The 57311-nt window shown below is 55.6% G+C and carries 53 protein-coding genes, 1 tRNA gene, 1 pseudogene and 1 riboswitch (1 of these 56 only partly in view); of the genes and pseudogenes, 29 read left to right on the plus strand and 26 right to left on the minus strand.

Annotated features, from left to right (window positions below):
* Positions 1-388: 388 nt before the first annotated feature.
* The 7 genes from LCM21_RS06755 to LCM21_RS06785 are packed head-to-tail and all read right to left on the minus strand — an operon-like array spanning position 389 to position 5202.
* Complete coding sequence (locus LCM21_RS06755) at positions 389-721, minus strand: hypothetical protein (RefSeq protein WP_224889912.1); 333 nt, start codon at positions 719-721, stop codon at positions 389-391.
* Entirely contained in the window at positions 718-1104 is a 387-nt protein-coding gene (locus tag LCM21_RS06760) for a response regulator (RefSeq protein ID WP_068332842.1), read from the minus strand. The genes LCM21_RS06755 and LCM21_RS06760 overlap by 4 nt, the downstream gene beginning before the upstream one ends.
* Positions 1105-1149: 45 nt before the next feature.
* Entirely contained in the window at positions 1150-2004 is an 855-nt protein-coding gene (locus LCM21_RS06765; RefSeq protein WP_224889913.1) for a CheR family methyltransferase, read from the minus strand.
* A complete protein-coding gene (locus tag LCM21_RS06770) occupies positions 2004-2468 on the minus strand; it encodes a chemotaxis protein CheW (protein WP_224889914.1) in 465 nt (154 codons plus the stop codon). Before LCM21_RS06770 ends, LCM21_RS06765 begins: the two co-directional genes overlap by 1 nt.
* Positions 2469-2487: 19 nt before the next feature.
* Positions 2488-4542: a chemotaxis protein CheA gene (locus LCM21_RS06775; RefSeq protein WP_224889915.1), complete on the minus strand. Its 2055-nt coding sequence runs from the start codon at positions 4540-4542 to the stop codon at positions 2488-2490.
* A gap of 1 nt (position 4543) precedes the next feature.
* A complete protein-coding gene (locus tag LCM21_RS06780) occupies positions 4544-4918 on the minus strand; it encodes a response regulator (RefSeq protein WP_068332853.1) in 375 nt (124 codons plus the stop codon).
* The gene (locus LCM21_RS06785; RefSeq protein ID WP_082677378.1) at positions 4918-5202 is read right to left on the minus strand and encodes an STAS domain-containing protein; all 285 of its coding nucleotides are present in this window, start codon (positions 5200-5202) and stop codon (positions 4918-4920) included. The genes LCM21_RS06780 and LCM21_RS06785 overlap by 1 nt, the downstream gene beginning before the upstream one ends.
* A 302-nt stretch (positions 5203-5504) precedes the next feature.
* Between LCM21_RS06785 and LCM21_RS06790 the strand changes: the two genes are divergently transcribed.
* The 4 genes from LCM21_RS06790 to LCM21_RS06805 all read left to right on the plus strand — a co-directional run bounded on the left by LCM21_RS06790 (position 5505) and on the right by LCM21_RS06805 (position 10003).
* The gene (locus LCM21_RS06790) at positions 5505-6554 is read left to right on the plus strand and encodes a GDP-mannose 4,6-dehydratase (RefSeq protein WP_224889916.1); all 1050 of its coding nucleotides are present in this window, start codon (positions 5505-5507) and stop codon (positions 6552-6554) included.
* A 130-nt stretch (positions 6555-6684) separates the two neighbouring features.
* A riboswitch (TPP riboswitch) is annotated at positions 6685-6788 on the plus strand.
* 32 nt (positions 6789-6820) lie between these two features.
* Entirely contained in the window at positions 6821-7801 is a 981-nt protein-coding gene (gene thiB / locus LCM21_RS06795; RefSeq protein ID WP_224889917.1) for a thiamine ABC transporter substrate binding subunit, read from the plus strand.
* A complete protein-coding gene (locus LCM21_RS06800; RefSeq protein WP_224889918.1) occupies positions 7777-9324 on the plus strand; it encodes an ABC transporter permease family protein in 1548 nt (515 codons plus the stop codon). The genes thiB and LCM21_RS06800 overlap by 25 nt, the downstream gene beginning before the upstream one ends.
* Entirely contained in the window at positions 9311-10003 is a 693-nt protein-coding gene (locus tag LCM21_RS06805) for a thiamine ABC transporter ATP-binding protein (protein ID WP_224889919.1), read from the plus strand. The genes LCM21_RS06800 and LCM21_RS06805 overlap by 14 nt, the downstream gene beginning before the upstream one ends.
* A 119-nt stretch (positions 10004-10122) precedes the next feature.
* Here the strand turns inward: LCM21_RS06805 and LCM21_RS06810 are convergent, their stop codons facing one another.
* From LCM21_RS06810 to paaG, 5 genes are all read right to left on the minus strand, one after another.
* A complete protein-coding gene (locus LCM21_RS06810; RefSeq protein ID WP_224889920.1) occupies positions 10123-10743 on the minus strand; it encodes an acyltransferase in 621 nt (206 codons plus the stop codon).
* 259 nt (positions 10744-11002) lie between these two features.
* The gene (locus LCM21_RS06815; protein WP_224889921.1) at positions 11003-11599 is read right to left on the minus strand and encodes a TetR/AcrR family transcriptional regulator; all 597 of its coding nucleotides are present in this window, start codon (positions 11597-11599) and stop codon (positions 11003-11005) included.
* A gap of 3 nt (positions 11600-11602) precedes the next feature.
* The gene (gene paaK / locus LCM21_RS06820) at positions 11603-12913 is read right to left on the minus strand and encodes a phenylacetate--CoA ligase PaaK (protein WP_224889922.1); all 1311 of its coding nucleotides are present in this window, start codon (positions 12911-12913) and stop codon (positions 11603-11605) included.
* A 23-nt stretch (positions 12914-12936) separates the two neighbouring features.
* Positions 12937-13362 carry a hydroxyphenylacetyl-CoA thioesterase PaaI gene (gene paaI / locus LCM21_RS06825; protein WP_224889923.1) on the minus strand — a complete coding sequence of 142 codons (426 nt, stop codon included), beginning with the start codon at positions 13360-13362 and terminating at the stop codon, positions 12937-12939.
* A 2-nt stretch (positions 13363-13364) separates the two neighbouring features.
* Complete coding sequence (gene paaG / locus LCM21_RS06830; protein ID WP_224889924.1) at positions 13365-14150, minus strand: 2-(1,2-epoxy-1,2-dihydrophenyl)acetyl-CoA isomerase PaaG; 786 nt, start codon at positions 14148-14150, stop codon at positions 13365-13367.
* Between the two features lie 103 nt (positions 14151-14253).
* On the opposite strand from paaG, the gene LCM21_RS06835 reads away from it, so the two are divergent.
* The 14 genes from LCM21_RS06835 (at position 14254) to LCM21_RS06900 (ending at position 29360) form a co-directional block, all read left to right on the plus strand.
* Positions 14254-16281, plus strand: a complete 2028-nt coding sequence (locus LCM21_RS06835; RefSeq protein ID WP_224889925.1) for an FAD-dependent oxidoreductase — start codon at positions 14254-14256, stop codon at positions 16279-16281.
* Between the two features lie 77 nt (positions 16282-16358).
* Positions 16359-17381 carry a TRAP transporter substrate-binding protein gene (locus LCM21_RS06840; RefSeq protein WP_224889926.1) on the plus strand — a complete coding sequence of 341 codons (1023 nt, stop codon included), beginning with the start codon at positions 16359-16361 and terminating at the stop codon, positions 17379-17381.
* A 57-nt stretch (positions 17382-17438) separates the two neighbouring features.
* Positions 17439-17945 (plus strand): TRAP transporter small permease, encoded by a 507-nt coding sequence (locus LCM21_RS06845; RefSeq protein WP_224889927.1) that lies wholly within the window; start codon positions 17439-17441, stop codon positions 17943-17945.
* Positions 17942-19294, plus strand: a complete 1353-nt coding sequence (locus LCM21_RS06850) for a TRAP transporter large permease (RefSeq protein WP_224889928.1) — start codon at positions 17942-17944, stop codon at positions 19292-19294. Before LCM21_RS06845 ends, LCM21_RS06850 begins: the two co-directional genes overlap by 4 nt.
* Positions 19294-20481: a cytochrome P450 gene (locus LCM21_RS06855; protein ID WP_224889929.1), complete on the plus strand. Its 1188-nt coding sequence runs from the start codon at positions 19294-19296 to the stop codon at positions 20479-20481. The genes LCM21_RS06850 and LCM21_RS06855 overlap by 1 nt, the downstream gene beginning before the upstream one ends.
* Before the next feature lie 119 nt (positions 20482-20600).
* Positions 20601-22631 (plus strand): phenylacetic acid degradation bifunctional protein PaaZ, encoded by a 2031-nt coding sequence (paaZ, locus tag LCM21_RS06860; protein WP_224889930.1) that lies wholly within the window; start codon positions 20601-20603, stop codon positions 22629-22631.
* Between the two features lie 127 nt (positions 22632-22758).
* Positions 22759-23496: a PaaX family transcriptional regulator C-terminal domain-containing protein gene (locus LCM21_RS06865; protein WP_319003905.1), complete on the plus strand. Its 738-nt coding sequence runs from the start codon at positions 22759-22761 to the stop codon at positions 23494-23496.
* Positions 23497-23706: 210 nt separating this feature from the next.
* Positions 23707-24909, plus strand: a complete 1203-nt coding sequence (pcaF, locus tag LCM21_RS06870; RefSeq protein ID WP_224889932.1) for a 3-oxoadipyl-CoA thiolase — start codon at positions 23707-23709, stop codon at positions 24907-24909.
* 68 nt (positions 24910-24977) lie between these two features.
* Positions 24978-25955 (plus strand): 1,2-phenylacetyl-CoA epoxidase subunit PaaA, encoded by a 978-nt coding sequence (gene paaA, locus LCM21_RS06875; RefSeq protein ID WP_068332919.1) that lies wholly within the window; start codon positions 24978-24980, stop codon positions 25953-25955.
* 23 nt (positions 25956-25978) lie between these two features.
* Positions 25979-26263, plus strand: coding sequence for a 1,2-phenylacetyl-CoA epoxidase subunit PaaB (gene paaB / locus LCM21_RS06880; RefSeq protein WP_039130972.1), 285 nt, complete (start codon positions 25979-25981; stop codon positions 26261-26263).
* On the plus strand, positions 26263-27021 hold the full coding sequence (paaC, locus tag LCM21_RS06885) for a 1,2-phenylacetyl-CoA epoxidase subunit PaaC (protein ID WP_224889933.1): 759 nt from the start codon (positions 26263-26265) through the stop codon (positions 27019-27021). The genes paaB and paaC overlap by 1 nt, the downstream gene beginning before the upstream one ends.
* Positions 27022-27027: 6 nt before the next feature.
* On the plus strand, positions 27028-27489 hold the full coding sequence (gene paaD / locus LCM21_RS06890; protein WP_224889934.1) for a 1,2-phenylacetyl-CoA epoxidase subunit PaaD: 462 nt from the start codon (positions 27028-27030) through the stop codon (positions 27487-27489).
* A 13-nt stretch (positions 27490-27502) separates the two neighbouring features.
* Positions 27503-28576 (plus strand): 2Fe-2S iron-sulfur cluster-binding protein, encoded by a 1074-nt coding sequence (locus LCM21_RS06895; protein WP_224889935.1) that lies wholly within the window; start codon positions 27503-27505, stop codon positions 28574-28576.
* Between the two features lie 13 nt (positions 28577-28589).
* Positions 28590-29360 (plus strand): Phenylacetic acid catabolic protein, encoded by a 771-nt coding sequence (locus tag LCM21_RS06900; RefSeq protein ID WP_224889936.1) that lies wholly within the window; start codon positions 28590-28592, stop codon positions 29358-29360.
* Positions 29361-29498: 138 nt separating this feature from the next.
* Here the strand turns inward: LCM21_RS06900 and LCM21_RS06905 are convergent, their stop codons facing one another.
* The 5 genes from LCM21_RS06905 to hmgA form a co-directional block, all read right to left on the minus strand.
* Positions 29499-29687, minus strand: a complete 189-nt coding sequence (locus tag LCM21_RS06905; RefSeq protein ID WP_068332935.1) for a DUF2783 domain-containing protein — start codon at positions 29685-29687, stop codon at positions 29499-29501.
* A 4-nt stretch (positions 29688-29691) separates the two neighbouring features.
* A complete protein-coding gene (locus LCM21_RS06910) occupies positions 29692-31317 on the minus strand; it encodes an FAD-dependent oxidoreductase (RefSeq protein ID WP_224889937.1) in 1626 nt (541 codons plus the stop codon).
* 42 nt (positions 31318-31359) lie between these two features.
* Entirely contained in the window at positions 31360-32310 is a 951-nt protein-coding gene (locus tag LCM21_RS06915; protein WP_224889938.1) for an MBL fold metallo-hydrolase, read from the minus strand.
* Between the two features lie 86 nt (positions 32311-32396).
* Positions 32397-33653: a fumarylacetoacetase gene (gene fahA, locus LCM21_RS06920; protein WP_224889939.1), complete on the minus strand. Its 1257-nt coding sequence runs from the start codon at positions 33651-33653 to the stop codon at positions 32397-32399.
* A 55-nt stretch (positions 33654-33708) separates the two neighbouring features.
* Positions 33709-35064 (minus strand): homogentisate 1,2-dioxygenase, encoded by a 1356-nt coding sequence (hmgA, locus tag LCM21_RS06925; RefSeq protein ID WP_224889940.1) that lies wholly within the window; start codon positions 35062-35064, stop codon positions 33709-33711.
* A 135-nt stretch (positions 35065-35199) separates the two neighbouring features.
* Between hmgA and LCM21_RS06930 the strand changes: the two genes are divergently transcribed.
* Both LCM21_RS06930 and maiA read left to right on the plus strand, forming a co-directional pair.
* Complete coding sequence (locus tag LCM21_RS06930; RefSeq protein ID WP_224889941.1) at positions 35200-35637, plus strand: MarR family winged helix-turn-helix transcriptional regulator; 438 nt, start codon at positions 35200-35202, stop codon at positions 35635-35637.
* On the plus strand, positions 35638-36255 hold the full coding sequence (gene maiA / locus LCM21_RS06935; RefSeq protein WP_224889942.1) for a maleylacetoacetate isomerase: 618 nt from the start codon (positions 35638-35640) through the stop codon (positions 36253-36255).
* Here the strand turns inward: maiA and LCM21_RS06940 are convergent.
* The 3 genes from LCM21_RS06940 to LCM21_RS06950 form a co-directional block, all read right to left on the minus strand.
* Positions 36252-36707 (minus strand): MarR family winged helix-turn-helix transcriptional regulator, encoded by a 456-nt coding sequence (locus LCM21_RS06940; protein ID WP_224889943.1) that lies wholly within the window; start codon positions 36705-36707, stop codon positions 36252-36254. The two genes, maiA and LCM21_RS06940, sit on opposite strands and share 4 nt — an antisense overlap.
* 307 nt (positions 36708-37014) lie before the next feature.
* Entirely contained in the window at positions 37015-38394 is a 1380-nt protein-coding gene (locus LCM21_RS06945; RefSeq protein ID WP_224889944.1) for a pyridoxal phosphate-dependent decarboxylase family protein, read from the minus strand.
* Positions 38395-38844: 450 nt separating this feature from the next.
* Positions 38845-39831 carry a zinc-dependent alcohol dehydrogenase family protein gene (locus LCM21_RS06950; protein ID WP_224889945.1) on the minus strand — a complete coding sequence of 329 codons (987 nt, stop codon included), beginning with the start codon at positions 39829-39831 and terminating at the stop codon, positions 38845-38847.
* A 149-nt stretch (positions 39832-39980) separates the two neighbouring features.
* Here LCM21_RS06950 and LCM21_RS06955 point away from each other — a divergent pair, with 149 nt between their 5' ends.
* The 3 genes from LCM21_RS06955 to LCM21_RS06965 are packed head-to-tail and all read left to right on the plus strand — an operon-like array spanning position 39981 to position 44794.
* On the plus strand, positions 39981-40976 hold the full coding sequence (locus tag LCM21_RS06955) for an HlyD family secretion protein (RefSeq protein WP_224889946.1): 996 nt from the start codon (positions 39981-39983) through the stop codon (positions 40974-40976).
* Entirely contained in the window at positions 40973-43669 is a 2697-nt protein-coding gene (gene rbbA, locus LCM21_RS06960; RefSeq protein WP_224889947.1) for a ribosome-associated ATPase/putative transporter RbbA, read from the plus strand. The genes LCM21_RS06955 and rbbA overlap by 4 nt, the downstream gene beginning before the upstream one ends.
* The gene (locus LCM21_RS06965) at positions 43670-44794 is read left to right on the plus strand and encodes an ABC transporter permease (protein ID WP_224889948.1); all 1125 of its coding nucleotides are present in this window, start codon (positions 43670-43672) and stop codon (positions 44792-44794) included.
* A gap of 66 nt (positions 44795-44860) precedes the next feature.
* On the opposite strand, the gene LCM21_RS06970 is transcribed toward LCM21_RS06965, so the two are convergent.
* From LCM21_RS06970 to LCM21_RS06985, 4 genes and pseudogenes are all read right to left on the minus strand, one after another.
* On the minus strand, positions 44861-46654 hold the full coding sequence (locus LCM21_RS06970; RefSeq protein ID WP_224889949.1) for a PHA/PHB synthase family protein: 1794 nt from the start codon (positions 46652-46654) through the stop codon (positions 44861-44863).
* Positions 46655-47252: 598 nt separating this feature from the next.
* Positions 47253-47636 (minus strand): annotated as a pseudogene (locus LCM21_RS06975) (transposase); the annotation flags it as partial.
* A 545-nt stretch (positions 47637-48181) separates the two neighbouring features.
* Positions 48182-48258, minus strand: a tRNA-Pro gene (locus LCM21_RS06980).
* 114 nt (positions 48259-48372) lie between these two features.
* Complete coding sequence (locus tag LCM21_RS06985; RefSeq protein WP_224889950.1) at positions 48373-49488, minus strand: THUMP domain-containing class I SAM-dependent RNA methyltransferase; 1116 nt, start codon at positions 49486-49488, stop codon at positions 48373-48375.
* A gap of 287 nt (positions 49489-49775) precedes the next feature.
* Here LCM21_RS06985 and LCM21_RS06990 point away from each other — a divergent pair, with 287 nt between their 5' ends.
* Genes LCM21_RS06990 through nqrF form a run of 6 tightly spaced genes read left to right on the plus strand, consistent with a single transcriptional unit; the run spans position 49776 to position 55636 of the window.
* Entirely contained in the window at positions 49776-51119 is a 1344-nt protein-coding gene (locus LCM21_RS06990; RefSeq protein WP_224889951.1) for a Na(+)-translocating NADH-quinone reductase subunit A, read from the plus strand.
* A 5-nt stretch (positions 51120-51124) separates the two neighbouring features.
* Positions 51125-52333, plus strand: a complete 1209-nt coding sequence (locus LCM21_RS06995; protein ID WP_224889952.1) for an NADH:ubiquinone reductase (Na(+)-transporting) subunit B — start codon at positions 51125-51127, stop codon at positions 52331-52333.
* Entirely contained in the window at positions 52326-53141 is an 816-nt protein-coding gene (locus LCM21_RS07000; RefSeq protein ID WP_224889953.1) for a Na(+)-translocating NADH-quinone reductase subunit C, read from the plus strand. The genes LCM21_RS06995 and LCM21_RS07000 overlap by 8 nt, the downstream gene beginning before the upstream one ends.
* The gene (locus LCM21_RS07005; protein ID WP_224889954.1) at positions 53141-53794 is read left to right on the plus strand and encodes an NADH:ubiquinone reductase (Na(+)-transporting) subunit D; all 654 of its coding nucleotides are present in this window, start codon (positions 53141-53143) and stop codon (positions 53792-53794) included. Before LCM21_RS07000 ends, LCM21_RS07005 begins: the two co-directional genes overlap by 1 nt.
* Entirely contained in the window at positions 53794-54402 is a 609-nt protein-coding gene (gene nqrE / locus LCM21_RS07010) for an NADH:ubiquinone reductase (Na(+)-transporting) subunit E (RefSeq protein WP_224889955.1), read from the plus strand. The genes LCM21_RS07005 and nqrE overlap by 1 nt, the downstream gene beginning before the upstream one ends.
* A gap of 10 nt (positions 54403-54412) precedes the next feature.
* A complete protein-coding gene (nqrF, locus tag LCM21_RS07015; RefSeq protein WP_224889956.1) occupies positions 54413-55636 on the plus strand; it encodes an NADH:ubiquinone reductase (Na(+)-transporting) subunit F in 1224 nt (407 codons plus the stop codon).
* Positions 55637-55692: 56 nt separating this feature from the next.
* Here the strand turns inward: nqrF and tviB are convergent, their stop codons facing one another.
* Together tviB and LCM21_RS07025 are read right to left on the minus strand one after the other, a co-directional pair.
* A complete protein-coding gene (gene tviB / locus LCM21_RS07020; RefSeq protein WP_224889957.1) occupies positions 55693-56976 on the minus strand; it encodes a Vi polysaccharide biosynthesis UDP-N-acetylglucosamine C-6 dehydrogenase TviB in 1284 nt (427 codons plus the stop codon).
* A 187-nt stretch (positions 56977-57163) separates the two neighbouring features.
* Positions 57164-57311, minus strand: partial view of a CBS domain-containing protein gene (locus tag LCM21_RS07025; RefSeq protein WP_224889958.1) — the final stretch only. The gene runs 377 nt beyond the window's last position; 148 of the gene's 525 nt are visible here — the last part of the coding sequence; its start codon lies off the right edge, out of view; it ends in the stop codon at positions 57164-57166.

A 57311-nucleotide genomic window follows, 5' to 3' on the forward strand; every position in this document is an offset into this window, starting at 1 on the left:
GGAAGATCCCACCGGCAGGCAAGCAAACTCAAATGGCGATCCTAGACCGCCGTTCTGAGAAAATGTGGATAAATCCATGCCCATGCGGCAGAAAGCTGGGTTTCAGAAAAAAAATGTAAAAACAGCTAGAATGGACAGCTTTGAGACAATTTTTCAGCTGCGAACCACCGACCTAGCCAATTCAACCGGATGCGCACTGGTTTGGGCAAAAAAATAAGAAAAACAGTGTCTTAGGCCATGGTCGTAGGCAAACAATCTCGGAGGGACTAAGTTTTAAGGCAAACTTGACCTGACAGTCGCCGCAGTGAATGTGGCTGACAGTCAGGTCAGATCGAAACCCCTTAAACTTATCAGTCAGTCCTTGGCACGGCAGCTACTTGATCGGCTTTCAACCCTTCTCCGCCTGTAGGTGTTGTTCTTCGGGAAACTCCAACCGATCTCGCAACGATTGCAGTTTTATCTTTTGGATTGCGGTTTGCAGGTTTGGTTCTGCCTGTACCGCAAGGCGCTCGAATACTTCTTCCAGCGCGGCAAGTGTTTGAACCATAAGGTCCAAGCTTTGCAGCGTCGTTTTCGTTTTTTGCTTTGATGATGCAGCCTGCTGAGAAGAAAAACCTTCCAGGATCATCTCTTCTAGGTTCAAAGCCTGTTTGCGAAGCCGTTTCATTTCCGGCGAAAAACGCGCAAAGATTTTTTGCTCATCCGTCGTAACATCCCTCATAGCCGACCCACCACCTGCTCGATACTTGTTTTTAAAGACGATACAGTAAAAGGCTTCTTAACGAGGTTGTTCATTCCCAATCGGCGCCCAGCGTCCAGAATTTCTTGCGTCGGCTTGCCTGTAATAAGAATAAAGCCAATTCTCTGTGTGACCCTTGTTGTGCGCAACGATTTCAAAAGACCAAGGCCATCCATACCCGGCATGTTGTAATCAGACAAAACCAAATGTACTGGGTTAGCAACAAGCTTCCGCAGCGCAGTTTCCCCCGAGTTTTCTACAAAATAGTTCGCAATCCCTATTTCATCCAGCGCCTGGGTAATGACGCCGCGGCTGGTCGACATGTCATCAACGACCATCACACGCAGACTCGATTTTAGGCTCATTTTGATATTCCTTCTTTTTTTCACTCAGACCTGTTCTCGCCCCGGTCATGAAATTCGTTGATACGTGGTGATGCCGGTTCCTCTGAAGCGTTGAAGCGCCGGGCCTGAAAGCCTTTCAGAGTGTCCGAGGAACAGAAATCCATCCGGTGTCAGAGCGTTAGCGAAAGCCATCCACACGTCTTGTTGCGTCTCTTTGTCGAAGTAAATGGCGACATTTCGACAGAAAATCGCATCGAATTTGCCAGAAAACGGAAACGGCTTGATAAGGTTGAGTGTTCCGAACCGAACGAGGCTGGTCACTTCATCCGGCAGGCGCGGCGCAAGACTGCCGCCACCCGTTACAATGTTGGCGTAGACCTTGGGAATTTGGGCCAAGTCTTTCGGTCCATACTCTGCGGCAATCGCCTGACGTACAACAACCGGGTCGATATCTGTTCCCAAAACCTTGATATCCAGCTTGTGTGCATTTGGGCATAGAGCGTGCAGAACGATGGCAATCGAATAGGGTTCGGGTCCTGTAGAGCACCCCGCCGACCAAATTCTCACACGTTTACCGTTCTGTGCGGCATCCAAAAGTGGTGGAAGAACCTCATCCCTGAGCGTTTCGAAATGGTGCACTTCTCTGAAAAATTGCGTGACGTTGGTTGTCAGCAAACACAACAACTCGGTAGGTTCTTCTGCGGAACCCGCGTCATCCAGAATATCAAGGTAGTCTGAAAACGACCCGATCTGCAGACTCCGGAGCCGTCTTGATAATCGCGAACGAACCAAAGGTTTCTTGTTGTCCGACAGGCTGAGCCCGAAATGCTTTTTTGCGTAGACTGCAATCTTTGCGAACTCTCGATCACCAAGCTGAACTTCCTCGGTCGCGTTCGACGCAGCTGTTGATACAGATCGCATCAAACCTCGTCCTTGTCTGGAAATCCAACCGCGTTCAGGTTAACGATACGGATCATTTGCTCATTCTTTGAGATGATGCCCTGAATGAATTCCATCGTGTCTCGACTATCGACTGATGGCGTGTCTTGGATTTCTTCCGGATTGATCGAGATGATTTCCGAAACAGCCTCGGCTAGCAGCCCCAAAAGGTTGCCATCCAAGTTGACCACGATGACAACATCACGCTCACTTGCGTCGGACCGCGCCAAACCCAAGCGCGACGCCAAATCGTAGATCGGGATCACAGCACCGCGTAGGTTCATGACCCCCAGCACATAATGCGGGGCATGCGGCAAGATCGTAACCGGGGACCAGCGTCGTATCTCTCGAATCTGATTGATCCTGAGACAAAAGACCTGATCTGCCACAGAAAACGTAACGTATTCCTGAACGGCGCTGTGTTGTTCTTCTAGTTGTACCTGCATGTGAAATCCTCCTTTCACATTAAGCCAGAGCCTTGGCAGCCGGAGCTTCTGCCAATATGCTTTCGGGGTCCAAAATCATTGCGATCTTACCGTCTCCGAGTATTGTGGCCGCAGCCACACCGGCAGTTTCGCCACAAACTCCGTCCAGGCTCTTGATTACCACCTGCCTTTGGTCATGGATTGTATCGACCGCCAACGCACCGCAGCCTCCCATTTGCGTTTCCACCAACAAAAAGACGGCGTTCAGGGGATCGCGGCTTTCGGCGCGCAGGCCAAGCACTTGGGCAACATCGAAAATTGGTACAAAGCTGCCCCGGACCGAAAGCATGTTCTCTTTTGGACCAAGACAGTGAACTGCGCCCTCGGTTGCTCGGATTGTTTCGATGATCGAGGTTATGGGAACAACCATCGTTTGATCCGCAACGGACACCACCATCCCATCCATCACCGCCATCGTCAGTGGTAAAATGATGGTAAAGACCGTGCCCGCACCAGGTGTCGACGAAATGGTGATGCGACCGCCAAGCGCCATGACAGAGTTTCGCACAACATCCATTCCAACACCGCGCCCGGATAAATTTGAAACCTCTGAAGCAGTAGAAAATCCCGGCAGAAATAACAGGCTGTCTATCTCGCTGTCGGAAAGATCGGCGTCTCTGGGAATAAGATTTTTCTCAACGGCTATTTCCCGAATCTTCTCGCGGTTTAAGCCCGCTCCATCGTCTCTGATCTCTATGGAAACGCTTCCGGACCGGTGCGACGCCGTCAGGCGAATTTCACCATCCTTGGATTTTCCTGCGGCTAGCCTTGCCTCGGGTTTTTCGATGCCATGATCCACTGCATTGCGGAGGATGTGGGTCATCGGGTCCGTTAGGCGCTCGATTACGGTTTTGTCCACCTCGGTGGCGTCACCTTCTGTTACTAGCCGCGTTACTTTACCGGTCGCCGCTGAAGCCTCGCGCACAATTCTGGCCATGCGCTGAAACAAGGGTTTCACAGGTTGCGCACGGATGGCCATAACGCATTCCTGAATTTCCCGCGCCAGCGATTTGAAAGCTTCAAGTTCGTTTTCTACCGCGCGTAAGTCGTCTACATCCAGGTTGTGAATTTGCTGCGCAAGCATAGAGTGATTGATAATCAACTCTCCGACAGTATTGATAAGCCGATCCACCCGTTCAAGATCCACCCGGAGCGTCGAATTGGCAGCCTTGGCGTCCGGTTTCGCAGAAGCCTTGGCGTTGGGCGTTGAAGTGTTCGACGACTGTTTGGTGGGTTCCGAGGAATTGTCCTTGACAGTTGATGCATCAACAGAAGTATCCAATCCCAAGTCTTCTTTTGATCCGGCGACTTCTTCTGAGATTTCCAGATCGCACAGGCCGTGGACAAACTCGAAAACAGAATCGACGACGGCCTCGGACTTGTCTGTTGTGAGTCTGATCTCCCATGAAAGATATGCTTCTTCATGGTCAAATGATTCTAGCTTTGGCAGCCGGCTTTCGTCCAAAGTGACGTCGATCTCGCCCAATTCGGCCAATGCCTGGAACAGAAAGAGCGGCTCATTACCGCTGTCGTATAATGTCGCATGCGGACGGAAACGGATTAAAAATGAGGCTTGGCTTGGCTGATCGTCTGTAAAACCAAGGTCCAGCACCATCGGTTGAAAATCCGACAGGTCAACTTCTTCGCCAAGCCCTTCAGCTTCGAGGTAAGCTTGCAGCTCGTTTGTCACTGCACCGTGTGTTTCCGGGTCTGCAGGCTTGCCGCCCCGCGCTTCGACCACCAGATCGGATAAATTATCGCTGGCCCGTAAAAGCAGTTGCGCCAGTTTCCCATCGAGCTTCTGGTTTTCCGAGCGCAGGCCGTCGAACACTGTTTCAAACGTGTGGGCAAACCCCACCAGTTTATCGAGCCCAAAGGCGCCGGCCCCGCCTTTGATGGAATGAACGGCCCGAAAAACGGCGTTCACCGTCTCTCCGTCCCAATTTCCGTCATCAATGGCTGTAAGACCCTCATCAATCGCTTCGAGGAGTTCTTCGCATTCTTCAAAAAACGTGTCTTGAATTGAACTGCTCATGTTAACCCGCCATTCCTGCCACACGTTTGATGGCAAAGATCAGAGATTCGTCATCGAAGGGTTTACCAATCCAGCCTGTTGCGCCTGCGCCCCTCACACGGGCTTTCACCTCAGCCGAGCTTTCGGTAGTGAGCACAAGTATCGGAACCCGCGTTGCGATTTTCTTGCCGCGCAACGTTTCGATCACACCGTATCCGTCCATCCGAGGCATGTTTATGTCCGTGATCACGACATCCGGCTTTGTTTTTGCAAAGGTCTCTACACCTTCTTGACCATCTTCAGCGGTGATGACCTCGAAACCGGCCTCAGAAAGCGTCTCGCTCAGCAAGGAACGGATGGTTCTGGAGTCGTCAATCGCAAGTACTTTGGTTTTCATCAGATGCCCTCGAATTGAAATGTCGTTTCGCTTACGCCAAGGGTGCGCAGCGCATGTCGGCATTCATCGCCAACGCCTGTAAGAATGAAGCTTTGTTCGGCCTCCGCCCAATGGCGGCGAGCAGCAAGCAGGATTTGCAGGCAGCGGGTCGGAATGTGCCTCAGGTCCGAGCAATCAATCGAGACCGGTTGGATCGCCCCGATTTGCAGAAACTCGACCATCGGCCCAGTGTCGCCGGACGCTTCTGACTGCGTTAATTCATAAGTTCTAACAGGTTTGCTCATCTTAGACCGCTCGCTTCCGAATGCGTGCCAGAGACAACAGGCACTTCGAAGGTGATTAGCGGCCACGAATTAACATTTGCTTTCTCAAGTCCGAAGAAATGCGCAACTCACGTCTCTGACGTCGTGGTATCTCTTGCTGCCAATTGGTCCCTTTCCGGAACCAGCGCAATTTTGTGGCAATGCAACGTCAAACTATTCGAGAGGATGGCGAATTTGATGACCATCGCAATCTCTATGGTGGAAAATCCTGTTGTTCTGGCTCTAAATAGGGCCGGATTTTCGCCTATCGTGGGGACTGTGGCATGCAGAGTGTTCTTATCACCGGTTCGGCCGGTTTTATCGGCTTTCACCTGAGTAAGCTGCTGCTGGCACATGGCTTCCGAGTGGTCGGTCTGGATGACCTGAACGACTATTATGATGTTTCTCTGAAAGAGGCCCGCCATGACATGCTGTCCCGTGAGCCTGATGGTGAAAACTTCACTCCGGTGATTGGCAAAGTTGAAACCCCCGGTTTGCTGATGGATCTGTTCAGGGATCACGGGTTTGACTATGTCATCCACCTCGCGGCGCAGGCGGGTGTACGCTATTCGATCGAAAACCCGCGTTCTTATTTGGAAAGCAACCTGATCGGAACATTTGAAATTCTCGAAGCTGCGCGTGCTTATCCTTCGAAACATATGCTGCTGGCGTCAACGTCTTCGGCCTTTGGGGCCAATACCGAGATGCCCTACAAGGAAACACAGCGCGCGGATCACCAGATGTCGTTTTACGCCGCGACCAAGAAATCGACCGAGAGCATGGCGCATTCTTATGCGCATCTGTTCGATCTACCGGTCACTATGTTCCGCTTTTTTACCGTATATGGCCCTTGGGGCCGCCCGGACATGGCGCTGTTCAAGTTCACCAAGGCGATCCTCGAAGGCCTTCCGATCGACGTGTACAACCACGGCGACATGAAGCGTGATTTTACCTATGTCGAAGATTTGGTTGAGGCGATCCGCCTGTTGATGAATGCAATCCCCAAGCGCCCCGTGGATGGGCTGATACCGGAAGGGGACAGCCTGTCGCCCGTTGCCCCTTATCGGGTGGTGAATATCGGCAACAACGATTCCGTCCATCTGACTGCGTTTATAAAGGCCATTGAGGCGGCCACTGGCATTGAGGCAAAGAAAAATATGTTGCCAATGCAACCCGGTGATGTGCCCGCGACTTGGGCGGATGCTTCGCTGCTCAGGGATTTAACCGGGTATCAGCCCAAGACGTCAGTGGAGGAGGGCGTGGCAGAGTTCGTGAAATGGTATCGCGACTATTACCGCCCTAATGCCGCAGGTGCGGATCGGGCCAACGGATAGGGGCTTTTGGTCAAGCGCCTGAACCCTGATCGACCTCATGACGACAGTGGGGCTGGGTTCCCGTATGACGGCTTTATTACAAGTACGCACGTCAATCTGGTTGTCTTTTGTTCTGTTTCACCCTAACTAAAGCCGTACCTCGGGGTGCACAGTCTACCGTGCTGAGATGTCTTTGACGAACCCGTTGAACCTGAACCGGCTAGAACCGGCGGAGGGAAGGTTACGGTTTCATCCATCCTTGCCCTCTCGCCGCAATGGAGGATGATATGAAACATCTGATGATTGCTGCGGGAATTCTGAGCGCAACTTCGGCTATGGCGGCCGATACACCTCAGCTGACCGTTTATACCTATGACAGTTTTGTCTCGGATTGGGGTCCGGGGCCAAAGGTAGAAGAAGCTTTCGAAGCCCAATGCGACTGCGACCTGAACCTTGTCGGCGTTGAAGACGGCGCGACGTTGTTGTCGCGTGTTCGGCTTGAGGGTGCGAACTCGGATGCCGACTTGGTACTTGGCCTCGACACCAACCTGATCGCAGCGGCGAAGGAAACCGGGTTGTTTGCGCCCAGTTCAGTACGTGCCAAATACGATTTGCCGATCGAATGGGCGGATGACGTGTTCGTACCTTACGATTGGGGCTATTTCGCGTTTGTACATAATGCGGATGCGCCGGCACCGGCCAATTTCCGCGATCTGGCCGATAGTGAGGCCAAGATCATCATACAGGATCCCCGTTCATCAACACCGGGTCTGGGGCTGCTGTTGTGGGTCAAGGCGGCCTACGGAGATGATGCACCCGAAATCTGGGCAGGACTTGCCGACAATATCGTGACCGTAACCAAAGGCTGGTCCGAGGCCTACGGCCTGTTTCTGGACGGCGAAGCAGACATGGTCCTCAGCTACACCACGTCGCCCGCCTATCATCTCATCGCAGAACAGGATGACAGTAAGGCCGCGGCGGCCTTCGACGAAGGCCACTACATGCAGGTTGAGGTTGCAGCGAAACTGGCCGGAACCGATCAACCTGAACTGTCGGACCAGTTTCTGCAATTCATGGTCTCAGACACATTCCAGCAAATCATTCCAACCACGAACTGGATGTATCCGGCTGTAGTCCCCTCGACGGGATTGCCAGACGGCTTTGATGCATTGATCACTCCGGAAAAATCCCTGCTTTTCAGCGCTGATGAGGCGGCTTCTGTGCGGGATGAGGCGCTTACGGAATGGTTGGGCGCGCTCAGCCAGTAAGCACATGGCCGGGTGTTGGCGCGGCCGGGCTTGTTGCCGCGCTCATCCTGGGCACCCTTGCCGCAGTGGCCTTGCGCGCGGAAACGGCGGGCGGTTTCGGCCCAGCTGACTGGTCCGCGTTGCGCTTTACCTTGATTCAGGCAGTTTTGTCAGCGGTGTTCAGCGCGGCACTTGCCATCCCGGTCGCGCGGGCGCTTGCCCGACGCCGGTTTCGCGGGCGGCGGGTTCTTATTGCCTTGCTGGGTGCTCCGTTCATCCTGCCGGTCATCGTGGCGATCCTTGGGCTGTTGCAGGTCTTTGGGCGTGCGGGCTGGATATCGGATGTTTTGGGGCTGATTGGGTTGCCTCCGTTACGTATATATGGGTTACACGGGGTGGTGCTGGCCCATGTGTTTTTCAATCTGCCGCTGGCCACGCGCCTAATCCTGCAGGCGTGGCAAGAAATCCCTGCCGAACGATTTCGTCTGGCCGCGCAACTGGGCTGCGGCGGTGGCACTATGTTACGTCTGATCGAGCTTCCCATGCTAAGGCGTATTTTGCCCGGTGTTCTTGCCGTGATCTTCGCGATCTGCCTGACGAGTTTTGCGGTGGCGCTGACCCTGGGCGGAGGACCCCGGGCGACGACACTTGAACTCGCTATCTATCAAGCCTTTACATATGATTTCGATCTTGGCCGCGCAGCTCTGTTGTCTGCTTTGCAACTTGCCTTGACGGTTGCTGCCGCTTTGGCCGCGTTAAGGTTATCGCAGCGTGACGGGTTCGGCGCAGGTCTGGACCGTGCCATCCGTCGCTGGGACGGTGGCGCCCCCGTTGGCGATGCGTTCTGGATTGCAGCGGCAGCGGCGTTTCTTTTGCTGCCTCTGGCTGCCGTTGTAATCTCAGGTCTAGCTGGCCTGTTTGAGATGCCGATCCAGGTTCTTCGCGCCGCGCTGACCTCGGTGCTTGTCGCCTGCGTCAGTACGGTAGTGTTTCTGACGCTGGCGCTGCCGATGGCCTTCGCTGTTGCTGCCGGACGCTATGGAATAGTCGAGCTTAGCGGGATTTTGGGGCTGGCAGCTTCGCCGTTGGTTATTGGTACAGGTCTTTTCATCCTTATTCATCCGGTGGCGAACCCATCCACGCTGGCGCTGCCGGTGACGGCGCTTGTGAACGCGATTATGGCGCTGCCATTCGGCCTGCGTATTCTGGTGCCAGCCGCTCGAGAAGTGGTGACGCGGCACGGGCGACTGGCCCTTTCGCTGGACATGAACAAAAAGACCTTCTTCACTCTTGTTCTGCTTCCCCGCATGCGGCCGCAAATCCGGTTTGCCGCTGGCCTGTCGGCCGCTTTGTCGATGGGGGATCTTGGGGTGATTGCGTTATTTGCCGATCCACAGATCGCGACACTTCCGTTGCAGATCTACAGGCTGATGGGCGCGTACCAGATGCAAGCAGCCGCCGGAGCGGCGTTGTTGCTTTTACTGCTGTCGATGGGTGCATTCTGGCTTTTGGATCGCGGAGGGCGGCATCATGCTGAAACTTGACAACTGCGTTGTCCAAAACGGAAGCTTTTCGTTGCAGGCAGATTTCAGTGTTGAGACGGGTGCAAGCGTGGCCATTGTCGGCCCATCAGGGGCAGGCAAATCGACGCTGATTGAGGCGATCGCAGGGTTCCGCGATCTGACGCACGGGCAAATTTTTTGGGACGGAGAACTGATATCCAATCTAACCCCTGGCAAACGTCCGGTGGCGATGCTGTTTCAGGACGGAAATCTCTTTCCCCATCTGACGGTCGAACAGAATATTGCTTTAGGTCTGCGTCCAAATGGGCGTCTTTCAACCGAGGAACAAGCAGAGGTTCAGAACGCCCTGGATCGTGTCTCCTTGCGCGGACTGGGTGGAAGAAAACCTGCGGAACTGTCCGGCGGTCAACAAAGCCGTGTGGCACTGGCCCGGGTCCTTGTGCAACGTCGTCAGCTATTACTGCTGGATGAACCATTCGCGGCTTTGGGGCCTGCACTGAAAGCTGAGATGCTTGATCTTGTAGCCGGGTTGCTGGCTGAGACCGGAACCACTTTGTTGATGGTCAGCCATGACCCGCAAGACGCCCGCCGTATCACTCAAGAGACAATTCTTGTGGCCGAAAATCACGCGCATCCGCCTGCGCCAACATCGAACCTTTTTGACAAACCGCCACCCAGCCTACGTGACTATCTTGGGTAGGGACAAAGGGTGTTCTATTGCGCCAAAGGGGAGCGGTGTGGGCATAGACTAGGTATGTCTAGTTCAGCATCGCCTGATTGGGCTGCTTTGGCATTCCCACGCGTACATAGCACAGCGCTTTAATCTGTTTGCTGGTTTGCCAATCTATCCAACACCAATGGGTCAAATTCCGGCACGCGCACACGCCGTCGGTCCGGTTCGACGTTGCGCAACGGATCAACTGGAACAACTTCATCCGCTGCTCTGCGCGCAAGGTCCTGATAAACACTAGTCCCGCGGGTCTTCCAGTCGATTTCGGCCTCTGTCAAAGGTCGCAGGACCCGCGCGGGTGAGCCTGCGATCATCTGCCGTGGCTCAAAGACAGATTTTGCTTTCACAAAGCTGAGCGCGCCGACAATGCACTCCTGTCCGATCCGCACCTCGTCCATGATGACGCTGTTCATTCCGATCAGAACGTTTTCTTCCAGATGGCACCCGTGCAGCACGGCTCCGTGCCCGACATGGCCGAGCCGTTCAACGACCACATCCCGCCCTGGAAAACTGTGCAATACGCAGGTTTCCTGAATATTGGCGCCTTCTCCGATATCAATCCGCCCAAAGTCACCCCTAAGAACGGCTGCCGGACCGATATAGCAGCCCTCTGCGATGATTACGTCCCCGATGACAACAGCATCCGGATGCACAAACGTCGACGGCGCAACGACAGGGACGACACCATCAAAAGCGTAAAAACCACCCATTCCTTTAACCCTTTATCGATCAATGGCCGCGGTTTTGGCATGAAAAAAGCTACGACCGGCTGCGCTTACGCTGGCCGCGAACCTCAGCAATTGTCTGATGCAAACCGGCTGTCGAAAGCTGATATGATCTTGGCTTAACAAAATGTACATTTCCAATCTCGGGTCTCATCGTATTCGGCTGTTCAAAATCCCTGTCCCGGATGCAGCCTCTGAACTGAACCCAAGGATAACTTGTGGCGGCACAAAACGTGCGCTCCGCCTAAAGCTTTTGTATCCCGTGGACCGTCAGGGTACAGACCAGATTGGCATAGTCTTCGCGCGCCTTGGTTCCGGCCCCTGTGTTCCACATATAGTACCAGTTCAGCATCCCAAAGACGGACATCGTGGCACCGCGCAGCTTGACCTTGTCATTCCCCAAGGTTTCCGGAGAAAGCTCCCTTAGAATCTCGCGGATGAAGTTGACCATATCAATCTGATACTCGCGCAGTTTCTTTTGCTGCTCGTCCGTCAAAGCATTCATACCGCTGATTTGGACCCGGTGTTCGTCATCGGCCCCTTGGTACGCAAAGAGGATTTCGCGTACGGCTTTTCGCAGTTTTTCTTCTGGTCCCAGCCCGTCAAAATCCACATTGCAAATGCGGTCGCGCAGTTCACGAAGATAGGTTTCAAGGATGTCATACAGGATGGCGTCCTTACTATCGTAGTAATGGTAAATGTTCGCCTTGGAGATCCCGCATTCTTTTGCCAGCAGCGTCATAGAGGCGCGGTCAAACCCCTGGTCTGCAAAGATTTTCGCAGCTCTTGTGAGAATTTGTTCCCGCTTCTGGTCGTGGTCTTTGGCAATTGTCCGTGCCACGGCTCATTCCTTATCGCGGTTGTCTATGACGCGCTTCGCCTTGCCCTGAGAGCGTTCGACGTCGCCTGGATCACCTACAACAATTTCCGTTGAAACGCCAACCATGTCCTTGATGCGCTTGGTCAGCATTCGGGCTGCAGCCGTTTTGGACATCTCGTCGGTCGAGTCCGTCGACGCTTCGACAAACACCCGCATCGCATCCATGCGACCGGACTTGTAAAGCTCGATCTGATAGTAGGGTGCCAGCCCGCCGGTCGCCATAACCTGCTCTTCGATCTGGCTGGGGAAAACATTTACGCCCCGCAAGATCATCATGTCGTCACTACGGCCGGTTATTTTTGCCATCCGTCGCATGGACCGCGCAGTGCCGGGAAGCAGGCAGGTCAGATCGCGCGTGCGATAGCGGATCATGGGCAAGCCTTCTTTGGTCAAGGTCGTAAACACAAGCTCGCCCGTTTGGCCGTCCGGTAGAACTTCGCCAGTGGCGGGGTCGATGATCTCCGGAAGGAAGTGATCCTCCCATATCACAGGGCCATCCTTCGTTTCGACGCATTCGCTTGCGACGCCGGGGCCCATGATTTCAGAAAGGCCATAGATGTCGACAGCATGCATATCGAACGCAGCTTCGACTTCAGCACGCATGGCGTCTGTCCAAGGCTCAGCGCCAAAAATCCCGACCTTGAGAGAGCTTTTTCTGGGGTCGAGTCCCACTTTGTGAAACTGTTCAAGGATATTGAGCATGTAGGAAGGGGTCACCATGATCCCATCGGGTTGGAAATCCGATATCAAGCCGACTTGCTTTTCGGTCTGACCCCCGCTCATCGGAACAACGGTCGCGCCCAGGCGTTCGATCCCGTAATGCGCGCCCAGGCCGCCAGTAAACAGGCCATAGCCATAGGCGTTGTGGACCATATCGCCCTTTCGCAACCCTGCCGCGCGCAGCGAACGCGCGACCAGATCTGCCCAATTGTCGATGTCGCCCTTGGTATAGCCCACCACTGTCGGTTTACCGGTCGTGCCTGATGACGCATGCAGCCGGATTAGCTCACTCCGTGGTACTGCAAACAGGCCAAAGGGGTAGTTGTCGCGAAGATCGTTTTTGTACGTGAACGGAAACTTAGACAGGTCACTGAGCTGTTGGAGGTCATCGGGGCGTACGCCAGCTTCGTCAAAGCGCTGCTTGTACATCGACACGTTTTCGTACGCGTGCCGCAGCGACCATTTCAGGCGTTCAAGCTGAGTCGCTCGGATTTCATCAATCGAGGCGATTTCTATCGGGTCCAAATCGCCTTTGTTCGGGGACATGTCATCCATTGCGTTGCTCCTTCTGCGTCGTTCTATTCGTCAAAATTCTGACCGCCGATTGCACGGGACATTCCGCGGAATTCGGCGATAGTGATGTTGTCCTGATTGGTGATGCGCACATCATAGATCCCGCTGCGACCCGCCACGGCGGTTTCTGTGGCTCTCGCAGTCAGGTGGTCACCTCGTTTTGCGGGTGCGAGATAACTCATCATCGTGTGTTGTCCGACGGTCGCCACGTTTCGGCTGTTGCAGGCAAAGGCAAAGGCGCTGTCTGCTAGGGCGTGCGTGACACCGCCATGGCAGATACCGTGCCCGTTGCAATGATGAGGCGCGACAGTCAGCGCCAGAACGGCGCGACCTTCGTCGACATCGACAAGGTCCATACCGAACCACTTGCTGGCTTCGTCATTGGCCCACATCACAGCGGCTGATTTGGCGGCGCGTTCTTTCGGGGTCATCGTTATTTTCCCTGAAACCGTGGCGCGCGTTTTTCGAGGAAGCTGGACACGCCTTCGGCATAATCCGTGCTTTCCCCACAGATTTTCATAGCGTCCGCTTCGATCTCAAGATGATCCGAAAGCGTGTTGGTCGCAGCAGCCTGAATGCACTGTTTGGTCTTGCCCAACCCAAGGGTCGGACCTTCGGCGAATTGACTTGCCAAAGAACGGGCCTCGGTCAGCAATTGCTCATCTGGCAGCGCTTTCCAGATCAGGCCCCAGTCTTCCGCTTGCTTCGCGGGCAAGGGTTGGGCCGTTAACGCCAGCCCTTTGGCTCGTGCCTCACCCAGCAGGCGAGGCAGGTGCCAGCTGCCACCAGTGTCAGGGATCAGGCCGACCTTGGCGAAACTCTGAATGAATTTGGCACTTTCACCGGCCAACACCATATCGCAGGCCAATGCCAGATTGGCTCCAGCACCGGCGGCAACCCCATTAACGGCACAAATGACCGGGAAGTTCAGTGAGCGGATCAAACGCACCAATGGCGCATAGTAGGTCCTCACGGTCTTACCCAGATCAGGAGGGCTGTCCATTTTTGATGGGTCACGGTCGCCAAGATCCTGCCCGGCGCAAAAGCCACGCCCTGCGCCTGTTAACAAAATCGCGCGCGCACCGTTGTCGCGTGCGGATTTCAGCGCATCCTGAAGCGCGTTGTGCATCTCATCGTTGAAGGAATTCAGCTTGTCGGGACGATTCAGGGTGATTTCAACCCAGTTTCCGTGATCTTCCACAAGAATCGTATCGCTCATAACCGTTCTACCTGATGTCGTTATAATTTAATCATTGCATTAACCGAACGGTTGGTCAATATATATACGAGTTTCGAATCTGAACCGTTTTAAGGGCATGGCAATGTCGCACTCGTCACTTGTGGCTGTTGAATTTAAAGGCGATGTTGCGTGGGTGACCATCGACAATCCGCCAGTGAATGCAACGTCGATTGGTGTCCGACAGGGGCTGGCGGACGCAGTTGCTGCTGTCAGAGGTGCGCGTGCGGCAGTGCTGCGATGCGCCGGTAAAACCTTTATCGCAGGCGGCGACATGACCGAATTCGATAGCGCACCGGTCGAGCCGCACTTGCCCGACGTTGTTCAGCTGATTGAAGACAGCGAGGTTCCGTTCATCGCCTGTATGCACGGAAACGTTCTGGGTGGCGGTTTCGAGGTGGCTATGGCGTGCGCATGGCGGATTGCGGCACCAGGCACTGGATTTGGACTGCCGGAAGTCAAAGTGGGGCTGATCCCCGGCGCAGGTGGAACGCAACGTTTGCCGCGCCTTATAGGGATGGAAGCAGCGATTGACATGGCTTGCACGGGCAAAGTTCTAACGGCTGAGGCTATCCAGCAGCTAGGCGGCGTCGATCTGGTGGCTGAAGATCTTGAAGCCGCGGTTGAGAGCTTTGTTGCTGACTTGCCGGAACGCCCGGTGCCGGTTAGTCAGCGCCCTGTTCCCGAATTCGCGCCTGATCTAATTGAAACCTCTGGCGAGGCATTGAAAAAGCGCGCCAAAGGACAACAGGAGCCGCTGGAAGTCCTGACCGCGCTAAGCTGGGCCACTGAGCCATTCACCGCAGCACAACCGAAAGAGCGCGCCCTTCACCTGGCGCTGCGCGATAGTGCGGAGAGCCGGGCTTTGCGGTACGCATTCTTCGCCGAACGAGTCGTGTCCAAACCGTCATTGATCAAAGACATCGATGCGCGTGAAATCCGTCGCTTAGCCGTTGTTGGCGGTGGTTTGATGGGTGCTGGGATCGCCACCGCTGCCTTGAGCAGCGGTTTGTCCGTCACGTTAATCGAACGCGACACTGAAGCCGCATCAGCGGCCCGCGATCGGGTTGAAGGCTTGCTGAAGGGTGCGGTCAAACGCGGAAAGATGAACGAGTCCGAATTGCAGAATGGCTTGTCCCGGTTTCACGCCGTTGACAGCTATGCCGAGGCAGCCGACGCACAATTGGCGATCGAAGCGGTGTTCGAGGACATGACGGTGAAGCAGCAGGTCTTTGCAGAACTGGCGCAGAATATGGACGCCAACACCATTCTTGCTACCAACACCTCCTACCTCGACCCAGTCGAAATATTTGCAGGCATTGAGAATCAAGCGCGTTGCATCGGTTTGCATTTCTTCAGTCCGGCCCACGTCATGAAGCTGCTTGAGATCGTGCATACCCCGCACACGGCACCCGAAGTCGTGGCCACCGGATTTGCGCTTGGCAAGAGGTTGCGTAAGGTGTCGGTTCTGTCGGGCATTTGCGACGGGTTCATCGGAAACCGAATGCTGTCCGCCTATCGGCGTGAGGCAGACTATCTGCTGGCAGACGGGGCGCTGCCTTACCAAATAGATCAGGCGATGCGGGACTTTGGAATGCCAATGGGGCCGTATGAGCTGCAGGATCTGACCGGGCTACAGATCGCTTGGGCCAATCGCAAACGCAACGCGACCACGCGCGATCCGAACGAACGTTATGTCCCCATCGCGGACCAATTGTGCGAGATGGAGCGATTTGGTCAGCGTGCAGGCAAAGGTTGGTACCGATACGAAAAGGGGGACCGGACACCGATCCGAGATCCCGAAGTTGAGGCTTTGATCGAAGACTATTCTGCGGAACAGAGTATAACCCGCCGGGTCTTCTCGGCAGAGGCTATATCTTCTCGCATGCTGGCTGTGTTGGCCAATGAGGGTCGCTTGATCATTGAAGAAGGCGTCGCCGAAAACGCCGAAGCTGTGGATATGGTTCAGGTTCATGGCTACGGTTTTCCACGCTGGCGCGGGGGACCAATGAATTACCAAAATGAAATCGGTGATAAGGTGTCTCGTGCAATGATGGATATTGTAGATGCTGAAAGTCCTGGCTCATGGAGGGTTGCGCGAGGAGACTGTTAAGGCGCGCAACTCACTTACTGCATTTAAGCCCGGTTCATGGGCTTTGAACTCAAATTGCCATAATCAGGGAGGATCCAATGGCTAAGTTTACAAAACTCACTTCGCTTCTGGCCGGTGCGACACTGGCGTTGACTGGTTCTGCGGTTTTTGCCGCTGACTACACGCTGACCATTTCCAGCTGGGCACCACCAACCCACGGCATCAACGCCAAGATGTGGCCGAAATTCGTCGAGATGGTGGAAGAGGCCACAGATGGACAGGTCACGGCCGAATTGAAGCTTGGCATTGCACCGCCGCCTGCGCAGATGGATCTGATCATGGATGGCGCGGCGGACGCTTCGATCATCTTTCATGGCTACCAGCCGGGTCGTTTCGTGACCACTAAACTGATCGAATTGCCCGGTTTCGAGGGGTCGGCCGAGGCGGCATCGGTTGCCTATTGGCGTGCTTATGAGAAGTACCTCAAAGAAGCAGATGAGCATCGGGGTGTGAAAGTTATTGCCCTGCACACCCACGGTCCGGCCCAATTGCATACCAGCAACGCGGTAACCTCATTGGACGAGGTATCGGGGCTGAAGGTTCGCATTCCTGGCGGCGTTGGAGGTGATGTCGGTACGGCGCTGGGTGCGACGGGTATCCAGGTGCCGGCCCCGAAGGTGTACGAAACTCTGGCTTCGAAGGCGGCAGATGGTGTTGTGATGCCATTTGAATCCCGCAAAGGCTTTAAACTGACCGAAGTGGCGCAGAACGTTTACGAAGTTCCGGGCGGCCTTTATCGCGGGTCTTTTGCCTTTATCATGAACGAGGACACGTTTGCCGATCTGCCTGCCGATCTTCAGCAGGCGCTGGAAGAGAATGTTTTCGGCGAGCCGTTGAGCCGCGAAATCGGGAAAATCTGGGATGAGATTGATACGATTGGTCGCGAAGAAACCGAAGGCACGGAAGGCAACGCAATCAACACGGCATCTGCGGAAGACCTTGAAAAGTTCAATGCGATCGCCGTCGATGTGCGCACCAAGGTCATTGACGAAGTCAACGGAGCCGGTGTCGATGCTCAGGCGGCATACGACATGATCGTACAGGAAATGGCCGCGCAATAACGCGACCCGGTTGGCGGTATCAGACCGCCAACCAATTCGCTCCGACGGGGACTCAAAATGCAATCTCTCGTAACACTTGCGCGCCGCATCAGTGTTTTTCCAACGCTGATGGCTTGTGTGGCGCTGTTTATCCTTATGGTCATGACGTTTTGTGACGTTGTCCTTCGGTCCGTGTTCAACGCGCCGATCGAAGCGGCGACCGAGCTGACGCGCATTCTAATGGCGATCCTCGTTTTCTCGGTTCTTCCGATGATCTCAGCTGGTAAGGGCCAAATTGCGGTCGACCTGACGGATGGAGTGTTTTCCCGACTTCGTCTGAGCCGTGCACGGGATGCAATTGTCTATCTGATCTCGGGCATCATTCTTTTCTGGCCCATTCAAAGGGTCTGGGTTCTGGCTGAACGGGCGCGGGACTACGGTGACGTTACCGAGTATTTGGCGATCCCCGTTTTCTATGTCGGCTGGTTCATTGCTGCGTCCACCGCAATCACGGCCGTTGCGATGATTGTTACCGGCCTTCTTTATATCTTCGCCCCCCATACTTTGTCGGAGCACCACCAATGACTGCCGCGCTGATCGGTTTTGCCCTTGTTCTAGTTCTCGTGCTTCTGCGCTTGCCGATTGTTTTCGCAATGGGCCTCGTCGGGACGCTGGGTTTTGCATACGAGCGTGGAGGCAGCATTTTCTCGGAGCGCGGCCTGAAGGCAGCAATGTCCATGGTAGGCCGCCAGATCACTGACACGGCGCAAGACTACGGCCTTTCGGTTATTCCGCTGTTTATCCTGATGGGATTGTTCGTGAACAAGGGCGGGCTTGCCCGCGAACTTTATGCCGTATCAAACGCATTTCTGGGCCATTTCAAAGGTGGGATCGCGATGGCCACAGTCGCAGCCTGTGGTGGGTTCTCAGCCATCTGCGGCTCGTCCTTGGCAACAGCGGCAACGATGTCCAAAGTCGCCATGCCGGAAATGCGCCGCTATCGGTATTCGGATGAGCTGTCGACCGCCTCGATTGCGGCAGGGGGCACGCTTGGTATTCTGATCCCACCGTCCGTGATCCTTGTTATCTACGGTTTGTTAACCGAAACATCCATCGGCAAGCTGTTTGTCGCGGGTATCATTCCCGGCGTTTTAGGCATCCTTTTGTACCTGTTTGCCGTCCGCTGGACCGTCTGGCGCAATCCAGAATCCGGCCCGGCCGGTGAGAAACACGGTTGGGGCGATCGGTTGTCAGCGTTGCGTTCGGTGTGGGCGGTTTTGTTGCTGTTCTTCTTGGTCATCGGTGGGCTTTACGGTGCCTTCGATTTCCACCCTTTGAACCTGACGTTCAGCCCGACGGAAGCGGCCGGCATGGGGGCTATGGGGGCCTTCTTGATCGCTTTGTCGCGTGGCGGGTTGAGCCTGTCTTCGACTTTCGAGGTTCTGAAAGAAACAACCTACACCGCTGCGGCTTTGTTCTCGGTTTTGATCGGGGCTCAGATATTTTCGAACTTCATCAACCTTGCAGGTTTGCCCGAAGCGCTGATCGCATTGGTCACGGCATATGACGTGGAACCTTTCGTGGTGATCCTGATGATCCTGGGCATCTACATCATCCTGGGCTGCGTGTTTGAGTCGCTGTCAATGCTCTTGCTGACCGTACCGATCTTTTTCCCGCTGGTGACGTCACTGGGGTATGATCCGATCTGGTTTGGCATCGTGGTTGTCGTCGTGACGGAAATCAGTCTGATCACCCCGCCAGTTGGTCTGAACGTGTTCATCCTGAAAGGTGTCGTTGGGGATGTTTCGACCGGAACGATCTTCAAAGGTGTTACTCCGTTCTGGATCGCCGACATCTTCCGCCTGGCTTTGATCGTCCTGATACCTTGGCTGGTGCTGGTCCTGCCCGAGCATATGGGGGCGATGGGTCACTGATGTTCTCACTGACTTCGCTTCCGGTTGGGTTTCACGAAGACCCTTATCCAGCCTATACCGCCTTGCGCGAAGAGACACCGGTTTGCCCTCAGCCCGATGGCTCGGTGATCCTGTCGCGTTACGAGGATCTGGATCTGGTTTACCGAGACACAACCCGGTTTATCTCGGACAAGAAGGCGGTGTTTGGCCCAAAGTTCGGGGTCGGCAGTCCGCTATACGAGCATCACACCAACAGTTTGGTGTTCAACGATCCGCCTCTGCACACCCGTGTTCGAAAGGTGATGGTCGGCGCGATGAATCCGCGCGCTTTGGCGCAGATGGAACCGGGCTTGATCACGCTTGTCGATAGCTTACTGGACCAGATGCAGGCCAAGAGTACGGTCGAGTTGATTGAGGATTTCGCGGGGGCGATTCCGATTGAAATCATCGGCAACCTGTTGGGTATTCCCAGATCCGAGCGCGGGCCCTTGCGCGACTGGTCCTTAGCAATACTCGGCGCATTGGAGCCGGAACTGACGCCGGAACAGGAAGAGTGGGGCAACCGCGCAGTCTCGGAATTCAAGGCGTTCCTTCGACATATCATTGATGACCGAAGATCCAATCCCGGCAACCCCGAGACGGATGTTCTGACACGGCTGATACAGGATGACTCGGATGGTGGTCTGACTGAGGTCGAGCTGTATCAAAACTGCATCTTCGTCCTGAATGCAGGGCATGAAACGACGACGAACCTAATTGGCAATGCGCTGGAGCTTCTGGATCGGCACCGCGACAAACGAACCGAGTTGCTGAGCAGTCCCGACGTGATCTCCACGGCAGTGGATGAGTTCTTGCGCTTGGAAAGCCCGAACCAGTTTGGGAACCGTTTGACTACTGAAGATGTAACGTTTCACGGTTTCACCATTCCGGCGGGTACGGATATTCACCTGTGCATAGGGGCCGCCAACCGCGACCCACGGCAGTTTGAGCGGCCCGACGATATGCTGTTGGACCGCCGACCCAACAAGCACCACGCGTTTGCCGGTGGTCCGCACACGTGCGTCGGTCTGACTCTGGCCCGGATTGAGGGCAAGATTGCAGTCAGCCGGTTTTTGGACCGCTTTCCAGATTATCAGATCACCGACGGGGCCAAACGCGGAGGGCGTATTCGATTTCGCGGGTTCGCCCGGCTACCCGCGCAGGTTTGAGGTGGCCAAGGCAAGAAAAAGTCCGGTCAATTTAATGACCGACCATACGGTGGATAAAACGATTATGATAACCGCGCGCATAGGGCCGCGAAGATCATCTCAGGACTGAGGAGAGACTCATGACGATCCAGCAAATTTCAAGTTTCGCGGCCGGTGAGTGGATCGCGCCGGGTGAAGGGGCCCGCAATATTGCAAGCGCTGTGACAGGCGAAGTTTTTGCCACTGCAGGCAACAACCGATTGGATGTGCAGGGCATGTTGGACTATGCGCGCAATGTCGGTGGGCCAGCGTTGCGCAAGTTGACGTTTCACCAGCGCGCCAAGATGCTTAAAGCGCTGGCGCAGCATCTGGGTCAGAACAAACAGGCCATGTACGACCTGTCTTTCAATACGGGCGCGACACAGTCGGATCATCTGATCGATATCGACGGCGGGATCGGCACAATGTTCGTGTTTGCCTCGAAAGGTCGCCGCGATATGCCGGATGGTCACGTTTATCTGGATGGTGATGTCGAGCAGCTTTCGCGCAATGGTACGTTTCTGGGTCAGCACATCTGCACACCGCTGCGTGGTGTGGCAGTCCATATCAACGCGTTCAACTTTCCGGTTTGGGGCATGTTGGAAAAGCTCGCTCCGACCTTGCTGGCGGGTGTACCGGCCATCGTGAAACCGGCGACGAATTCTTGCTACGTGACCGAACTGTGCGTGCGGCTAATGCTGGAGTCAGGCATTCTACCTGCCGGAGCGCTGCAACTCGTTTCAGGTGGACTGGGTGATATGCTGGATCATCTGACCATGCAGGACGTGGTCAGTTTTACCGGATCCGCCGATACCGCGCTGAAGTTACGGTCCAACCCCGTTATTCTTGAGAACTCCGTACGTTTCGTGGCGGAGCAGGACAGCCTGAACTGTTCAGTTCTGGGCGTTGATGCGGAGCCGGGAACGCCTGAGTTTGATCTGTTCGTCAAGGAAGTTCAGCGCGAGATGACCACGAAAGCAGGTCAGAAATGTACCGCAATCCGTCGGATAATCGCACCTGAAACCCATGTGCAGGCGGTGATCGAGGCCCTTTCCGCACGGCTGGAAAAAACGGTCATTGGTGACCCGAAACTTGAAACGACGCGCATGGGTGCTTTGGTCTCTAATAGCCAGAAACGGGACGTACTGGAAAAGGCGGCGATCATTGGCCAGGAGGCGGAGCGCGTGTTTGGCAATCCGGACGCGTTCGACGTTGACGGCGCTGATGGTGATAAGGGGGCTTTCTTGCCGCCAATGCTGTTCCATTGCGCTAACCCCGATACGGCAAAGCGCGTTCATGACACCGAAGCCTTCGGCCCCGTCAGTACCATCATGGGCTATCGGGACACGGACCACGCGATTGAGCTGGCGAACAAGGGGCAGGGCTCTCTGGTCGCTTCGGTCATTACCCGAGACGCAGACGTGGCGCGCAGTTTTGCATTGGGTGCCGGGGCTTTTCATGGGCGGCTTTACTTTAACAACCGCGACTCGATGAAAGAGTCCACCGGCCACGGCTCACCCTTGCCGCATTTGGTTCATGGTGGTCCCGGTCGCGCGGGTGGTGGTGAGGAAATGGGCGGTGTGCGTGGTGTGAAACACTACATGCAGCGCACGGCCATTCAGGGTTCACCCGACCTGTTGACGGCGATTGGGTCCAAATGGGTTCCGGGCGCGACCGAGATCAAGGGTCCTGCCCATCCATTCACCCGCCGGTTCAATGATTTGGCTATTGGTGAGACCCTCCATACGGCGCCCCGGACCATAACGATTGACGACATCCAGCATTTTGCGGACTTCACCGGCGATACCTTCTATGCGCACACGGACGAGGCTGCGGCGGAACGTAATCCGTTCTTTCCGGGCCGCGTCGCGCACGGATACCTGTTGTTGTCCTTCGCAGCCGGTTTGTTTGTTGAGCCGAACGAAGGACCGGTTTTGGCCAACACGGGTCTGGACGGGTTGCGCTTTATGAAACCTGTCGTGGCAGGGGATACCATCAAGGTTCGTCTCACGGTCAAGAAAAAGACAAAACGAAACGATCAGTATGGTGAGGTGCGCTGGCACGTCACCCTGACTCAGCAGGATGACGAACTGGTTGCAGAATACGAGCTGCTGACAATGGTGGCATACTGATGATCACGGGCTGGATGGTAATTCAATCCGGCCCGCTTATACTGGGCCTATGAAAGACGCTGCCTCAGACTGGTTCGACACGTGTGTCAGTCATTTAACGTCCGAGGGTTCCCTGCGGGTATGGTCGGTGCTTGTCACGATTTTTGGCGATCTGGCGCAAAACAAATCGGATCAAATAAGCGGGTCACTGATCACGGCATTGACTAGCCTTGTTGGAATCAAGGCCGAAGCGACCAGGGTGGCACTGCACCGATTGCGCAAAGAGGGCTGGATAGAAAGTACGCGTGTTGGACGGGCAAGTGTTCATCGTCTTACTGAATATGGCCGCAATCAGAGCGCGACTGCCGCGCCGCGAATTTATGCCCGCGAAGCAAGCTCGCCAGAAATCTGGCATGTGCTGATTTCAAGTAGCTCGGATTCATCCCGAAAGGAACTCGCAGATCTGTTGCTGACAGGGGACTACGTGTCATTGAATCCCGCAACGGCGATGGCGTCGGGACCAATGCCGGACGATCTTGAAGACTTGTTGGGTTTTGAAACCAGTGCGGTTTCTGTTCCCCAATGGTTACAAGACTTGTTCGGGCCAGAGCAGTTGAAACGCGCATATGATGAATTCTGGAAAACAACTTGCGCTATTGATGAGTTGTTGCCGCAGGCCGGGGTGGATGACCCGATGAAAAGGGCAATGCTGCGCGTTCTTATCGTCCATAATTGGCGCCGCATCATACTGCGGCACCCGGTTTTGCCAGCGGATTTTCTGCCGGTTGGCTGGAAGGGTCCTGCCTGCCGCGAGTCCGTATCCAAGCTTTTGGAAAGGTTGCCGCGGCCAGAACTTGTAGCTCTGGAAACAGAACTGGGTAGCTAGGTTCTGACAAGATTTCCCTTTTGCCGATGAGGAGCGCGCAGGTTTGGTTTGTGCGGGAAAACATCGTGGCAAGCTGATCATTCTACATGTTACGAAGTTAGGAGAATAGACCATTATTTGGTAACATGACACTTGCTTCGAATCAGTCGCGACACTATAAACCGACCATACGGTCTATGAATGAACGTGAACGTACGGGAGAATACACACATGGATGCATTCATTTGCGACGCGACGCGCACTCCGATTGGTCGGTACGGTGGTGCTTTGTCGTCGGTCCGCGCGGATGATCTGGCTGCCATTCCGCTTGCTGCTTTGAAAGAGCGGAACCCGCAAGTTGATTGGTCCAGTGTGGATGATGTTGTCTATGGGGATGCGAACCAGGCCGGTGAAAGCAACCGGAACGTGGCACGGATGGCGGCCTTGTTGGCCGGGTTGCCCGTTGACGTTCCGGGAACCACGATAAACCGCCTGTGCGCCAGCGGAATGGATGCGGTTGGAATGGTGGCTCGGGGTATCAAGGCGGGTGACTATGACCTGGCGATCGCAGGTGGCGTAGAAAGCATGTCCCGTGCGCCCTTCGTGATGCCCAAGGCAACGTCTGCGTTCATGCGCAGCAACGCGGTTTACGATACCACCATTGGCTGGCGTTTTGTGAACCCCAAGATGAAACAGGAATACGGCATCGACTCGATGCCGCAAACCGCTGACAACGTGGCCGCTGATTATGGCATCAGCCGCGTGGATCAGGACAGTTTTGCCGCACGCAGCCAAGCCCGTTGGGCGGCTGCGCATGAGGCGGGTCTGTTCGCGGACGAAATCACTCCGGTCTCGGTTCCGCAGCGCAAAGGTGATCCGATCGTGATCGACACCGATGAACACCCCCGACCGGGAACAACGGCAGAAAAACTGTCGGGTCTCAAGGGCGTCAACGGACCGGATAAGACTGTTACGGCCGGCAATGCATCCGGGGTCAACGACGGTGCGGCAGCCATTTTGATGGCAAATGAAACAGCGGCAGAAAAGAATGGGCTTTCCCCAATTGCTCGGGTTGTGGGTATGTCGGTTGCCGGTGTCGAACCGCGCATCATGGGAATTGGCCCTGTTCCCGCCAGCCGCAAGGTATTGGCACGTGCCGGACTGACTATTGAACAGATGGATGTGATAGAGTTGAACGAAGCATTTGCGTCTCAGGGGTTGGCGACGCTTCGGGAATTGGGTCTGCCGGACGACGCGCCACACGTTAACCCCAATGGCGGTGCCATTGCCATTGGCCACCCTCTTGGCATGTCCGGGGCGCGACTGGTGTTGACTGCGGCCTACCAACTGCGCCGGACAGGCGGGCGGTATGCGCTGTGTACAATGTGCGTGGGTGTTGGGCAGGGCGCAGCTTTGATTTTGGAACGGGTTTGATAGGCAGATCACAGAGTTGACCGCGCACATTGGTTCAATTCTGGCTCAGCCTGAGAGGAGGAAATACGATGTACGCTCAAATGGTTAAGTCTGAGGCCACGAATGATGACCCCGAAAAGCTTGCCGAATTTCAGGCAAAGATTGACGCGGACATCAAGATTGAGCCGAAGGATTGGATGCCGCAAGGGTATCGCAAGACCCTGATCCGCCAAATCGGTCAGCACGCTCATTCTGAGATTGTCGGACAATTGCCCGAAGGCAACTGGATCACCCGCGCGCCCACGTTGGAGCGCAAGGCGATCCTGCTGGCCAAGGTTCAGGATGAGGCCGGGCACGGGCTTTACCTATATGGCGCAGCGGAAACACTGGGCGTCAGCCGGGACGAGTTGACCGAGATGCTGCTGGACGGCCGGATGAAATACTCTTCGATCTTCAACTACCCCACACTGAATTGGGCCGATATCGGCGCAGTTGGATGGTTGGTCGACGGTGCCGCGATCATGAACCAGGTCCCGCTTCAGCGGACCTCGTACGGGCCGTACTCACGCGCCATGATCCGCATCTGCAAGGAAGAAAGCTTTCACCAGCGTCAGGGGTACGATGCCATTCGCAAGATGGCCGAGGGCACGCCTGAGCAGAAGAAAATGGCGCAAGATGCTCTGAACCGCTTTTGGTACCCTTCGCTGATGATGTTCGGGCCTTCGGACAAGGACTCGGTGCACTCTGCTCAATCCATGGCTTGGAAGATCAAAATAAACACCAACGACGAACTTCGTCAGAAATTCGTTGATCAGACCGTGCCGCAGGCCGAATACCTTGGGCTGACCGTCCCGGACCCGGACCTGAAATGGAACGAAGAGCGCGGCCATTACGATTTCTCGGAACCGGACTGGTCCGAGTTCTTTGACGTCATCAAAGGCAACGGTCCTTGCAACACGGATCGTTTAACCGCACGGAACAAAGCCTGGGACGACGGGCAGTGGGTCCGTGATGGATTACTGGCCCACGCAAAGAAGAAACGTGCCCGCCATCTGGCTGCTGAATAAGCCTGACCTGAGGAGGAAACCCGATGAAAAACGAATGGCCCCTATGGGAAATCTTTATTCGCGGTCAGCATGGCATGAGCCACCGTCATGTCGGTTCGCTGCACGCCCCAGACGCGGAAATGGCGATCAAGAATGCGCGCGATGTGTATACGCGCCGCAACGAAGGCGTATCGATCTGGGTGGTCGAAGCAAACAACATCTCGGCCTCGTCACCCAGTGACAAAGGCCCGCTCTATGAGCCCAGCGAAAGCAAGGTGTATCGTCACCCGACATTTTTTGACATCCCCGACGAAGTGGGGGCGATGTGATGACCCAAGACGAAGCTTTCCTGCAGTTTCTGCTGAGAATGGGTGACAACACGCTCATCCTTGGTCACCGTGTGAGTGAGTGGTGCGGCCATGCGCCAGTACTCGAAGAAGACATCGCATTGGCCAACACCGCGCTGGACCTGATCGGCCAAACCCAGATGTGGTTGGGCCTTGCCGGTGAGGTAGATGGTGGCAAAAGCGCAGATGACCTGGCGTTCCTTCGCGATGCCTGGGATTTCCGCAACGTGCTGATGGTCGAGGTTCCGAATGAAGATTTCGGCCGGACCATGATGCGTCAGTTCCTGTTTGATGCGTGGCACTCGATCTTGCTGGGGCGTCTGATCAAATCGTCAGATGAACGCGTTGCAGCAATCGCAGCCAAGGCTAGCAAAGAGGTTGCGTATCACCTGGAACGCTCAAGCGATACGGTTGTCGGATTGGGCGACGGAACGGCCGAAAGCCATGATCGGATGCAAGCGGCGCTGGACTACCTGTGGCCCTACGTTGGTGAGATGTTCGCCAGTGACGAGATCGACGCCGAGATGGCAAAGGCAGGCATCGCGCCTAACCCCGCCGATCTGCGCGCCGAGTTTGACGCTTTGGTCCAGCGGGTATTGGCGGATGCAACGCTCACAATCCCGGAAAGCGAATTTGCACACAAGGGCGGGCGCAACGGGAAGATGCATACTGAACATCTGGGGCACTTGCTGACGCAGATGCAGTGGCTGCAACGCGCCTATCCCGGCGCAAGCTGGTAAGCCAAAATGAACCAGGTGCCGACAGACCAGATTTGGGAGTGGCTGGATGCCGTTCCGGACCCCGAAATTCCGGTCATTTCAGTGGTTGATTTGGGTATTGTGCGCGATGTCTGCTGGGATGGTGGCACATTGAAGGTGACGGTCACACCGACCTATTCCGGCTGTCCGGCGACATCCATCATCAGTATGGACATCGAAACGGCGTTGCGGGATCACGGGATAAAGGATCTGCGGATCGAAACCAGTATCTCACCCGCATGGACGACCGATTGGCTGAGTGAAAAAGGCCGCGCACGGCTTGAAGAATATGGCATCGCCCCTCCGCAACCGGCGGGCGGTCCGGAACGTTGCCCGCATTGCGGCAGCAAGGCGGTTGAGAAGGTCAGCCAGTTCGGCTCGACGCCGTGCAAGGCGCATTGGCGGTGTACCGACTGTCTTGAACCTTTCGACTATTTCAAGTGCATCTGAGGAGGAGCACCGGATGGCACGTTTTCACGACCTGAAAGTCACCGATATCCACAAGACGATCCGTGATGCGGTGGTTTTGACGCTGGAGCCCGTGAACGGTGCGGCGGAAGACTTTGATTTCACCGCTGGTCAATACCTGACTTTCCGCCGCGATTTTGATGGCGAGGAACTGCGCCGGTCCTACTCGATCTGTGCGGGCAAAGACGATGGCGTATTGCAGGTCGGCATCAAGCGGGTCGAGGGCGGGGCTTTCTCAGGCTGGGCAAACACAGAACTGAGCGTCGGAGATATCGTACAGGCCATGCCGCCGATGGGCAGTTTCCACGCTCCGATCGATGCAAGCGCCGAAAAGAAATATCTTGGTTTTGCCGGAGGTTCGGGCGTCACACCTGTTTTGTCGATCCTTAAAACGACCCTCGCGCGGGAACCCCAATCGCAGTTTACGCTGATCTATGCCAATAAAGGCATCAACACGATCATGTTCCGGGAAGAACTGGAAGACCTCAAGAACCTCTACATGGGTCGTTTCAACGTGATCCATATTCTTGAGACCGATGCGCAGGACATCGACCTTTTCACAGGGTTGGTCACACAGGAAAAATGCGCAGAGTTGTTCAAACACTGGGTCGATATCGACAACGTCGATGCAGCATTTATCTGTGGCCCCGAGCCGATGATGCTGGGCATTGCCGCAGCCCTTCGCGAACACGGGCTGGATGACAGTCAGATCAAATTCGAACTGTTTGCCAGCGCTCAGCCGGGTCGCGCAAAACGCAAGACAAGTTCGGCGGATGCTGACAGGAAAGATAATCAGACCAGTGCATCCATTACGCTGGATGGGTCTACGCAGTCGCTGACTATTCCCAAGAACCTGTCCATTCTGGATGCCGCTTTGGAAAATGCGATGGATGCCCCCTATGCCTGCAAGGCGGGTGTATGTTCGACCTGTCGCTGCAAGGTGCTTGAAGGAGAGGTCGAGATGATCGCCAATCACGCGCTTGAAGACTACGAAGTTGAGAAAGGCTATGTGCTGAGCTGCCAGGCCTATCCCGTAACAGACCGCGTGGTCGTGGATTATGATCAGTAAACGGGAGGCCGACATGACCGACACTATGACCCTCGACAGCTATCTTGCCGCAGGTGGCGTGCTGACCAACCCGTCGAATGTACCGCCGCGTTATCGCGCTGAGCTGATGAAACTGATGGCAACTTTTGTAGACAGCGAACTGGCCGGAGCTGCGGGCTTTGCTGACATCATAAATCTTGGGCCGGGCATCAAAGAACGTATCGCTGCGGCCAAGATCGTGCTTGAGAAAACGGACCATGCGCACCGTGTTCTGAACATCATGGGAGAGTTCGGAGCCGACACGGACCGCTACGCAAACCATCATCCCTGGACGGCGCGGCTAGGCCGCGACGCAGATATCGGAGCGACACGTTCCGAGCATGACATGCGTTTGGCCGTATTCAACTATCCTTTCTCGGGCTGGACGGACGCTGTGATTATGAACCTTCTCATGAGCCGAGCCGTAGCTGAACAATTGGCCGAGTATTCAACGATTTCCTATCAGCCCTTGGCCGAAGCCTTCCGTTCGATTGCCCCAAACGAAGCGCACCACGGCGATTTGGCCCTGGAAGGCGCGACGAAGCTGATCGAAAAGGGCGAAGACCAGCATATGCAGGACTCGGTGAACTACTGGTGGCCTCGCGTCGCAGTGTCTTTCGGAGGCGACGATCCAAAACGGTTCGAGTTTTTAAAATCCCTTGGCCTGCGGCGTAACAAAAACAGTTCCTTGCGAGATCGCTGGAGCCAGAAAATGGCTGAAACGCTAAAGAGCTTGGGAATGAAAACGCCCGCACAGAACGTATGAACAGATAAGAGTCGGTCCGGTCCGCAGACTAAGACGACAGGCCCGATTACGCAGGACATACAGACAGGCGGTGCCTTCCTACCCTCGGGCTTCGGGGGTGTTTCTACGCGAAAATTGACGGGCGAAACAAAAATGAGGTCAGCTTTTCTTTGCAGCCTCCAGCGCCTGTTTCAGCGTTTCCCGCTCTCCGATGTGATTGGACAGGATGAGAATGAGACGAGAGTTCAGCGCCTCGCTTTCCTCATCCGACAACCCCTCATGCGCGGCAATGAGGTCTGCGTAAAAATCATCCGGTGAATACAGGTTGGGTTCAGTAATCAGGGGCATCGGCTTATTCCTTTCCGCAGGCTTTCCGGACTGCTGAACGCAGTGCATGCTCGTCGTATTCACGCCAGCGCGCCGTGACATGCTGATCAGGGCGGATGAGGTACACCGCCTGGCTCTCCGCGCCAAGGTAGCGTTCCGCCAGAGCGCCCGTAGGATCATCAGTGGTGTTCAGGGATACGCTTTTGACTTTGATCCCGTCGATATCGACGCTGTGCGGGACATCGGTGTTGATCGCCAAAATTGCAAAGTCATTTCCAAGCTGATCAAGCAGGAAGCCATCACCAACCGGCGCGTCTTTGCATGGAGACCCCACCCGGGACGCAACAGGACCTCCGGGAAGATCGTCTGCACCATTCAATGGCGAGTGATCATAGGTGCAAGGCACTGACAAACGTCCCGAATTCACCAGAGGCCGCGCAAATGTATAGCGTTCTGCCAGATTGAGGACAGCATCCCGAAAATTCTTGCTCACTTTTGATTTCGGAGTGATGAAATCGGTTGATCGGGTCGAATTCAGGATGTTTTCATCCGCGCCGTAAATCCGTTCGTCATCATAGGTGTCCAGCAGACTTTCCGGGGCTTTGCCCGAGATCACAAGCCCAAGCTTCCAACCAAGGTTATCGACGTCCTGAAGCCCGGAATTTGCGCCGCGCGCGCCAAAGGGCGACACCTGATGCGCGGCGTCGCCAGCGAACAAAACGCGGCCGTGGCGGAACTTGTCCATGCGGCGGCACTGGAAGGTGTAAATGGACGACCAGACCATTTCATAGTCAACATCATCACCCAGCATCGCATCTAACCGCCTGCGGATGTTTTCCTCTTTCAGTTCCTCTTTGCGGTCGACATCCCAGCCGATCTGAAAGTCAATGCGCCATACGTCGTCGGGCTGTTTGTGCAGCAAAGTCGAGGCGCCGGATTTGAAGTATGGTTCGAACCAAAACCAGCGTTCTGTCGGAAACTCGGTACTCTTCATCTTGATGTCGGCAATCAGAAAACTGTCCTGAAACACCCGACCTTCAAAGCCCAGACCAAGCATGTCACGCGTTGGGGAACCAGCGCCATCGCAGGCAATCATCCAGTCCGCCTCAAGCTGATATGGCCCGTCCGGGGTTTCGACGGAAAGAACGACATGGTCGTCTTTCACATCTATGGCATCGACCCGGTTCTTGCCACGGATCTCGATCGGCGCGCCTTGTTCCTGTTCAGTGCAAATGGCGTCGAAAATGAACTTTTCAAAGTATGGCTGCTGAAGGTTGATAAATGCAGGGTTGCGATGTCCGGACTCGGGCAACAGGTTGAATTCGTAAACCTGCCGATCGTCCTGAAACACTTTACCGACGTTCCAGACCACCCCTTTGTCGAGCATGGGTGCGCCGCAACCATAGCGGTCTGCGATTTCCAGCGTCCGTTTGGCAAAGCAGATGGCACGGCTGCCCATGCCTATTCCTTCGTGGTCGTCCAGAACCAATGCCGGGATGCCCTGCCGGCCCAGATCAAGCGCCGTGGCCAGACCGATTGGGCCACCGCCAACGATGACGACCGGGTGTCGCACCGCATCAGGCTTGTCCTGATCCTTGGATTTTTCGTACGGGTAAAGCTTGAAGGCGAGGGAATATCGGTCTTGAAACATCGTCGTACCTACCTTGCAGAATATGGCTGAGATGATCTGAGATCACCCTTGCAGTTGTTCCCACATTTCGAGATCCCGTTTGTCGGTCCAGATGCGTGGGTGCCAGATACCGCGGGCTTCGTCATATGCGCGCGAGACGTTAAATGGCAGGCAGTGTTCATAGATAGCGTAGTCTATGAACTTGGGGTCACAGGCATCGCGGACAGCGTCCCAGGCGTCTTTCAGGCTGCCGCCTTTCATGGCCACCTTCTTTGCGGGCTCATAGGTTGAGTTGACGAAGTCGCGGGTACTTTCGATCGCGCGCTCGACCGCCTCTTTGCCGATCAGTGCACCGCCGCGACCCGGGGCAATGGCGTCGACGTCATAGGCTTTGATATTGTCCAGCGTCTGACCCCAATCTGAAAAGTATCCGTCGCCGCAATAGCAGGCCGAATGGTCCTCGACGATATCGCCGGTAAACATAACGTTTTGGTCGGGCACATGGATCACCGCATCGCCTGCAGTATGGGCGCGGCCGATCTGTTTGATATCGACGCGGCGGTTGCCGAGGTAGACGGTCATGCTGTCGCTGAAGGTGGTGGTCGGGTAGGTCAGACCCGGAATGCTTTCATGGCCCTCAAATAGGCGCGGGAAGCGTTGGAATTCGCTGTCCCAGTCTTCCTGCCCGCGCTCAACAACCATCGAACGGGCAACATCGGACATGATCACTTGCGGTGCCTTGTAGGCCGAGGCCCCCAGAACGCGCACTGCGTGGTAGTGGGTCAGCACGAGGTGGCTGATCGGCTTGTCGGTGACCTCGCGCACCTTGTCGATCACTTTATTTGCCAGACGCGGGGTGGCCTGAGCTTCGACAATCATGACGCTGTCATCGCCAATGATTACGCCCGAGTTCGGGTCGCCTTCGGCGGTGAAGGCCCACAGGCCATCGCCGATCTCATCAAAGGTGATTTTCTTTTCGGTCAGGTCGCCTTGCGACGCAAATGCCTTGGCCATGTGGTTTTATCCTTCTGACGTTGCGCCGGTGGTTGGATCGCGAAGCCTCCGGCGTGGGTAACCTTGAAACGCTTATGATCAGACCGTCATCTGCCGTAGGGATCGTCGAGCGCCGGCAGAACCTGCCCTGTGCAGTCACCGAACCCGATTGTATAGCCATCGCCTTTGGCTGCGCCTGAAAGGGTCAGGGTATCGCCGTCTTCGATGAAGCTGCGGGTCTCGCCGGTGTCGAGCGTAATCGGCTCCTTGCCTCCCCAGCTGAGTTCCAGCAGGGACCCGCGATTCTGCTTTTCCGGGCCGGAAATCGTGCCGGAGCCCAGCAAATCGCCGGTATTCATCGGGCAGCCGGATGTAGTGTGATGGGCCAATTGCTGCGCCGCCGAGTAATACATCTCATTATAGTTGGTCCTGGCAATGGTTGTGGCCGTCTTGCCCTTGGGGGCCATCGTGATCGACAGGTCGATGTCATACAGCATCGGGCCGCAATCTTGCAGGTGATCCAGCAACTCGAACTCCCGCGCAGGGGTGTCGCAGCGGAACGGCTCAAGCGCAGCTTTGGTCACGATCCAAGGACTGATTGAGGTCGCGGTGGCCTTGGCCTGAAACGGCCCCAGGGGCTGATATTCCCAAGCCTGAATGTCGCGCGCCGACCAGTCGTTCAGCAGCACGTATCCAAAGATGTTGTCGTCGGCTTGCTGAACCGAGATCGGACCATCAGACGGGGTACCAACGATGGCGCCCATCTCAAGCTCAATATCGAACCGCTGCGACGGGGCAAACCGGGGCACGGTGTCGTTCGGTCCTTTCAGCTGTCCCCAAGGCCGGCGAATATCTGTGTCCGAGACTACCACCGATGAGGCACGCCCGTTGTAGCCGATCGGGATATGCAGCCAGTTTGGTGGCAGCGCGTTTTCCGGACCGCGAAACATTGTGCCGACATTCTGGGCGTGATGACGACCCGCGTAGAAATCAGTGTATTCGCTGACCGCGAAGGGCATGTGCATCTCGGCATCGTCTTGTGCGACAAGCAAGGGCTCAACTCTAGTTTGGTCTTCCGAGCCGTCGGCCAAGAGACTTGTCAGCCGGTCTCGCAACGCGGTCCAGACAGCCGGGCCTTCTTCCATCAACGGGTTCCAGAAGGGCAGATCGAACAGGGGTTCGTCGCTCAGTGCAATCAGACCTTCGGCCTCGGCGGCGCAGACGTCCAGGATCATGTCGCCAATGGCCACACCGCAACGCGGCTCGGCACCTTCGGTCGAAAATACCCCATAGGGCAGGTTGTTCAGAGGAAAGGGATGGGCCTCATCATTGGCTGAGGTCACCCAGGATTTCATCATAGGCATTATATTTCCTGACTTTTAGCACGAGAACGGGACTCGTCGATGCGGTCGTGTTGCATCACTTCTTTCCGGGCGTGCCGTCGAATTTCTTTTCAATATCCGTCCAGCAATCGATGTAATCGTCCTGAAGCGGTGCCTCTTTCGCGGCAAACCCGGTTAGGTGCTGCGGGAAGCGGGTTTCGAACATGAATGACATGGTGTTGTCGAGCTTGTCCGGCCCAAGATTGGCATTTGACGCCTTCTCAAAGGCTTCTTTGTCTGGCCCATGTGGAAGCATCATGTTGTGAAGGCTCATACCGCCCGGAACGAAGCCCTGAGGTTTCGCGTCATACTGGCCGTAAATGTTGCCCATCAACTCGGACATAATGTTCTTGTGGTACCACGGCGGGCGGAACGTGTCTTCCATCACCATCCAACGCTCGCGAAACAGGACAAAGTCAATATTGGCTGTTCCGGGATGTCCCGAAGGCGCGGTGAGGACGGTAAAGATCGACGGGTCCGGATGGTCAAAAAGGATCGCTCCGACCGGGCAATAGGCGCGGAGATCGTATTTGTACGGCGCGTAGTTGCCGTGCCAGGCCACAACGTCCAGCGGGCTTTGATTGATCTTGGTGACGTGGAACTGGCCGCACCACTTCATCGTCACGGTCGAGGGGACTTCGCGGTCTTCATACGCGGCCACCGGGGCCTTGAAATCGCGCGGGTTGGCCATGCAGTTGGCCCCGATCGGACCGCGACCGGGAAGTTCGAATTTCTGGCCGTAGTTCTCGCAGACAAAACCCCGGCAGGGACCTTCCAGAACTTCGACCCGATAGACAAGGCCGCGCGGGATGATCGCTATCTCTTTCGGTTCTACGTCAATAATCCCCAGCTCGGTCGCAAAGCGCAGGCGGCCTTCCTGCGGAACAACCAGCAGCTCGGAATCGGCCGAGAAGAAATAGTCGTCCACCATAGACGTGTTGACCAGATAGACATGGCTGGCCATGCCCACCTGCGTGTTCACATCGCCTGCCGTGGTCATTGTGCGCATGCCTGTCACCCAGGTCAGCGGCTTATCCGTGTGTTCTACCGGGTCCCACCGGTACTGACCCAAAGAAATGACATCCGGATCAATACAGGGGGCCGATTTCCAATAGGGCAGGTCAATCTTCTCGTATCGATGCGAGTGCTTGACCGATGGGCGAATGCGATAACACCAAGTGCGTTCTGGCGGATTGGCGGTAAAGGCCGTGCCGCTGAGTTGTTCGCCATACAGGCCATAGTTACATCTTTGCGGGCTGTTCATTCCGAGCGGCAAAGCGCCCGGCAGGGCCTCGGTCTCAAAATCATTTGCCCAACCGGGCATGTAGCCCTTGGAAATAGCGTTCCCATCATCGGCGACAGTCAATCCGCTGTGTTTCACGAGTTCATTCATCTGGATCTCCCACTCACTCGATTCGGTAGATTTTGAGCTTGCGGTAAATATTTGTTGCATTTGCAACGTTGTCAATATTTTTGTTGCAGATGCAACGAAAATCTGACTTCAATAGCGTCGAAAGGACCTCGATGCATGAGCCCAACAGACTTGCCAGAATTCGATTTGGAACGGTTTTTGCCGTACCGGTTTACTGTTTTAGCCGCGCGTTTAAGCGCGGAAATGGCGCAGCACTATAAGCACGAATTTGGCATTTCGAACCCCGAATGGCGCGTTCTTGTGAATGTAGGATATGCGGAAAACCCGTCGGTTCGGGACATCGAGAAAAGGGTCAGTCTGGAAAAGTCCAAGGTCAGTCGGGCAGCGGCACGCCTTGAAGCCCGCGGCCTGATTACAAAGGTTGAAGACCCCAATGACCGGCGGTTGGTCAAGCTCGATCTGACAGAAAAAGGCGCTGAACTTCTCAGCCAACTGGTCCCAATCGCGCTGTCGTTTCAATCCAGCCTCGAAAACAAACTTGGTGCATCCGAGGCGACCCTGAATGAGGCGCTCGATTTGCTGTTGGAAGACTGAATGATCAAACTTTATGACTATTGGCGCTCGTCGGCCAGCTATCGCGTTCGGATCGCCCTTGGCCTTGCCGGCGAGAATTGGGAAACCGTCATCGTAGATCTGCTAAATGCCGAGCAGCGTTCCGAGGCACATCTGGCCAGAAATCCTCAGGGCCTTGTGCCGGTGCTGGAAATAGATGGACACAGCTTCACCCAGTCTCTGGCACAGATCGAATACATTGACGAGACCAGAGGCCTTGGCCTTCTGCCGTCTAACCCCGCGAGCCGTGCTGAGGTGCGCGCTTTGTCTTATGCGGTGGCGATGGAGATTCATCCGGTTTGTAATCTACGGGTTGCGAAATGGGCTGTCGAACAATCAGAAAAACAGATCACGATGGAAGGCTGGATGCAGCATTTTATCGGTGAAGGGTTGATGGCTTACGAAGCCATGCTTCAGGGCGGCAGATTTTCTTACGGTGACCGTGTAACGCTGGCCGATGTTTGCCTGATGCCTCAGCTTTACAATGCGCAACGGTGGGGTGTTGATCTGGCTGGTCTTCCCAAGATTGCGCGGATCAAGGACAGTTTGGAGCAGATACCAGCCTTTCAAGATGCCCACCCGGATAACAGCCCGCACTAACCGTCCATTTTTACCTGATCCTGCCCATATTCAGCAACAGCCCGTTGAAGCGCGCGAAGCCCTTCCTTTAGCTTGCTTATGTCTTCATCGCTCATGTGCTCCAGGATCGCGTCTGCACAGTTCTGAACGGCCGGAAAAACTTGGTTGAAAAGAGATCTTCCCGCCTTTGTACAAGTGTACTGGCGCAACCGCCGGTCATTATCTGCCACGGCACGGGCAATCAGGCCTTTGTTCTCAAGTCGGGTCGCAGCACGGCTGACCTGAACCTTGTCCAACGTGGTGCGCTGCGCCAGTTGCAGTGAGTTCAACTGGCCGGCGCTGGCCAGCAAGAACAATAACCGCCATTCTTCACGCGATAAACCGAAAGTGCGGCCATAGACCTGAACAAGCTGGCGCGAAAACGCTTCGGCAGTCGATGCAAGCTGATAGGGGAAATATGTTTCAAGCTTCATTGGAATGCCTCGTTTACCGACATCATATCTCGTTGCATATGCAACGAGATGATCTGAATCAAATTGAAATTTTAATGATTGTGCGGTTGATCCCAATCAGTTCGTCAAAGCTCTACCGGCGCCACGCCTCTTGTAAGTATAAGAGTCCTTTGAGTTACGTCAGTGTCATAGTCGTTAAGTTTGACCCGGATTCTGGGACAGAACACTGTGACAACGGATAGGGTGATCTACATCCAACGCAATAGGGTAGCCGGCCACGCGATGGCCGACGGGGAAGCCTCTGCCCAACTGACACGCCGCGTAGGTACTATGGATTGACAGTTTCCAAGCTCTCACGCGCCGATTGCAGCGTGTTCAACAGAATATCGATATCCTGATCGCTGGTGCGCCAGGAGGATACGCTTATCCGGAGCGCTGGCTTACCCTGCCAGACAGTCGTGCCGAACCACACCTTGCCCGAGCGCTCCACCAGTCGCTGAAGCTCTTTAGTCTGGTCCATAGTGGCACAACGGAAAAGAACCTGATTCAAAACTGGGTCGCAAAGCAGTTCAAACCCAAGAGAGGGCAGAGCCTGTGCGACGCGGTCAGCCATCGCGCAGTGCCTTTCGATGAGTTCAGCAACGCCGGTGCGACCCAAAGTGCGTAACACTGCCCAAATCGGTATGCCGCGGGCACTGCGGGAAAACTCGATGCCAAGGTTCTTCTGACTCTCGGGCGATGCAGTGGAATACACCGCGTCACTGTTCATCGCGGCCGCCATTGCATCGCGGTCACGACAAATGCCTGCCGCACCGTCATACGGGGTATTGAGCCATTTGTGGCCGTCAGTCGTCCAGCTGTCTGCGCCCTCGATACCATTTGTGAGTTCACGCTTTCCCGGGGCTGCACGCGCCCACAGTCCGAAAGCCCCGTCAACATGCACCCATGCGCCGGCTTGTTTCGCTTTTTCAATCAGCGGTTCAAACGGATCAAAGCTGCCAGTATTCACCTCGCCCGCCTGTAGGCACAAAATGGTCTGTGCATCCAATGCAGGGAGTCTTGCCGGATCGATGCGACCAGCGTTGTCAACTGGTGCCTTGATCAGACGGGCTTGGCCGAAACCAAGTATTCTCAGAGCCTTGAGAACGGTAATATGTGCCAATTCAGATACGACAACTTTGATTTCCGGTGCGCCCTGCAACCCCATGGCATCAAAATCCCAGCCGCATTTCTTCAACAACTCGCGTCGTGCGACGCTGAGGCAGACAAGCGTACTGGCGGTTGCCGATGTTCCAAACGCCACACCGCTTTCGCGCGGCAGGTCCAGAATTTCGAGCAACCACTGCGCGGCCACCTTCTCAATCTTGTCGGCAACCGGCGAATTTACCTGAGAGGACGCGCATTGATCCCAAGCCAAAGCAAGACGCTGTGCGGCGGCGGCGACCGGTAGCGTTGCGCCGATCACAAAGCCGAAATACCGGGGACCGTTTGATACCGTAGTCGCTGCTGAGCCGGTTTCATCCAGCAGCGCAAGTGTGTCTTTCGCGGATCCAGCGCCGTCGGGCAAAGGTTCGTCAAACCGCGCAAGTTGCTGCAAGGAAGCGCTGTCGGGAAAAACAGGCATGTCTTCCACTTTGGAAATGTAGCGCGCGGCTCTGGCCTCTGCATCGCTGAGTAGCTGCTGTTCTTCCAATTTAGGCCCTTGCATTTTGCACTTCCTTTCTGAAAACGCTAAGGTGTTGATAGCAGATCAGACGATGGCGGGTATGCTTACCGTGTTTCGGCTGAGTTGCGCGAATTTTGTTTTCCACTTTTTGTTTCTGCGTCGGGAAAAGCCCAGAAGCAAACTCATGCTAAGCCCCCACCGTTCAAGTACTTGTGATGAAGTCGGACTCGATACCGGACACTGCCGCCCGGAAGATGCGCCGCAGTGTCCGGTATCGGGAAAGGTCCCCAAGTCGAACGCTACTGCGGAAGAGGCCTTTCATACCGCGCATTGATACCGATCCACTTGGTCATTCGATGTGGAACTGCGGCCTTTCGGAGAAAAATGGTAAACCGGTTTTAAGGGACGCAAACAAAAAGTCAGCAAGAAGCAATACCTGTAGGTCTTTTGTATCTGCGGTTTCAACACTCGCGAAATTGTTTGCAAGTAGGCTCAGGGCACCAAGACTGCTGCCCCCTGCAAACGCCCCGCACGCAGATCGTCGATTGCTATGTTGGCGTCGATCAACGGATATTGTTGCGTCTGCGTTCGAATGCCCGCCGCTTCGACAAGGGAAAAAAACTCTTCACCGTCTTGCCGGGTCAGGTTTGCGACCGACAGGACATGTCGTTCACCCCACAGATCGCGGTATGGAAAGTCAGGGATATCGCTCATGTGGATGCCTCCGCAAATGACCCGACCTCCTTTTCGGACGGCTTTGAGCGCCATTGGAACAAGCGCGCCGACGGGTGCGAAAATTATCGCCGCATCCAGTTCGTTTGGTGGCAGTTGATCGGAATCACCTGCCCATACCGCCCCTAGGTTTCGCGCAAAGCTTTGTGCTTCAACGTCGCCGGGCCGGGTCAACGCATAGACATTACGGCCTTGCCAGATTGCCAGTTGTGCCAGGATATGCGCAGCGGCGCCGAAGCCGTAGAATCCGATTTCCGTTGCATCTCCTGCCATGCGCAGACTGCGAAACCCAATCAGCCCTGCACACAGCAGCGGTGCCAGCGCAACCGGATCAGCGGAGTCCGGCAACGCAAAAACATATCGCGCATCGGCCACGCACGCTTCGGCAAAACCGCCGTTCCGCGTGTAGCCGGTAAAGAGCGGCGCATCACACAGGTTTTCCTGCGCGTCCCGGCAATAACGGCACTGCCCACACGTTGAGCCAAGCCAAGGTACGCCGACACGCTGGCCGATTTTCAAATCCGTGACCGCTTCGCCTTTGCGCAGGATGCGCCCGACAATTTCATGCCCAGGAACCAATGGAAGCTCGGGGTGTGTCAGGTCACCATCAAGGATGTGCAAGTCAGTGCGGCAGACACCGCAGGCCTCAATTCGGATGAGAACATCATGGGGACCAGTTGCGGGAAGTTCGATGTTTTCTTGACGAAGCGTGCTGCCATCGCCCGTAAAGACCATTGCAAGTGTCATCCTAGTGCTCCCTGTGAATGACCGCTCAACCTCAAATTAACCCCAATTTATCATAGCACGAGGCCACATGATTCAGGCTTGATCCATCGCAAAGCCGTCGATTTGGCCGCACGTTAGGGTCTTGTCAAAATCAACCACCTGGAAAAGCTATGAAGCAGAGTTCGCTTATTTATTTTGCTCTGGCTGCGCTCGTGATTACGGGCGGTATAATGTATGCCGTCATTTCCTCGAATGGTGACCAGTTGCCGGATGGTTTTGTTCAGGGAAACGGACGAATTGAGGCCGAGCAGGTCGAGATCGCCCCCACGATCGCGGGACGTGTCGTGAATGTATTGGCGGCCGAAGGTGACATGGTCGCCACCGGGGACATTCTGGCCGAGATGGATGTTGATGAATTGTCGGCGGCATTGGACAGGGCCAAGGCCGAGGTGGCGTTGGCGCGTCAGACCAAGGCGGAAGCCGAGGCGCTTGTTCTGCAACGCCAGAGTGAACAGCGCCGGGCCGAGCAGGAGCTGGATCGCGCAACGGCGTTGCTGGCCGGGCAGAACATCTCTGAAACCGTTTTTGAAGAACGAGAGACCATTCATCAGGTTGCTGAGGCTGTGTTGGGAGCGGCCAAGGCCCGTGTGGCAACCGCAGAAAGCCGTATTGCAGCCTCTGAGGCCGAAGTGCGCCGGATCGAGGCGCAGATCGAAGATAGCCTCCTGCTGGCACCGATGCCCGGTCGCGTGCTTTATCGTCTTGCAGAGCCCGGTGAAGTTGTCGGCGCGGGTGAGCCGATCCTGACCCTTCTCAGCCTCCAGAAGGTGTACATGGAGGTATTTCTTCCAGCTCGCGAAGCCGGACTTTTGCCTATCGGAACCGAGGCGCGGATCGTGCTGGATGCGTTGCCGGACTACGCGATACCTGCATTTGTCAGCTTTGTCTCACCCGAAGCGCAGTTTACACCGAAACAAGTTGAAACTCTGGATGAACGCGAGCAACTGGTGTTTCGCGTCCGCGTTCGCATACCTGAGGATCTGGTCGAAAGCCGGATTGAGCATGTCAAAACCGGTCTTCGCGGCGTAGCCGTGATCCGGGTCGACCAGAGCAGCGCCTGGCCCGAAGCCCTTGAACGGCGCATACCTCAAGAGCTGTTCGAATGAACGCCAAGGTCACTGCGTTGGAAATCCGCGTTGCCGATGTCACGCACAGATATCGAAAGCAAATTGCATTAGAGTCTATTTCCCTGAATATTCCGACCGGCAAGCTTGTTGGTTTCATCGGGCCGGACGGGGTCGGGAAATCCACTTTGCTTAGCTTGATCACCGGCGCAAAAAAGCTGCAATCGGGGTCAATCGACGTTCTGGGCGGATCGATAGACGCACCCGCACATCGCCGCCGCATTTGTCCGGCAATCGCATTCATGCCGCAAGGGTTGGGGCGCAACCTCTATTCTGAGCTTTCGATACGCGAGAATCTGGAGTTCTTTTCGGGCCTTTTCAGTCAAGGGCAAGATGAGCGTGATGCCCGGATTGAGGCGTTGCTATCAGCAACCGGACTTGCGCCTTTTGAGGATCGCCTGATGGGCAAACTCTCTGGCGGGATGAAACAGAAGCTGGGCTTGTGTTGCGCATTGATTCATGACCCGAAACTTCTGGTCTTGGACGAGCCGACAACCGGGGTTGATCCGCTGTCGCGGCGACAGTTCTGGGCTTTGATTGACGCGATCCGGTCCGAAAACCCAAAGCTCTCGGTTCTGGTGTCGACAGCCTACATGGAAGAAGCAGAGAGTTTTGACTGGATCGTCGCGATGGACGCTGGCCGGGTCATCTTTCAAGGGCAACCCACCAGGTTGAAGGGGCACGAAAAGGACCTGGAAACCGCGTATCGACGCTTGCAGGCGCAAGGCGCACCTGCCTTTACGTTGGACGAAAGTCCAGCCCGCCAGATTGAAACAGGCCCGGTGATCATCGCGCGCGGGCTGACCCGGCGCTTTGGCGATTTCACGGCTGTTGACAGCGTGGATTTCTCGATAAAGCGGGGCGAGATTTTCGGGTTCCTCGGATCGAATGGATGCGGCAAATCCACAACGATGAAGATGCTGACAGGTTTGCTGCCTACCAGTTCAGGTGAGGCTTTGCTTTTCGGCAAGCCCGTTGACGCCCGCGATCGGGAAATGCGACGGCAGATCGGATATATGAGCCAGGCCTTCTCGCTTTACGGTGAATTGTCGGTGCTTCAGAATCTTCGGCTGCATGCCCGCGTGTTCGACCTATCTGACCGAGAGGAGCGTATCGCGGAATTGACGGATCGTTTCGGACTAACCGCACATTGCGATATGTTGGCGGCCGCGTTGCCGCTTGGGATCAAACAACGCCTGTCGCTGGCGGTTGCAGTGATCCATCGCCCGCGTGTGCTTATTCTGGATGAACCAACGTCAGGTGTTGACCCAGCGGCACGGGATACGTTTTGGGCTTTGCTTGTTCAGCTTGCGCGCGAAGATTCGGTTACGATATTTGTGTCCACCCATTTCATGCCCGAAGCAGAGCGGTGCGACCGGGTTTCCTTCATGCATGCGGGACGGGTTCTGGCAGAAGGCACACCAGGAGACTTGATCGCCACTGAGGGCGCGGAGAACCTTGAAGAAGCATTCATTTCAATTCTTGAAGCAGAGGAAAAACCAGCGCCAGTTGTTGCGCCAAAAGTGAAGATGAGCGCCCAAACCAAACGTGCACGGGCAAGCTTTGGCTGCGCCTTTGCGTACACGCGGCGTGAGGCCGTCGAAGTTGCCCGTGACCCGGTTCGGCTTGCCTTTGCCTTTCTTGGGTCTGCCATTTTGATGTTGGTCTTTTGCTTTGGCATCACGCTTGACATTGATGAGCTTGATTTCGCAATTCTCGACCTGTCTCAGGGACCCGAAAGCCGGGCCTATGCGGCAGAGTTCGCAGGATCATCTTATTTCAAACCCACACCTCCCCTGGACAGCGCGGCCGAAGGGCGCAGCCGGTTGCAGGCCGGAGACGCCTCGCTGGTTATTGAATTGCCGCCTGACTTTGGCCGTAAGTTGCGGGCGGGAGAAACAACCACCGTTTTGGCCACAGTCGATGGGGCCATTCCGTTCAAAGGTGAGACGGTTGAGGGTTACGTTGCCGGGCTGCACCAGACATTTCTGGATGAGCAGGCCCGCAGCACCGCCAAACACCCGGTTGAGATTGCCAGCATTGAACCTCGGTTTCGCTACAATCAGAGCTTTGAAAGCATAGCTGCAATGGCTCCGGCAATGCCTGCGATCCTGCTTATCATGCTGCCAGCCGTCCTGATGGCGGTCAGTGTAGCGCGAGAGAAGGAATTAGGGTCTGTCGTGAATTTCTATGTCACACCAACGACGCGGCTTGAATTCCTGGTCGGCAAGCAAATCCCATATATTGTGATTGGCTACGCGAATTTCCTGCTCCTCGCCGGGATGACGATTTTCATCTTTGGCGTGCCGCTTAAGGGGGACCCCTTTCCCTTGGCTGTTGGTGCGTTCCTGTATGTCTGGGCGACGACATCCTACGGATTGGTGATTGCCACAATGACATCCAGTCAGGTCGCGGCGACATTTGCGACGGCCATTGCCTCGGTTGTGCCAACCATTCAGTTCTCGGGCCTGTTGCAGCCTGTTTCAACCCTTGAAGGCGGCGCACAGGTGATCGGCTCATTCTGGCCGTCGTCCTATTTTTTGCACCTGAATGTCGGTGCATTTACTAAGGGGCTGGGTTGGGAGGCGCTTGCCCCGGACATTTTGGCGCTGGCCTGTTTCGGGCCGGTGCTGACGCTGATTGCCGTCCTCTGCCTGCGTGCGCAGGAGAAGTGAATGCAGCGCCTTTCCTGCATATTCTGGCTGGGCCTGAAAGAGATGATGAGCCTGCGCCGTGATTGGGTCATGATGGCGTTGCTGGTCTGGTCGTTCACGCTGGCGCCGATCATGGAGGCGACGGGTGTTGCAAGTTCAGTGAACAATGCCTCAATCGCGTTTGCGGACGAGGACAACTCACCGCTTTCCCGCACGCTTTCCACTGCGTTTTTCCCGCCCGAATTCCAGCAGGTTGTTCAGATCGAACCCGGGACCGGCCCTGAGCATATGGATGCGGGGCGCTTCATCTTTGTTGTTGCCATACCGCCGGGGTTTGAGAAGGACCTGCGCGCGCGGCGCCAACCAGAGATCCAGGTACTGATCGACGCCACGGCTATGGAGCAGGCGGGCATTGGCGCCAGCTATATCACCAACATACTGAGCGCCGAGATTTATCGTTTCGCAGCCGGTGTCGATCTCGTCGACGCGCCTCCGGTAGATCTTATCCTGCGAAGCGCCTTCAACCCAAACAGAGATACAGTGCGTTTTGCGGGTATCGTGGCCCTGATCGGCCAGATCATGTGGCTTACGACGATCCTGACCGGTGCTGCCATGATCCGGGAACGAGAGCATGGGACGATAGAACATCTTCTGGCGCTTCCCTTGGCCCCGTTCGATATTGCAATGGCCAAAATCTGGGCCAATGCGGCGGTTGTGCTGATCGCGGCAGGGGTGTCGCTTGTCTTTATCATGCAGGGTGCGTTGGACATTACAATTGCCGGGTCGAAGCCCTTGTTCTTGTTCGGTACTGCTCTCTTTCTGTTTACAGCTACCGCATTGGGGGTTTTCCTTGCCACCATTGCGCGGTCAATGGCGCAGTTTGCGCTTTTGGTTATGCTGATTGTCCTACCCATGCTGATGTTATCAGGTGGCGAGACGCCGGTCGAAGGTCAACCGGCCTGGCTACAGGCTGGGACGCTTTTCCTTCCGTCGCGCCACTATATGTCGGCCAGCCAGGCAATCGTTTTCAAGGGCGCCGGGATTGAAACCGTCTGGCTGGAATTTGCTTCGATGGCGGCATTGGGCCTGGCCTTGCTGATCACAAGCCTGGTCATGTTTCGTAGGTCGATCGCCCGTATGAGCTGACATGATCCGACGATCTGCGAGCGCTCCGTAGTGGGCTGAGCTCTCGGTCCAGCTTTAGCGCCGCTTTCAGGTCTGGTGAACGTAGCTGCCGGGCGCATCAGGCAGCTTATTGGCGCTTCGCCGTTCCCCGCCCATAGGCGGAGGTTTGGCCTCGCCCGTTGAGTGGAGTTTCAGCCAATCAGCCATAGCGGGCCACCACGATCCTTGCCGCACCTCGGCAGTTTCAAACCATTCATCAGGAGATATGTACAGCGCATCAGCCGCCCTGTGATCCTTCCGATAGTGGCGATTCTTGTGCCCCGGCTCGCTCAGGATGCCGCCGTTGTGGCCGCCATTGGTCAGCACAAATGTCAGGTCCCCATCCGTAAACAGCCTGATTTTGTAGACCGACCGCCACGGCGCAATATGGTCGGATTCTGTACCCACCACGAACATGGGAACGCGAATGTCCTTCAGCGCGACAACGCGACCTTCAACGGCGAACCGCCCGGCGCTCAGGCGGTTTTCCAGAAACAGACCCCGCAAGTATTCCGAATGCATTCGCGCAGGCATGCGTGTAGTGTCGTTGTTCCAAACCGTCAGATCCGTCGGTAAGTCCGCCTCGCCCAGAAAATAGCGCCGCACGGCGCGGGCATAAATCAGGTCTTCGGCACGGATGGTCGTAAACGTGCGCGCCATTTGCGGTCGATCCAGACAGCCCTGCAGCCACATAAGATCTTCGACAAACGCAACTTGGCTGTCGTCGATGAAAAGCAACAACTCACCTGCTTCGGCAAAATCGACTTGCGCGGCCATAAGGGTGATGCTGGCCAGCCTGTCATCTCCGTCGCGTTGCATAACGGCAGCGGCAATCGCCAAAAGGGTGCCGCCAAGACAGTATCCATTGATGTGAATCTTTTGACCCGGAACGAATCTCGAAATGGCATCAATCGCCGCCATGACGCCGTTCAGGCGGTAATCCTCTAGGCTGAGATCGGCCTGATCGGCCGTAGGGTTAATCCACGAAATCATAAAAACCGTGAACCCCTGATCAACAAGATAGCGAACCATCGAGTTTTCCGGCGACAAATCAAGCACGTAATATTTCATGATCCAGGCAGGTACGAACAGAATTGGCTCGGCCTGTACGCTGTTGGTGGTAGGTACGTATTGAATCAACTCGAACAGAGCATTGCGGTAGACGACCTTGCCGGGGGTTGCAGCAAGATCTGTGCCAAGCTCGTATCCTTTCGGCGGAAGGTCGTGCTTTTGCGTCACGGCGTGCGTAAAATCTTCCAGGAAATGCGCGCTGCCTTCGATCAGATTGCGACCACCCGTTTGCATGGTACGCCTAATGATTTCAGGATTTGACCACGGGAAATTCGACGGGGATACTAAATCAAGGGCTTGCCGAACCTGAAACTGCGCACGTTCTGCGTCGCGGGGCGCGATACCAGGCATGCTGTCCGTCGCAGCCTGCCACCAGTCCTGAGTACTCAGGAAAGCTTGTTGCCACAGCGAGAATGGGGCTTTCTGCCAGCCCGGATCGCTGAAGCGGTGGTCTTGTGTTCGGGTTTCAAAGGGTGGGGTGGGTTTTGATCCTTCTGCCAATTTGCTGGCATATTCCGAGAGCTTGGCCGTATTCTTTGCAGCATGTTCCACCAGTTCGAACTGACGTCCCGGCGACCGGCTGAGATGAAGGGCCCAATCCATCCAAGTGGCCATGATCGAATGCGGGGAAACCCCTGCTGTGGCACGCGCCATTGCCGCACGCATTGCGCGGTCAAGTTTCTCATACGGGTGGCCCCTGGTACCCGGATCAGGCTCCGCCCGGGTCGTCTTGTCTTCGGCAATCGGTTTGCCTGGAGGCAATTCAGTCATCGGGTTTCTCCGTTCTGGGTCTTGCGCGGTGACACAAATTTATGAACTGCGACCGGTACAATAATCCGCTGCCTGCGTGGTTTTCGTCGTAAAGCACGATTCTCTGGCTTTGGATGAAGACATGTGACGGGAGTGTGCCAACAAATTCTCGCTGGTGAACTGACCCATGTCAATTACCCGTGAAAGCGCCTTAAGCGGTCTTGGAATGGACCGGAAACAAGGCACACAGCGGACGACCTGGCGTCTTGTGGCCAACGGTTCTGTGTTGATCTGCAGAGTATTACAAAAGTGGCGCATCGGTACTGAGACTTCCGCCGTCAAAACCGCCTTAGAGTCCGCCGCCTTGCGAATACCGGGCGCATGGCGCCGCTTTCATCTCACCCATGGAAACGTGATCTGTCGTTTGCCCGATTTATGGTCCCTTGCGGCCACATGCAACCGTTGGAGATGATGAAGAGAGACGGTGCTGGCTCGCTAACAAACGTGGTCAAACTCACAAAGCTCAGACGCCATACACGGCCCCGTCAGCTACCTCTGCCAAGGCGGCTGATGGGAACTGCCTAGCAAAGTTGAGAGTCAGAAGGGTCAGGAATCGTGACCAATAAATGACGGTTGCTGCGAGTGAGATTGCTGTCGGGAAGACCTTGGAACAGCGATTATAGGGGATTGCAACGCGCCGCGTGTATCGGCGTTTGTCGTATCGGACAGCGTTCCTTCGATTTTTTCTGCCTGACATGCCGGCGCGTACACCCTTGTCTTTCAGGGCAACTCTGAACCGATCGACATCATGGCCGCGGTCCCCAAGCAGCCAGTCGAAATCCGGCAGACTGCTCAGCAATGCCCGTGCCCCAATGTAGTCACTGACCTAGCCAGCGGTGACGAACAGACTGAAAAGCCGCCCCCGGCTATCGCACACAGCGTACAATTTGGAATTTATACCGCCCTTGGTTTGGCCTATCAGGCGTCCACGCCTCTTTTTTCGCTCCCATGCTGCTGTCGGGATACATCTCGACCAAAGCTTTCGCTCGATCAAAAGGGTACACCTTCATCAACGCGAGATAGCTGCTTTCATGGTACTTCGATCTGTTCACAGTCAGGATTGCGTTTAAGGATTGTCCGTTTTCAAGTCCGATATTAGCTGCGGAGATGAAGCGAGATTGAGTTTTTTGTAGTCAAGCAATTCGATGACTTGGCCTCCGCATTTGCGACATCAACTTCACGCTTGGAATGCTGGTCATGCCTAAATTGATTTTATTCCGAATGCGGTCATACGAACAGTGAGCCGCGTGATCCCTATCATATCGGGGTGTCCGTAAGCGGACGATTTCGTCGTTTTGCTCGCCTGACAGATTGTGTGTTTCTAAACAACCAACAAGACTCCTAGCTACGGTTTGGAATTCAAGACTTGGTTCGGCCACAGAGCAAAAACTTGGTCGACCTGGCTGCGCATAATCAACGAAACTGTGCGGTCTCACAGTTAAAGGGAACACTGTCAGGCATAGATAGCTGCATTTTCCCTTAAGATATTGGTCGGAGTGAGAGGATTCGAACCTCCGACCCCTGCCTCCCGAAGACAGTGCTCTACCAGGCTGAGCTACACTCCGACCGTGGCGGGTGATCTATACCTGGGTGTTTTGATGTGCAAGAGGGATTCTGAGGGCTGAGACAGGAATTCTTGTAGGTCCGTCAGTCCGCGAAGCCTGTCGTTTGGCGAGCCGTCACGGTAAAGGATCAGTTCGATACAGCCGGATTTTAGTACCGCCATGATCGACAATTGGACCTGCGGGCAGCAAGGGCAGGCGTGTAGCGCGCGCCAAAGATTGACTGCTGGTTACAATGCCCACCCTCCATCCTGTGAACCGCGAGAGTAAAACCTTGCCAAAACTGCCATAAAGCGAGCGCAGACGTTTTTCGTCTCCTATCCTTGCACCGTAGGGCGGGTTGACGATGACAAGCCCCGCCTGACCCGGTGGTGGTTTGATGTCGCTGACAGATCGGCAGAAAAACCGGGTGTTTGCAGCTACCCCAGCGTGTTCGGCATTGGCTTTGGCCGCTTCAATGGCTCCGGCGTTGCGGTCTGATCCAACAAATACCGCGTCAATCTGCGCTTGAGGACTGCCGTCTCGCATCTCAGCCCATCGTTGTGCGTCGAATCCACGCAGATCTTCGAACGCAAAATGGCGTGACCGACCGGGGTTCAGCCCCATCGCCATCTCGGCTGCTTCTATTACGAACGTGCCTGAACCGCACATCGGGTCCAAAACGGGCTCGGACCCGTCAAAGCCACATTCACGCAGAAACATAGCTGCCATTGTTTCGCGCATTGGTGCCTTTGCCACAGCCGGCTTGTGACCACGCTTGTGCAAAGGCTCGCCAGAAGTATCGATCGAGAGGGTGCATATGTCCTTTTCAATACGCAGCAACACACGCAGACCTGCCTCAGTTGAAATTGGTGCCCCCAATGTTTCCGAGATCGCCGTCTCGATCCTCTGACGTGCAGCCCCGGCGTGGTAGATGCGTGACTTTCGACTTGTGGCTTCAACCTTAACTGGTATGTCGGGCCGCAAGAAATCAGACCAAGGGACCTTACGTGCCCGTTTGTCGAGCTGGGCCAGGTGCACCGCGGGAAAACTGGCTATTCGTACCAGAACCTTGTTGACCCCGCGAAGGCTTAGATTGGCGCGCCAGACCTCTGGCCAGTCACCGTGGCACGTTATTCCGCCGGGAACGCGTTTCGCACCCGCGAATCCCTTCTCGACCGCCTCAGCAAGCAAAGGAGCTTCAAGCCCGGGGGTTGCCACCAGAAAATATTCTAGATCGTGCTTTTCGTCCATTGGACGTGCTTACACCGGAAGCAACCCAGGCGCGATATGCAATTTTTTTGCGACAATACATAAAGTATTAAAGGAAATTGACACGGAATGTTCAATTTTGGCGGTAACAGGTTTGCTTTCGGCATAATCCCCGCGTAAAGGGGCCACAATCAGGATTACGCCCGCGGATCACAGACACCTTTCGGCGTTTTTACGACGACTGTGCAGAAGAACCGCGTTATTGTCTGACCCTAACAAGGTGTCGGCAAAGCTGGCGCAGATAAAGAGGCTTGGAAGACCGTAGCGACATGCAAACTTTCAAACTGAAAAAAGGGTTGGAGTTACCGGTGCAGGGTGCGCCTGACCAAACCATTCATCCGGGACCGGAATTCAAGACCGTTGGCGTCTTGGGTGGCGATTACATGGGTCTAAAGCCCCGTATGCTGGTGCAGGAGGGCGAGACGGTACAGCGTGGTACGCCATTGTTCTGCCACAAGGACGCGCCAGAGGCGATGATGGTCGCCCCGATGAGTGGTAAGGTCGTGGCAGTTAACCGTGGCGCACGCCGTGTCCTGCAGAGCGTTGTGATCGAGGTATCAGACCCCAATGATACGGGGTTGGATTTCTCGGGCGTGGGTAATTCGGACAGTGCCGAAGGTGTTACCGAGAAATTGTGTGCGGCGGGTCTGTGGACGTCGTTCCGCACACGGCCCTATTCGAAAATGCCCGAGCCGGGCAGCAAACCGGCAGCGATTTTCGTTACTGCCATGGATAGCGAGCCGCTGGCCGCCGACGCGGCCGTGGTTATCTCGGACGCGGAAGAGGCCTTTACGACTGGCCTTGGCGCGATCACCAAGCTGACCGAGGGCAAAACCTATCTTTGCCACAAGGAGGGTGACAACGTTCCGGGCGCAGATGTTTCTGGGGTTGAGGTGGCGTATTTCTCTGGTCCGCATCCCTCGGGGTTGGCTGGAACGCACATTCATTTCCTCGAACCGCTGACCGGCGACAAAAAGGTCTGGACCATTGGCTTTCAGGATGTGATCGCCATTGGCCGTTTGATGTTGACCGGGCACCTGGATCCAAACATCGTGATTGCGCTAAGCGGTCCGGGCGCGCGGCAACCGCGCTTGATCCGAACCGCGATGGGTGCTTCGACGGATGACCTGACGTCTCACGAAATCAACCTCGATGGGACACCTCGGATCATCTCGGGCTCGATCCTGTCCGGAACGCAGGCCGAAGGTCCGACGGCTTTTCTGGGTCGCTTTGCGCGTCAAATCTGCATCATCCGCGAGGATCACGATCAGATCCCGATGGGTTGGATTCGCCCAATGCCGTCGAAATTCTCGGTTCAGCCGGTGCTGGGTTCGGCCTTCTCGCAAAAGCTTTTCAACCTGACCAGCAACCTGAATGGCGGTCGACGGGCCATGGTTCCAACCGGTACGTTCGAGCGGCTGATGCCGCAGGACTACCTGCCGACGCAGTTGCTGCGCGCACTGCTGGTCATGGATACCGACAGCGCCCAGGCACTCGGTGCGTTGGAACTGGACGAAGAAGATTTGGGTCTTGTCGGCTTTGCGTGCCCGGCAAAATATGAATACGGGCTGGCGCTGCGCGACTGCCTGACAAAAATCGAAAAGGAGGGCTGATCCAAATGGGTTTGCGCAGCTTCTTTGATCGGATTGAGCCGAACTTTACCAAGGGCGGCAGATACGAGAAGTATTTTCCCATCTACGAGATGGTCGAAAGCTTTATTTACACTCCGAAAACCGTGACCACGGTCGCGCCTCATGCGCGGTCATACATCGATATGAAGCGGATCATGACCTATGTCGTGATCGCGACGATTCCCTGCATCCTGTGGGGCATGTACAATACCGGTTATCAGTCCAATGCCGCGATTGTGGCACTTGGTCCGGATTCGGCGACGGGTTGGCGGATTGCGATCCTGCAAGCGTTCGGTATCCCGCTGGATCCTGGTAACGTCTTTGCCAACGTCATGCACGGCTTGATGTACTTCCTTCCGATCTACATCGTGACCCTTGTTGCAGGCGGTATATTCGAGGTGATCTTCGCAACCGTCCGAGGGCATGAGGTAAACGAAGGTTTCCTTGTTACTTCAATGCTTTACACACTGATCATGCCGGCCAGTGCGCCGCTCTGGCAAGTGGCGTTGGGCATCATCTTTGGTGTTGTCATCGGCAAAGAGGTATTCGGCGGCACCGGCAAGAACTTTCTCAACCCCGCTTTGGTGGGTCGGGCCTTTCTGTACTTTGCCTACCCGGCGAATATGTCAGGCGACACGGTCTGGACCCCCGTGGATGGGTTTTCTGGCGCGACTGCACTGTCGGTGTCAGCGTCCCAGGGATATCAGTCTCTGGCTACCGAGGGTCTGACCTGGTGGAACGCGTTTCTTGGCTTGATGCAGGGCAGCTTTGGTGAGACGTCGGCACTGGCCTGCCTGATCGGGTTGGGCTTTCTGCTGATGACGCGTATCGCCAATTACCGCCTGATCGTCGGCTGTCTGGCAGGCACCATTGGCTTTACGCTTCTGCTGAACCTGATCGGTTCGGATACAAACCCGATGTTCGCAATGCCGTGGTACTGGCACCTTGTGGTCGGTGGCTACGCGTTTGGGTTGGCATTCATGGTGACCGAACCGGTCTCGGCCAGTCACACCAACATGGGCCGCTATATCTATGGCGCGCTGATCGGCATCATGGTCGTGATGATCCGCGTAATCAACCCGGCTTTCCCTGAAGGCATGATGCTGGCCATTCTGTTTGGCAACGTCTTCGCTCCGCTCATCGACTATTTCGTGGTTCAGGCCAACATTAAACGGAGGGCGCGCCGCCATGTCTGATACGCAATCCCACGAACCCAAGGGCGCGATCGCAAGGTTTCTGACGGCCTCTCCGGATTCTGTCGGTAAAACGATTTTCATCGCCGTCGCCGTCTGTCTTGTTGCGTCGATGGTCGTATCCTCGGCAGCGGTCAGCCTGCGTCCAGTGCAGGAGGCCAACCGCCTGAAGGATAAGCAGGTTAACGTGCTGCAGGTCGCCGGCGTGTACGAGCCCGGCATAGACGTATCCGAAGCCTTTGCCGCATTCGAGCCGCATGTGCTCGAACTCGCGACAGGTGAGTTTGCTGACGATCAGTTCGACCCGGCCAGCTTTGACGATCTGGCCGCCGCCAGTGACCCAGAGCTGAGCGTGGCATTGGAAAATGATCCGGCAGGCATCGGTCGCAAATCAAAATACCGCGTGATTTACCTGCTACGTGACGATGCGGGCGCGTTGGACAAGGTCATCCTGCCGTTGCACGGCTATGGCCTGTGGTCGACACTCTATGGCTTTATCGCACTGGAAAACAACGGCAACGATATCTTCGGTCTGCAATTCTATCAGCACGGTGAGACGCCGGGCTTGGGCGCCGAGGTCGACAACCCACGCTGGAAAGCGTTGTGGAATGGTAAAAAGCTGCGCGATGACGAAGGAGATTTGCAGATCACGGTCGCCAAGTCGCAACCGGCTGCTGGCCCTGAATATTATGTCGATGCGCTGGCTGGCGCGACGCTGACTTCGGTTGGTGTCGACAACCTTGTGAAATTCTGGATGGGTGATGAGGGCTACGGCCCCTTCCTGGCCAAATTGCAAGCAGGAGAGTTCTGATGTCCCAGACCAAGAGAGAAATGCTGGTCGACCCGCTTGTCGACAACAACCCCATCACCTTGCAAGTGCTTGGCATCTGTTCGGCGTTGGCGGTGACGTCGTCGCTCCAAGTGTCCATCGTAATGGCACTTGCGGTGATCTTCGTGACGTCATTCTCGTCCTTCTTCATCTCGTGCCTGCGCAATCAGATCCCGGGTTCCATCCGGATCATCGTTCAGATGGTGATCATCGCCTCGCTGGTGATCTTGGTGGACCAGATTCTCAAAGCGTACGCCTTCGAGATTTCGAAAACCCTGTCGGTTTTCGTTGGTCTGATCATTACCAACTGTATCGTTATGGGGCGCGCCGAGGCGTTCGCCATGAAAAACCCGCCGGTCGCATCTTTCATCGATGGTGCTGGCAACGGTATGGGCTATGGCCTGATCCTGTTGCTGGTTGGGTTCATTCGTGAGCTGTTCGGTGCCGGGTCACTGTTCGGTGTCACCATCCTGGAAACTGTCAACAATGGCGGCTGGTACGTGCCCAACGGCATGCTGCTGCTGCCCCCATCGGCGTTCTTCATTATCGGTCTGATCATTTGGGCCTTCCGCACATGGAAACCGAAACAGGTAGAAGAACGCGAATATAAAATTCAGCAGGTAGAGGCCCACTGATGGAAGGTCTGATCTCACTGGCTGTAAAGGCCGTCTTTGTCGAAAACCTTGCGCTTAGCTTTTTCCTGGGGATGTGTACTTTCATCGCCGTGTCGAAAAAAATCTCAACCGCGCTGGGGCTGGGTATTTCTGTGATGCTGGTTCAGGCGATCACCGTACCGACCAACAATCTGCTGCTTACCTATCTGCTGAAACCGGGCGCGCTGGCCTGGGCGGGTTTCCCAGACGTGGACCTGACCTTCCTTGGCCTGATTTCATATATCGGCGTGATCGCGGCGATGGTGCAGATTCTGGAGATGATCCTGGATAAGTATTTCCCGCCTCTCTACAATGCACTGGGGATCTTCCTGCCTCTGATCACGGTGAACTGCGCCATCCTGGGTGGCTCGCTGTTCATGGTGGAGCGAGACTACAACTTTGCCGAAGCTACGACTTATGGTCTGTCTTCGGGCTTTGGTTGGGCACTGGCGATCACCGCCATGGCGGGTGTGCGTGAAAAGCTGAAATATTCTGATATTCCAGACGGTTTGCAGGGTTTGGGCATCACGTTTATCACCGCAGGTCTGATGGCGATGGCCTTCATGTCCTTCTCGGGCGTGAAACTGTAAGGAGGCGTCGATGGAAACCTTTAGCCTTGGCGTTGTCCTTTTCACTCTGATCGTTATTGCGCTGGTAACGGTTATTCTGGCAGCCCGATCCAAGCTTGTCTCGACCGGTGACGTGAACATCACGATCAACGGAGAAAAAACCATCTCAGTCCCGGCGGGCGGCAAGTTGCTGCAAACGCTGGCAGCCGAGAAACTGTTCGTGCCGTCCGCCTGTGGCGGCGGTGGGACCTGCGCACAGTGCCGCGTGCGGGTACATTCTGGTGGCGGATCAATCCTGCCGACCGAGGAAAGCCATATCACCAAGCGTGAAGCCGCCTGCGGAGACCGCCTATCCTGTCAGGTTGCAGTCAAGCAGGATATGGATATCGAAGTTCCCGAAGAGGTCTTTGGCGTCAAAAAGTGGGAATGTACCGTCCGTTCAAACGAGAACGTTGCCACGTTCATCAAGGCGCTGACGCTGGACCTGCCGGAAGGTGAGGACGTGAACTTCCGCGCTGGTGGCTATATTCAGATCGAAGCGCCAGCACACCAGTTGAAATACACCGATTTCGACGTCGAAGAAGAATACCGCGAAGACTGGGATCGCTTTAATCTCTGGCAGTACGAGTCCGTTGTGAGCGAGCCAATCGAACGCGCCTATTCGATGGCCAACTATCCGGATGAGAAGGGCATGATCATGCTGAACGTCCGGGTTGCCTCGCCACCTCCGGGCTCCGAAGGTATCCCCCCGGGGCAGATGTCGTCGTACATCTTTAATCTCAAGCCGGGCGACAAGGTCACGATCTCGGGTCCGTTTGGCGAATTCTTTGCCCGCGACACCCAGAAAGAAATGGTTTTCATCGGTGGCGGCGCTGGTATGGCTCCGATGCGCAGCCACATCTTTGACCAACTTAAGCGCCTGGAAAACCGCGATCGCAAGATCAGCTTCTGGTACGGTGCCCGGTCGAAGAAAGAAATGTTCTTTGTCGAGGATTTCGACCAGCTGGCCGAAGAGTTCGACAATTTCGAATGGCATGTGGCGCTGTCGGATGCGCAGCCCGAGGACGATTGGAAAGGCTATACCGGCTTCATCCATAACGTCCTGTACGAAGAATACCTTAAGAACCATCCGGCACCAGAGGATTGCGAGTTTTACATGTGTGGCCCGCCGATCATGAACCAATCGGTTATTAACATGCTGCTGGATCTGGGCGTGGACCGCGAAGACATCATGCTCGACGACTTCGGTGGGTAAGGCGAAAAAACCGGCGCATCAGGCGCCGGTTTTCATTTGAGGCAACAACGCCTGGGCTAAAGCCTAAGATCGCTGGCCTCGCGCGGTAGGCAGGATTTGACGTCAAACACCACGCTTTTGGGTTTGCCGAAGGCGCGGAACTGCTTAGGGTCGAGCGTTCGGTATTCCTGATGTGCGACCGCCAGAACGACACCGTCATACATCCCTTTCTCTGGCTGCTGGATCAGGGACAGCCCATATTCGGATTGTGCAGCCGCAGGATCAGCGTGTGGGTCATGCACATCAACAGTCACCCCGTAGCTTTGAAGCTCGGTTATAATGTCCACGACGCGCGTGTTGCGCAGGTCGGGACAGTTTTCCTTGAAGGTCAGGCCGAGTACCAGAACCCGCGCAGCACCCACGTTTATTCCGCTGCGTGTCATCCGCTTGACCAGTTGCGACACGACATAGCCACCCATACTGTCATTCAGTCGCCGACCCGCCAGAATGATTTGAGGATGGTGTCCAACGGCCTCGGCCTTATGGGTAAGGTAATAGGGGTCAACACCTATGCAGTGCCCGCCCACCAAACCGGGGCGGAAGGGTAGAAAGTTCCACTTGGTACCCGCCGCCCGCAACACGGCCTCGGTGTCGATATCCATCCGTCCAAAGATCATCGCAAGTTCATTGACCAAAGCGATATTCAGGTCGCGTTGCGTATTTTCGATGACCTTGGCAGCTTCGGCCACGCGTATGCTTTCAGCTTTGTGAGTACCGGCCGAGATTACACGAGCATAAAGCGCATCTACCAGATCAGCCACTTCGGGAGTCGAGCCGGATGTAACCTTGCAGATATCGGAAATTCGGTGCGTCTTGTCGCCGGGATTGATCCGCTCAGGGCTGTATCCGGCAAAGAAATCGGAATTGAATGTCAGCCCGGAGACGCTTTCCAGCACGGGCACGCAGTCCTCTTCTGTCGCTCCGGGATAGACTGTGGATTCATAAATCACCAGATCGCCGGGTTTCAGTAAACCACCCACCATGTCCGAGGCGCGGAGCAGAAAGGACAGATCAGGCTGCTTCCCAACGGTGATTGGGGTAGGCACCGTTATGATGTAGGTATCGCAATCCGCCAGATCGCTCAAATGAGCGGTGAACACCAACCCGGAGGCTGCTGCAAAATCCTCGGGCTCGACCTCTTGCGTTGCATCGAGACCAGCGCGTAGGGCATCGATCCGGTTTACGTTGATGTCATAGCCCAACACTGGGCCAACCTTGCCGAAAGCCACCGCCAACGGCAGGCCAACATAGCCAAGGCCAATCACCGCAATACGTCGCGTGTTCGGATCGGACTCAATCATCAAAGCACCGTGGACAATTTGCCCGCACCTTTTTGGCGTGCGAAAGATTCGTCGGATTGAACCCAATTGATCACTTGGTGCCTGTTACCGGAGCACATTATTTGCATCCCTCGACCTCACTGCAGCGTTTGACGCCTCAGGGATACTGTCGCAAGGGCAAGGTCAAGGGTGTTTTCGGCGAAACCACTTATCCGACGATCATCTGCTTCATGCGAAGGGCTTCGTATTCCAACTCTTTCAGGCGGAAATGAACGACGTCACCAATGGTAATCACACCGCATAGATTGCCGTCACGCAGGACCGGCATGTGACGAAAGCGGCCTTCTGTCATGGTT

The organism is Ruegeria profundi (genome assembly GCF_020171505.1).
Classification (GTDB): domain Bacteria; phylum Pseudomonadota; class Alphaproteobacteria; order Rhodobacterales; family Rhodobacteraceae; genus Ruegeria; species Ruegeria profundi.

Coding starts and splice junctions, on each gene's coding strand:
- LCM21_RS06780 (WP_068332853.1), bottom strand. CDS start 4,918: ATGAAAACCAAAGTACTTGCGATTGACGACTCCAGAACCATCCGTTCC.
- LCM21_RS06900 (WP_224889936.1), top strand. CDS start 28,590: ATGACCGACACTATGACCCTCGACAGCTATCTTGCCGCAGGTGGCGTG.
- LCM21_RS06915 (WP_224889938.1), bottom strand. CDS start 32,310: ATGGCCAAGGCATTTGCGTCGCAAGGCGACCTGACCGAAAAGAAAATC.
- LCM21_RS06985 (WP_224889950.1), bottom strand. CDS start 49,488: ATGGACGAAAAGCACGATCTAGAATATTTTCTGGTGGCAACCCCCGGG.
- nqrF (WP_224889956.1), top strand. CDS start 54,413: ATGGAAACCTTTAGCCTTGGCGTTGTCCTTTTCACTCTGATCGTTATT.
- paaI (WP_224889923.1), bottom strand. CDS start 13,362: ATGACCCCGAAAGAACGCGCCGCCAAATCAGCCGCTGTGATGTGGGCC.
- LCM21_RS06805 (WP_224889919.1), top strand. CDS start 9,311: ATGCTGAAACTTGACAACTGCGTTGTCCAAAACGGAAGCTTTTCGTTG.
- paaA (WP_068332919.1), top strand. CDS start 24,978: ATGTACGCTCAAATGGTTAAGTCTGAGGCCACGAATGATGACCCCGAA.
- LCM21_RS06995 (WP_224889952.1), top strand. CDS start 51,125: ATGGGTTTGCGCAGCTTCTTTGATCGGATTGAGCCGAACTTTACCAAG.
- rbbA (WP_224889947.1), top strand. CDS start 40,973: ATGAACGCCAAGGTCACTGCGTTGGAAATCCGCGTTGCCGATGTCACG.
- nqrE (WP_224889955.1), top strand. CDS start 53,794: ATGGAAGGTCTGATCTCACTGGCTGTAAAGGCCGTCTTTGTCGAAAAC.
- LCM21_RS07000 (WP_224889953.1), top strand. CDS start 52,326: ATGTCTGATACGCAATCCCACGAACCCAAGGGCGCGATCGCAAGGTTT.
- LCM21_RS06910 (WP_224889937.1), bottom strand. CDS start 31,317: ATGTTTCAAGACCGATATTCCCTCGCCTTCAAGCTTTACCCGTACGAA.
- fahA (WP_224889939.1), bottom strand. CDS start 33,653: ATGCCTATGATGAAATCCTGGGTGACCTCAGCCAATGATGAGGCCCAT.
- pcaF (WP_224889932.1), top strand. CDS start 23,707: ATGGATGCATTCATTTGCGACGCGACGCGCACTCCGATTGGTCGGTAC.
- paaB (WP_039130972.1), top strand. CDS start 25,979: ATGAAAAACGAATGGCCCCTATGGGAAATCTTTATTCGCGGTCAGCAT.
- LCM21_RS06785 (WP_082677378.1), bottom strand. CDS start 5,202: ATGAGCAAACCTGTTAGAACTTATGAATTAACGCAGTCAGAAGCGTCC.
- LCM21_RS06835 (WP_224889925.1), top strand. CDS start 14,254: ATGTCGCACTCGTCACTTGTGGCTGTTGAATTTAAAGGCGATGTTGCG.
- LCM21_RS06970 (WP_224889949.1), bottom strand. CDS start 46,654: ATGACTGAATTGCCTCCAGGCAAACCGATTGCCGAAGACAAGACGACC.
- paaD (WP_224889934.1), top strand. CDS start 27,028: ATGAACCAGGTGCCGACAGACCAGATTTGGGAGTGGCTGGATGCCGTT.
- LCM21_RS06855 (WP_224889929.1), top strand. CDS start 19,294: ATGTTCTCACTGACTTCGCTTCCGGTTGGGTTTCACGAAGACCCTTAT.
- LCM21_RS06940 (WP_224889943.1), bottom strand. CDS start 36,707: ATGAAGCTTGAAACATATTTCCCCTATCAGCTTGCATCGACTGCCGAA.
- LCM21_RS06810 (WP_224889920.1), bottom strand. CDS start 10,743: ATGGGTGGTTTTTACGCTTTTGATGGTGTCGTCCCTGTCGTTGCGCCG.
- LCM21_RS06800 (WP_224889918.1), top strand. CDS start 7,777: ATGGTTGGGCGCGCTCAGCCAGTAAGCACATGGCCGGGTGTTGGCGCG.
- LCM21_RS07005 (WP_224889954.1), top strand. CDS start 53,141: ATGTCCCAGACCAAGAGAGAAATGCTGGTCGACCCGCTTGTCGACAAC.
- LCM21_RS06775 (WP_224889915.1), bottom strand. CDS start 4,542: ATGAGCAGTTCAATTCAAGACACGTTTTTTGAAGAATGCGAAGAACTC.
- LCM21_RS06770 (WP_224889914.1), bottom strand. CDS start 2,468: ATGCAGGTACAACTAGAAGAACAACACAGCGCCGTTCAGGAATACGTT.
- LCM21_RS06990 (WP_224889951.1), top strand. CDS start 49,776: ATGCAAACTTTCAAACTGAAAAAAGGGTTGGAGTTACCGGTGCAGGGT.
- LCM21_RS06950 (WP_224889945.1), bottom strand. CDS start 39,831: ATGACACTTGCAATGGTCTTTACGGGCGATGGCAGCACGCTTCGTCAA.
- LCM21_RS06955 (WP_224889946.1), top strand. CDS start 39,981: ATGAAGCAGAGTTCGCTTATTTATTTTGCTCTGGCTGCGCTCGTGATT.
- hmgA (WP_224889940.1), bottom strand. CDS start 35,064: ATGAATGAACTCGTGAAACACAGCGGATTGACTGTCGCCGATGATGGG.
- LCM21_RS06945 (WP_224889944.1), bottom strand. CDS start 38,394: ATGCAAGGGCCTAAATTGGAAGAACAGCAGCTACTCAGCGATGCAGAG.
- paaZ (WP_224889930.1), top strand. CDS start 20,601: ATGACGATCCAGCAAATTTCAAGTTTCGCGGCCGGTGAGTGGATCGCG.
- LCM21_RS06930 (WP_224889941.1), top strand. CDS start 35,200: ATGAGCCCAACAGACTTGCCAGAATTCGATTTGGAACGGTTTTTGCCG.
- maiA (WP_224889942.1), top strand. CDS start 35,638: ATGATCAAACTTTATGACTATTGGCGCTCGTCGGCCAGCTATCGCGTT.
- LCM21_RS06760 (WP_068332842.1), bottom strand. CDS start 1,104: ATGAGCCTAAAATCGAGTCTGCGTGTGATGGTCGTTGATGACATGTCG.
- LCM21_RS06790 (WP_224889916.1), top strand. CDS start 5,505: ATGCAGAGTGTTCTTATCACCGGTTCGGCCGGTTTTATCGGCTTTCAC.
- paaK (WP_224889922.1), bottom strand. CDS start 12,913: ATGGATGACATGTCCCCGAACAAAGGCGATTTGGACCCGATAGAAATC.
- LCM21_RS06895 (WP_224889935.1), top strand. CDS start 27,503: ATGGCACGTTTTCACGACCTGAAAGTCACCGATATCCACAAGACGATC.
- LCM21_RS06965 (WP_224889948.1), top strand. CDS start 43,670: ATGCAGCGCCTTTCCTGCATATTCTGGCTGGGCCTGAAAGAGATGATG.
- LCM21_RS06845 (WP_224889927.1), top strand. CDS start 17,439: ATGCAATCTCTCGTAACACTTGCGCGCCGCATCAGTGTTTTTCCAACG.
- paaG (WP_224889924.1), bottom strand. CDS start 14,150: ATGAGCGATACGATTCTTGTGGAAGATCACGGAAACTGGGTTGAAATC.
- LCM21_RS06765 (WP_224889913.1), bottom strand. CDS start 2,004: ATGCGATCTGTATCAACAGCTGCGTCGAACGCGACCGAGGAAGTTCAG.
- LCM21_RS06905 (WP_068332935.1), bottom strand. CDS start 29,687: ATGCCCCTGATTACTGAACCCAACCTGTATTCACCGGATGATTTTTAC.
- LCM21_RS06840 (WP_224889926.1), top strand. CDS start 16,359: ATGGCTAAGTTTACAAAACTCACTTCGCTTCTGGCCGGTGCGACACTG.
- tviB (WP_224889957.1), bottom strand. CDS start 56,976: ATGATTGAGTCCGATCCGAACACGCGACGTATTGCGGTGATTGGCCTT.
- LCM21_RS06850 (WP_224889928.1), top strand. CDS start 17,942: ATGACTGCCGCGCTGATCGGTTTTGCCCTTGTTCTAGTTCTCGTGCTT.
- LCM21_RS06755 (WP_224889912.1), bottom strand. CDS start 721: ATGAGGGATGTTACGACGGATGAGCAAAAAATCTTTGCGCGTTTTTCG.
- thiB (WP_224889917.1), top strand. CDS start 6,821: ATGAAACATCTGATGATTGCTGCGGGAATTCTGAGCGCAACTTCGGCT.
- paaC (WP_224889933.1), top strand. CDS start 26,263: ATGACCCAAGACGAAGCTTTCCTGCAGTTTCTGCTGAGAATGGGTGAC.